At 73.9% G+C, this 56344-nt stretch carries 52 protein-coding genes and 4 tRNA genes (1 of these 56 only partly in view); 22 read left to right on the top strand and 34 right to left on the bottom strand.

Annotated elements, in window-relative coordinates; translation table 11 throughout:
• Positions 1-190, bottom strand: the start of a protein-coding gene (locus QRT05_RS14925; protein WP_289448130.1) for a ribose-5-phosphate isomerase. Its footprint begins 281 nt before the window's first position; only the first 190 of its 471 coding nucleotides appear in the window; its start codon is at positions 188-190; the stop codon falls past the left edge of the window.
• A 59-nt stretch (positions 191-249) separates the two neighbouring features.
• Between QRT05_RS14925 and QRT05_RS14920 the strand changes: the two genes are divergently transcribed.
• The gene (locus QRT05_RS14920; RefSeq protein WP_289448129.1) at positions 250-2229 is read left to right on the top strand and encodes a M13 family metallopeptidase; all 1980 of its coding nucleotides are present in this window, start codon (positions 250-252) and stop codon (positions 2227-2229) included.
• Between the two features lie 61 nt (positions 2230-2290).
• On the opposite strand, the gene QRT05_RS14915 is transcribed toward QRT05_RS14920, so the two are convergent.
• Together QRT05_RS14915 and QRT05_RS14910 are read right to left on the bottom strand one after the other, a co-directional pair.
• Positions 2291-2797, bottom strand: a complete 507-nt coding sequence (locus QRT05_RS14915; RefSeq protein ID WP_289448128.1) for a hypothetical protein — start codon at positions 2795-2797, stop codon at positions 2291-2293.
• Between the two features lie 68 nt (positions 2798-2865).
• The gene (locus QRT05_RS14910) at positions 2866-3483 is read right to left on the bottom strand and encodes a mycothiol-dependent nitroreductase Rv2466c family protein (RefSeq protein WP_289448127.1); all 618 of its coding nucleotides are present in this window, start codon (positions 3481-3483) and stop codon (positions 2866-2868) included.
• 143 nt (positions 3484-3626) lie between these two features.
• Between QRT05_RS14910 and pepN the strand changes: the two genes are divergently transcribed.
• Positions 3627-6221 (top strand): aminopeptidase N, encoded by a 2595-nt coding sequence (gene pepN / locus QRT05_RS14905; protein ID WP_289448126.1) that lies wholly within the window; start codon positions 3627-3629, stop codon positions 6219-6221.
• Positions 6222-6324: 103 nt separating this feature from the next.
• Here pepN and malQ read toward each other — a convergent pair whose 3' ends face one another.
• Complete coding sequence (gene malQ, locus QRT05_RS14900) at positions 6325-8451, bottom strand: 4-alpha-glucanotransferase (RefSeq protein ID WP_289448125.1); 2127 nt, start codon at positions 8449-8451, stop codon at positions 6325-6327.
• Positions 8452-8537: 86 nt separating this feature from the next.
• On the opposite strand from malQ, the gene QRT05_RS14895 reads away from it, so the two are divergent.
• Together QRT05_RS14895 and QRT05_RS14890 are read left to right on the top strand one after the other, a co-directional pair.
• Entirely contained in the window at positions 8538-10655 is a 2118-nt protein-coding gene (locus tag QRT05_RS14895; RefSeq protein ID WP_289448124.1) for a prolyl oligopeptidase family serine peptidase, read from the top strand.
• Complete coding sequence (locus QRT05_RS14890) at positions 10652-11665, top strand: mechanosensitive ion channel family protein (RefSeq protein WP_289448123.1); 1014 nt, start codon at positions 10652-10654, stop codon at positions 11663-11665. The genes QRT05_RS14895 and QRT05_RS14890 overlap by 4 nt, the downstream gene beginning before the upstream one ends.
• A 20-nt stretch (positions 11666-11685) precedes the next feature.
• Here QRT05_RS14890 and QRT05_RS14885 read toward each other — a convergent pair whose 3' ends face one another.
• Both QRT05_RS14885 and QRT05_RS14880 read right to left on the bottom strand, forming a co-directional pair.
• The gene (locus tag QRT05_RS14885) at positions 11686-12147 is read right to left on the bottom strand and encodes a PTS sugar transporter subunit IIA (RefSeq protein ID WP_289448122.1); all 462 of its coding nucleotides are present in this window, start codon (positions 12145-12147) and stop codon (positions 11686-11688) included.
• A gap of 11 nt (positions 12148-12158) precedes the next feature.
• A complete protein-coding gene (locus QRT05_RS14880) occupies positions 12159-12389 on the bottom strand; it encodes a PTS glucose/sucrose transporter subunit IIB (RefSeq protein ID WP_289448120.1) in 231 nt (76 codons plus the stop codon).
• A gap of 187 nt (positions 12390-12576) precedes the next feature.
• Here QRT05_RS14880 and ptsP point away from each other — a divergent pair, with 187 nt between their 5' ends.
• The 5 genes from ptsP to QRT05_RS14855 all read left to right on the top strand — a co-directional run bounded on the left by ptsP (position 12577) and on the right by QRT05_RS14855 (position 18494).
• Positions 12577-14268, top strand: coding sequence for a phosphoenolpyruvate--protein phosphotransferase (ptsP, locus tag QRT05_RS14875; RefSeq protein ID WP_289448119.1), 1692 nt, complete (start codon positions 12577-12579; stop codon positions 14266-14268).
• Positions 14269-14291: 23 nt separating this feature from the next.
• Positions 14292-14675 (top strand): globin, encoded by a 384-nt coding sequence (locus tag QRT05_RS14870; protein ID WP_289448118.1) that lies wholly within the window; start codon positions 14292-14294, stop codon positions 14673-14675.
• A gap of 48 nt (positions 14676-14723) precedes the next feature.
• On the top strand, positions 14724-15605 hold the full coding sequence (locus tag QRT05_RS14865) for an acyl-CoA thioesterase (protein ID WP_407650362.1): 882 nt from the start codon (positions 14724-14726) through the stop codon (positions 15603-15605).
• Between the two features lie 185 nt (positions 15606-15790).
• Positions 15791-16795 (top strand): DNA topoisomerase IB, encoded by a 1005-nt coding sequence (locus QRT05_RS14860; RefSeq protein ID WP_289448117.1) that lies wholly within the window; start codon positions 15791-15793, stop codon positions 16793-16795.
• Positions 16796-16847: 52 nt separating this feature from the next.
• The gene (locus QRT05_RS14855) at positions 16848-18494 is read left to right on the top strand and encodes an SDR family oxidoreductase (protein WP_289448116.1); all 1647 of its coding nucleotides are present in this window, start codon (positions 16848-16850) and stop codon (positions 18492-18494) included.
• On the opposite strand, the gene QRT05_RS14850 is transcribed toward QRT05_RS14855, so the two are convergent.
• The 8 genes from QRT05_RS14850 to QRT05_RS14815 all read right to left on the bottom strand — a co-directional run bounded on the left by QRT05_RS14850 (position 18472) and on the right by QRT05_RS14815 (position 29540).
• A complete protein-coding gene (locus QRT05_RS14850) occupies positions 18472-18972 on the bottom strand; it encodes an acyl-CoA thioesterase (protein WP_289448115.1) in 501 nt (166 codons plus the stop codon). The genes QRT05_RS14855 and QRT05_RS14850 overlap by 23 nt on opposite strands.
• 36 nt (positions 18973-19008) lie before the next feature.
• On the bottom strand, positions 19009-20577 hold the full coding sequence (locus QRT05_RS14845) for a GTPase family protein (RefSeq protein ID WP_289448114.1): 1569 nt from the start codon (positions 20575-20577) through the stop codon (positions 19009-19011).
• Complete coding sequence (locus QRT05_RS14840; protein ID WP_289448113.1) at positions 20574-22493, bottom strand: GTPase family protein; 1920 nt, start codon at positions 22491-22493, stop codon at positions 20574-20576. The genes QRT05_RS14845 and QRT05_RS14840 overlap by 4 nt, the downstream gene beginning before the upstream one ends.
• Before the next feature lie 169 nt (positions 22494-22662).
• The gene (gene ettA, locus QRT05_RS14835) at positions 22663-24345 is read right to left on the bottom strand and encodes an energy-dependent translational throttle protein EttA (protein ID WP_289448112.1); all 1683 of its coding nucleotides are present in this window, start codon (positions 24343-24345) and stop codon (positions 22663-22665) included.
• A 140-nt stretch (positions 24346-24485) separates the two neighbouring features.
• Positions 24486-25055, bottom strand: a complete 570-nt coding sequence (locus QRT05_RS14830) for a single-stranded DNA-binding protein (protein ID WP_289448111.1) — start codon at positions 25053-25055, stop codon at positions 24486-24488.
• 139 nt (positions 25056-25194) lie between these two features.
• Entirely contained in the window at positions 25195-26646 is a 1452-nt protein-coding gene (locus QRT05_RS14825; protein WP_289448110.1) for a GTPase, read from the bottom strand.
• Positions 26643-28376, bottom strand: a complete 1734-nt coding sequence (locus QRT05_RS14820) for a dynamin family protein (RefSeq protein ID WP_289448109.1) — start codon at positions 28374-28376, stop codon at positions 26643-26645. Before QRT05_RS14820 ends, QRT05_RS14825 begins: the two co-directional genes overlap by 4 nt.
• A 78-nt stretch (positions 28377-28454) precedes the next feature.
• Positions 28455-29540, bottom strand: coding sequence for a hypothetical protein (locus QRT05_RS14815; RefSeq protein ID WP_289448108.1), 1086 nt, complete (start codon positions 29538-29540; stop codon positions 28455-28457).
• Between the two features lie 110 nt (positions 29541-29650).
• On the opposite strand from QRT05_RS14815, the gene QRT05_RS14810 reads away from it, so the two are divergent.
• Positions 29651-29723, top strand: a tRNA-Arg gene (locus QRT05_RS14810).
• An 8-nt stretch (positions 29724-29731) separates the two neighbouring features.
• Here the strand turns inward: QRT05_RS14810 and QRT05_RS14805 are convergent.
• The 3 genes from QRT05_RS14805 to QRT05_RS14795 all read right to left on the bottom strand — a co-directional run bounded on the left by QRT05_RS14805 (position 29732) and on the right by QRT05_RS14795 (position 32378).
• Entirely contained in the window at positions 29732-30694 is a 963-nt protein-coding gene (locus QRT05_RS14805; RefSeq protein ID WP_289448107.1) for a hypothetical protein, read from the bottom strand.
• A gap of 97 nt (positions 30695-30791) precedes the next feature.
• Positions 30792-31577, bottom strand: coding sequence for an SDR family NAD(P)-dependent oxidoreductase (locus QRT05_RS14800; protein WP_289448106.1), 786 nt, complete (start codon positions 31575-31577; stop codon positions 30792-30794).
• Between the two features lie 3 nt (positions 31578-31580).
• Positions 31581-32378, bottom strand: coding sequence for an alpha/beta hydrolase (locus QRT05_RS14795; RefSeq protein WP_289448105.1), 798 nt, complete (start codon positions 32376-32378; stop codon positions 31581-31583).
• A 134-nt stretch (positions 32379-32512) separates the two neighbouring features.
• Here QRT05_RS14795 and QRT05_RS14790 point away from each other — a divergent pair, with 134 nt between their 5' ends.
• Positions 32513-33469 carry a LysR family transcriptional regulator gene (locus QRT05_RS14790; RefSeq protein WP_289448104.1) on the top strand — a complete coding sequence of 319 codons (957 nt, stop codon included), beginning with the start codon at positions 32513-32515 and terminating at the stop codon, positions 33467-33469.
• 490 nt (positions 33470-33959) lie between these two features.
• The gene (locus tag QRT05_RS14785; RefSeq protein WP_289448103.1) at positions 33960-34202 is read left to right on the top strand and encodes a hypothetical protein; all 243 of its coding nucleotides are present in this window, start codon (positions 33960-33962) and stop codon (positions 34200-34202) included.
• Here QRT05_RS14785 and QRT05_RS14780 read toward each other — a convergent pair.
• On the bottom strand, positions 34164-34877 hold the full coding sequence (locus QRT05_RS14780; RefSeq protein WP_289448102.1) for a phosphatase PAP2 family protein: 714 nt from the start codon (positions 34875-34877) through the stop codon (positions 34164-34166). The two genes, QRT05_RS14785 and QRT05_RS14780, sit on opposite strands and share 39 nt — an antisense overlap.
• A 74-nt stretch (positions 34878-34951) precedes the next feature.
• On the opposite strand from QRT05_RS14780, the gene orn reads away from it, so the two are divergent.
• Together orn and QRT05_RS14770 are read left to right on the top strand one after the other, a co-directional pair.
• Positions 34952-35617 carry an oligoribonuclease gene (gene orn, locus QRT05_RS14775; RefSeq protein WP_289448101.1) on the top strand — a complete coding sequence of 222 codons (666 nt, stop codon included), beginning with the start codon at positions 34952-34954 and terminating at the stop codon, positions 35615-35617.
• A gap of 61 nt (positions 35618-35678) precedes the next feature.
• Positions 35679-35754: transfer RNA gene (locus QRT05_RS14770), tRNA-His, on the top strand.
• Between the two features lie 73 nt (positions 35755-35827).
• Here the strand turns inward: QRT05_RS14770 and QRT05_RS14765 are convergent.
• The gene (locus QRT05_RS14765; RefSeq protein WP_289448100.1) at positions 35828-36748 is read right to left on the bottom strand and encodes an ATP-grasp domain-containing protein; all 921 of its coding nucleotides are present in this window, start codon (positions 36746-36748) and stop codon (positions 35828-35830) included.
• A 28-nt stretch (positions 36749-36776) separates the two neighbouring features.
• Complete coding sequence (locus QRT05_RS14760; RefSeq protein ID WP_289448099.1) at positions 36777-37871, bottom strand: ABC transporter ATP-binding protein; 1095 nt, start codon at positions 37869-37871, stop codon at positions 36777-36779.
• Positions 37872-37970: 99 nt separating this feature from the next.
• Between QRT05_RS14760 and QRT05_RS14755 the strand changes: the two genes are divergently transcribed.
• The 3 genes from QRT05_RS14755 (at position 37971) to QRT05_RS14745 (ending at position 40507) form a co-directional block, all read left to right on the top strand.
• Positions 37971-38660, top strand: coding sequence for an ABC transporter permease (locus QRT05_RS14755; RefSeq protein ID WP_289448098.1), 690 nt, complete (start codon positions 37971-37973; stop codon positions 38658-38660).
• A gap of 9 nt (positions 38661-38669) precedes the next feature.
• A complete protein-coding gene (locus QRT05_RS14750) occupies positions 38670-39428 on the top strand; it encodes an ABC transporter permease (protein WP_289448097.1) in 759 nt (252 codons plus the stop codon).
• Between the two features lie 62 nt (positions 39429-39490).
• Positions 39491-40507, top strand: coding sequence for a glycine betaine ABC transporter substrate-binding protein (locus QRT05_RS14745; protein ID WP_289448096.1), 1017 nt, complete (start codon positions 39491-39493; stop codon positions 40505-40507).
• Positions 40508-40583: 76 nt separating this feature from the next.
• Here QRT05_RS14745 and QRT05_RS14740 read toward each other — a convergent pair whose 3' ends face one another.
• The 4 genes from QRT05_RS14740 to QRT05_RS14725 all read right to left on the bottom strand — a co-directional run bounded on the left by QRT05_RS14740 (position 40584) and on the right by QRT05_RS14725 (position 44204).
• Positions 40584-42020: a dihydrolipoyl dehydrogenase family protein gene (locus QRT05_RS14740; protein ID WP_289448095.1), complete on the bottom strand. Its 1437-nt coding sequence runs from the start codon at positions 42018-42020 to the stop codon at positions 40584-40586.
• A gap of 127 nt (positions 42021-42147) precedes the next feature.
• Positions 42148-43659, bottom strand: coding sequence for an outer membrane protein assembly factor BamB family protein (locus tag QRT05_RS14735; protein ID WP_289448094.1), 1512 nt, complete (start codon positions 43657-43659; stop codon positions 42148-42150).
• Between the two features lie 92 nt (positions 43660-43751).
• Positions 43752-43827 (bottom strand) — tRNA-Lys (locus QRT05_RS14730).
• Between the two features lie 80 nt (positions 43828-43907).
• Entirely contained in the window at positions 43908-44204 is a 297-nt protein-coding gene (locus QRT05_RS14725; RefSeq protein WP_289448252.1) for a GroES family chaperonin, read from the bottom strand.
• Positions 44205-44297: 93 nt separating this feature from the next.
• On the opposite strand from QRT05_RS14725, the gene bcp reads away from it, so the two are divergent.
• Entirely contained in the window at positions 44298-44765 is a 468-nt protein-coding gene (bcp, locus tag QRT05_RS14720) for a thioredoxin-dependent thiol peroxidase (protein WP_289448093.1), read from the top strand.
• A gap of 34 nt (positions 44766-44799) precedes the next feature.
• A tRNA-Leu gene (locus tag QRT05_RS14715) sits at positions 44800-44882 on the top strand.
• 50 nt (positions 44883-44932) lie between these two features.
• Here QRT05_RS14715 and trxA read toward each other — a convergent pair.
• Positions 44933-45298 (bottom strand): thioredoxin, encoded by a 366-nt coding sequence (gene trxA / locus QRT05_RS14710; protein WP_289448092.1) that lies wholly within the window; start codon positions 45296-45298, stop codon positions 44933-44935.
• A gap of 145 nt (positions 45299-45443) precedes the next feature.
• On the opposite strand from trxA, the gene QRT05_RS14705 reads away from it, so the two are divergent.
• Positions 45444-45992 (top strand): NUDIX hydrolase family protein, encoded by a 549-nt coding sequence (locus QRT05_RS14705; RefSeq protein WP_289448091.1) that lies wholly within the window; start codon positions 45444-45446, stop codon positions 45990-45992.
• On the opposite strand, the gene QRT05_RS14700 is transcribed toward QRT05_RS14705, so the two are convergent.
• The 7 genes from QRT05_RS14700 to clpS form a co-directional block, all read right to left on the bottom strand.
• Positions 45987-47669 (bottom strand): ABC-F family ATP-binding cassette domain-containing protein, encoded by a 1683-nt coding sequence (locus tag QRT05_RS14700; protein ID WP_289448090.1) that lies wholly within the window; start codon positions 47667-47669, stop codon positions 45987-45989. The genes QRT05_RS14705 and QRT05_RS14700 overlap by 6 nt on opposite strands.
• Positions 47662-48276 (bottom strand): RdgB/HAM1 family non-canonical purine NTP pyrophosphatase, encoded by a 615-nt coding sequence (gene rdgB, locus QRT05_RS14695; protein ID WP_289448089.1) that lies wholly within the window; start codon positions 48274-48276, stop codon positions 47662-47664. The genes QRT05_RS14700 and rdgB overlap by 8 nt, the downstream gene beginning before the upstream one ends.
• Positions 48273-49064 (bottom strand): ribonuclease PH, encoded by a 792-nt coding sequence (rph, locus tag QRT05_RS14690; protein ID WP_289448088.1) that lies wholly within the window; start codon positions 49062-49064, stop codon positions 48273-48275. The genes rdgB and rph overlap by 4 nt, the downstream gene beginning before the upstream one ends.
• A 293-nt stretch (positions 49065-49357) precedes the next feature.
• Positions 49358-50146, bottom strand: coding sequence for an MBL fold metallo-hydrolase (locus QRT05_RS14685; protein ID WP_289448087.1), 789 nt, complete (start codon positions 50144-50146; stop codon positions 49358-49360).
• Positions 50143-50958: a glutamate racemase gene (gene murI, locus QRT05_RS14680; RefSeq protein ID WP_289448086.1), complete on the bottom strand. Its 816-nt coding sequence runs from the start codon at positions 50956-50958 to the stop codon at positions 50143-50145. Before murI ends, QRT05_RS14685 begins: the two co-directional genes overlap by 4 nt.
• A gap of 9 nt (positions 50959-50967) precedes the next feature.
• Complete coding sequence (locus tag QRT05_RS14675; protein ID WP_289448085.1) at positions 50968-51588, bottom strand: DUF2017 domain-containing protein; 621 nt, start codon at positions 51586-51588, stop codon at positions 50968-50970.
• Positions 51585-51878 (bottom strand): ATP-dependent Clp protease adapter ClpS, encoded by a 294-nt coding sequence (clpS, locus tag QRT05_RS14670; RefSeq protein WP_407650361.1) that lies wholly within the window; start codon positions 51876-51878, stop codon positions 51585-51587. Before clpS ends, QRT05_RS14675 begins: the two co-directional genes overlap by 4 nt.
• 42 nt (positions 51879-51920) lie before the next feature.
• Here clpS and QRT05_RS14665 point away from each other — a divergent pair, with 42 nt between their 5' ends.
• Positions 51921-53258 carry a nicotinate phosphoribosyltransferase gene (locus QRT05_RS14665; protein WP_289448084.1) on the top strand — a complete coding sequence of 446 codons (1338 nt, stop codon included), beginning with the start codon at positions 51921-51923 and terminating at the stop codon, positions 53256-53258.
• A gap of 34 nt (positions 53259-53292) precedes the next feature.
• Here the strand turns inward: QRT05_RS14665 and QRT05_RS14660 are convergent, their stop codons facing one another.
• Entirely contained in the window at positions 53293-53442 is a 150-nt protein-coding gene (locus tag QRT05_RS14660; RefSeq protein ID WP_289448083.1) for a hypothetical protein, read from the bottom strand.
• Positions 53443-53710: 268 nt separating this feature from the next.
• Here QRT05_RS14660 and QRT05_RS14655 point away from each other — a divergent pair, with 268 nt between their 5' ends.
• Complete coding sequence (locus QRT05_RS14655) at positions 53711-54505, top strand: SDR family NAD(P)-dependent oxidoreductase (protein ID WP_289448250.1); 795 nt, start codon at positions 53711-53713, stop codon at positions 54503-54505.
• 1 nt (position 54506) lies between these two features.
• On the opposite strand, the gene QRT05_RS14650 is transcribed toward QRT05_RS14655, so the two are convergent.
• Positions 54507-56315: a DEAD/DEAH box helicase gene (locus QRT05_RS14650; protein WP_289448082.1), complete on the bottom strand. Its 1809-nt coding sequence runs from the start codon at positions 56313-56315 to the stop codon at positions 54507-54509.
• Positions 56316-56344: the final 29 nt, after the last annotated feature.

The following is a 56344-nucleotide window of genomic DNA, read 5'->3' as shown; positions in this document are numbered from 1 at the left end:
CGACGCCGAGCGAGCCCGGGTCGGCGACGACGGCCGCGCCGGTCTCGAGGCAGAAGGGCGGGTAGTCGTCGAGCGCGTCGTACTCGTGCGCGCCGTGGTCGACGACGTCGTGGCCGGCGGCACGCAGGTGCTCCGCGATCGTCGACTTGAGCTCGAACCCGGCGTGGTCGGAACCGATGTGGATGCGCATGGGACCCATCTTGCCGCAGGTCGGGGGCGGCTGTCGGCCCGCGTCCGTACGCTGTGCCCATGACCCGAAGCGGCATCGACCTCAGCGCCCTCGACCCCGACACCCGCCCCCAGGACGACCTCTACCGCCACGTCAACGGCCGGTGGATCGACTCGCACCAGATCCCGGCCGACCGCGCCATGGACGGCTCCTTCCGCGCCCTGCACGACCAGGCCGAGGAGCAGGTGCGCGACATCATCACCGACGCCGCGGCCACGGCCGTCGGCGACCCCGCGGCGGCGGGCACCGTCGCGGCCAAGATCGGCGCTGTCTACGCGAGCTTCATGGACACCGACGCGGTCGAGGCGGCCGGCACGTCTCCCCTGCGCCTCGACCTCGGGCTCGTGGAGTCGGCCACGACGCAGGCCGAGCTCACGGGTGCTCTGGGCGCCCTGCAGCGCACCGGTGCCGGTGGCGTGGTCGGCTTCTGGGTGGACAACGACGCCAAGGACCCGGAGAAGTATGTCGCCTACCTCAACCAGGCGGGCCTGGGCCTGCCCGACGAGTCGTACTACCGCGACGAGCAGTACGCCGCGGTGCTCGCGGCGTACGAGCCGCACGTCGCCCGGATGCTCGCCCTCGCGGGCGTGCCGGACGCGCAGGAGGCCGCCGCGCGCGTGGTCGCGCTGGAGAAGCAGCTCGCGGCCGCGCACTGGGACGTGGTCAAGGACCGCGACGCCGACCTGACCTACAACCCCTCGACGCTGACCGCTCTGGCCGAGTCCGCCCCGGGCTTCGACTGGCACGCGTGGGCCGTCGCGCTCGGGGCTCCCGCGGGGTCTCTCGACCACGTCGTGGTCCGTGAGCCCTCGTTCGCGCAGGGGTTCGCGGCCCTGTGGCAGTCGGCGCCGCTCGAGGACTGGAAGGCGTGGTTGACGTACCACGTCATCAGCGACCGGGCCCCGTACCTGACGCAGGAGATCGTCGAGGCCAACTTCGACTTCTACGGCCGCACCCTCACGGGCGCGCAGGAGCTGCGCGACCGCTGGAAGCGCGGCGTCGCGCTCGTGCAGGGGGTGCTCGGCGAGGCGATCGGCGAGGTGTACGTCCAGCGGCACTTCCCGCCCACGCACAAGGCGCGCATGGACGAGCTCGTCGCCAACCTCGTCGAGGCATACCGCGAGTCGATCACGGGCTTGGAGTGGATGGGCGCGGAGACGCGGGAGAAGGCGCTCGCCAAGCTGGATGCGTTCACGCCGAAGATCGGCTACCCGGTGCGCTGGCGTGACTACGGCGCGCTCGAGGTCACCGCGGACGACCTCGTGGGCAACGTGCGTCGCGCCTCCGCCTTCGAGCAGGACCGCGAGCTGGGCAAGATCGGCAAGCCGCTGGACCGCGACGAGTGGTTCATGACGCCCCAGACGGTCAACGCGTACTACAACCCGGGCATGAACGAGATCGTGTTCCCGGCGGCGATCCTTCAGCCGCCGTTCTTCGACGCGGAGGCCGACGACGCCGTGAACTACGGCGGCATCGGCGCGGTGATCGGCCACGAGATCGGCCACGGGTTCGACGACCAGGGATCGAAGTACGACGGCGCTGGGCGCCTCGAGGACTGGTGGACGGCCGACGACCGCGAGGAGTTCGAGAAGCGGACCAAGGCGCTCATCGCGCAGTACGACGCGTTCTCGCCCGCCCAGCTGGGCGGCTCCCACCACGTCAACGGCGCTCTCACCATCGGCGAGAACATCGGCGACCTGGGCGGGCTGTCCATCGCCCTCAAGGCCTACCGGATCGCGCTGGGCCGTCCCCTCGACGAGGCGCCCGTGATCGACGGCCTCACGGGTGTCCAGCGCGTCATGCTGGGCTGGAGCCAGGTGTGGCAGTCCAAGGGCCGCGACGAGGAAGTGATCCGCCGCCTCGCGACGGACCCGCACGCGCCCAACGAGTTCCGCTGCAACGGCGTGGTGCGCAACCTGGACGAGTTCTACGCCGCGTACGACGTGCAGCCGGGCGACGCCCTCTACCTGGCTCCCGAGGAGCGCGTGCGCATCTGGTGACCGCCCAGGCGGCGCGCGGCACCCCGCGCGCCGCCTGCTGGCGGGGGTCAGCTGATCTGGGTCAACTGATCTTCGTCCAGCCGGCCCGCGCCACCCGGAAGCCCCGCCCGTCGCCGTCCACGCACGTCGCGCCGTTGGTCGCGCTCGTGCACGTGTAGTCGCCGACGGTCACCGAGCCGCCGTAGCTGAGCGTCTGGACGTCCTTGCCGGCCACGGTGGGAGCGGGCCCCTTCTCGCACGGGAACGACACCCCGTCGGCATCCAGCACGATGACGTGACCCGTGCGCCCCGTGCAGCCGGCGACGGCCGGCGGGTCGTACGTGATGCTCGCGATCGCGCACGTCGCGCCGTCGACCGACACGACGCACGAGATGTTGCCGCTGGGCAGCCGGACCGCCACGGGCGACGTGCTCGGCGCGGTGGCCGTGGTCGACCGGCTCGCGGTCGGCGACGCCACGGGCGTGCTCGGGCTGCCGCCCGACGTCACCACGACGACGAGCACGAGCAGCACGGTCACCAGCAGCACGTCGACCGCAAGCCAGATGCGGACGGCACGCGTCGAGGTCATGGGGCTCCCGGGTGTCGAGGTCGGCAACCAGGATCACACGGACGAACCGGGCGCCCCAACCCGGCGGGTCAGAACTGCGGCCCGGCGGTCCGCGTGCGCTTGAGCTCGTAGAAGCCGGGCACCCGCGTGAGCGCGACGAGCCCGTCGAACAGCTGGGTCGCTGCCTCGCCCGTCGGGGCCGGGGTCACGACGGGACCGAAGTAGCCGACGCCGTCGATCGCGACCACGGGCGTTCCGACGTCCTCGCCCACCAGGCCGATGCCTCGGGCGTGCGACGCGCGCAGGAGGTCGTCGACCTCGTCGGTGTCGCCCACGGCGGCCAGGTCGGCGGGCAGCCCGACCTCCTCGAGCGCCTCCGCGATGACGGCGGGGAGGTCGCTGCGCTTGCCCGGGTGGATGCGTGTGCCCAGCGCGTCGTACAAGGGCTTGACGACCTTGTCGCCGTAGTCCCGCTCCGCCGCGATGATGACGCGGACCGCGGCCCACGCGGTGTCCATGAGCTTGCGGTAGCGCTCGGGCAGGTCCTCGCGCCCCTCGTTGAGCACGGCCAGGCTCATGACGTGCCAGCGCACCTCGACGTCCCGCACCTGCGTCACCTCGTCCATCCACCGTGACGTCATCCATGCCCAGGGGCAGGCGGGGTCGAACCAGAAGTCGACGACGGGCGTGGCGGTGTTCTCGGGCACGGCGAACCTCCTGTGGACGGCGGGTGTCACCCGGCAGTCTCACCCGCCGCCGCCCCCCGGCGCACGCCGGTCCACGAACTGTCCGCGTGGGATGATCGGCGGCGGCCACCAGCCACGACCCGCACCGCTCGAAGGAGAACCCCGTGCCCGCTGAGAACCTCACCCGTGCCGAGGCGCGCGAGCGCGCCTCGCTCGTCGCGACCGACTCCTACGAGGTGCAGCTCGACCTCACGACGGGTCCGACGACGTTCACGTCGAGGACGGTCGTGCGGTTCTCGGCGACCGCGGGCGCGAGCACGTTCATCGACCTCATCGCGCCGACGGTGCACGAGATCACCCTCAACGGCCGGGCGCTGGACGTCGCGACGGTGTTCGCCGACTCGCGCATCGCGCTCGACGGCCTGCAGGAGACCAACGAGCTCGTGGTCGTGGCCGACTGCGCGTACATGAACACGGGCGAGGGCCTGCACCGGTTCGTCGACCCGGTGGACGACGAGGTGTACCTCTACTCGCAGTTCGAGGTCGCCGACTCCCGGCGCATGTTCGCGGTGTTCGAGCAGCCCGACCTCAAGGCCACGTTCGCCTTCACGGTGACGGCGCCCGCGCACTGGGTGGTGGTGTCGAACTACCCCGTGATCGGCGAGCCGGCACCCGTCGCGGGCGGCGTGAACCGCAACGGCGGCGCGGACCACGGCACGGCCACCTGGACGTTCGAGACCACGCCGCGCCTGTCGTCGTACGTGACCGCCGTCGTGGCCGGCCCGTACCACCACGAGCACAGCTCGCTGACCAGCAGCGACGGACGGGAGATCCCTCTGGGCGTGTACTGCCGCGGGTCCCTGGCCGAGCACCTGGACACCGACAACATCCTCGACATCACGCGCGCCGGCTTCACCTTCTACGAGGCGGCCTTCGACGCCCCGTACCCGTTCGCCAAGTACGACCAGCTGTTCGTCCCGGAGTTCAACGCGGGCGCGATGGAGAACGCGGGGGCCGTCACGTTCCTGGAGTCCTACGTGTTCCGCTCCAAGGTGCCCGAGGCCACGGTCGAGCGGCGCGCGGTGACGATCCTGCACGAGCTCGCGCACATGTGGTTCGGCGACCTCGTGACCATGCGCTGGTGGGACGACCTGTGGCTCAACGAGTCGTTCGCCGAGTACGCCTCGACGCTCGCGACCGCCGAGGCGACGCGCTGGACGAGCGCCTGGACCACGTTCTCCTCGCTCGAGAAGAGCTGGGCGTACCGGCAGGACCAGCTGCCCTCGACGCACCCGATCGTCGCCGACATGCGTGACCTGCAGGACGTCGCGGTCAACTTCGACGGGATCACCTACGCCAAGGGCGCGAGCGTGCTCAAGCAGCTCGTGGCCTGGGTGGGCCAGGACCGGTTCTTCGACGGTGTGCGCGCCTACTTCGCCAAGCACGCGTGGGGCAACACGGAGCTCAGCGACCTGCTGACCGAGCTCGAGGCCACCTCGGGCCGGGAGCTGACCTCGTGGTCGGCGCTGTGGCTCGAGCAGGCCGGGGTGACGCTGCTGCGGCCCGAGATCGAGGTCGACGAGTCCGGCACGATCAGCTCGTTCGCCGTGCTGCAGGAGGTGCCGGCCGAGCACCCCGTGCAGCGTCCGCACCGGCTCGCGATCGGTGGCTACGACCTCGTCGACGGCCGCCTGGCGCGGAGCGTGCACGTCGAGCTCGACGTGGACGGCCCCCGCACCGAGGTCCCACAGCTGGTCGGCACCCCTCGTCCGCTCCTGGTGCTGGTGAACGACGACGACCTGGCATACGCCAAGATCCGGCTCGACGCCGACTCGCTCGCCGCCGCGATCGAGCACCTCTCCCGCTTCGACGCGTCGCTGCCGCGCACCCTGGTGTGGGCCGCCGCGTGGGACGCGACGCGCGACGGCGAGACGCCCGCGCGCGACTTCGTCGACCTGGTGCTCGGCAACATCGCGCAGGAGAGCGACTCCTCGGTGGTGCTGGTGCTGCTGCGCCAGCTCGCGACCACGCTCGACCTGTACGTCGCCCCCGAGCACCGCGAGGCCACGGGGGCGGCAGCGGCGGACGCGCTGCTGGCGCTCGCCCGGGCCGCCGACGCCGGTTCGGACACGCAGCTGCAGCTGCTCAAGGCGTTCGCCGGCCGTGCCTCGACCGCCGCGCAGCTGGACGCCGTGGCCGCGCTGCTGGACGGCCGCGAGCGCCTCGACGGGCTCTCCATCGACACCGACCTGCGCTGGGAGCTGCTCACCTCGCTCGTCGCGGGCGGCCGCTCGGGCGAGACGGAGATCGCGGTGCAGCTGGCTGCCGACCCCACGGCGACCGGCCAGCGCGCCGCCGCGACGGCCCGCGCCGCGGTCCCCACCGCCGACGCCAAGGCCGCCGCCTGGAGCGCGGTCCTCGACGGCGACGAGCTCGCCAACGCGATCCAGGGGGCGACCATCGGCGGCTTCGCGCGCGTGCACGACCGCTCGCTCCTGGTCCCCTACGTCGAGCCCTACTTCGCCGCTCTCGAGCGGGTGTGGGCGGACAAGACGAACGAGATGGCGCAGAACATCGTCGTGGGCCTGTACCCCACCGAGCTCGCCGACGACGAGCGCGTGGACGTGGCCGGAGCGACCGACGCGTGGCTGGAGGCGCACCCCGACGCGTCACCGGCCCTGCGCCGACTGGTCGTCGAGGCCCGCGACGGCGTGCGCCGCTCGCTGGCTGCCCAGGAGGCCGACCGCTCGCGCGCCTGATCCGTGGGCAGCGTTGTGCCCGCTGAGCGGGCGCAACGCTGCCCGTGACGGGCCCGGCGCGGGCCCCGCGCGGCTCGGGCCGGCCCGGGCCGCGGCGGTTGCGTCAGGAGTTGAGGACCGCTGCCAGGGACCGCAGGCGCGCGTTGGTGAAAAGGTCGTCGACGAGCACCAGCTCGCCCGACGAGTCGGCCAGCGGGACCTTCCAGTTCGGGTACTCCTGGTCGGTCCCGGGCTGGTTCTGCGCGCGTCGCTCGCCCACCGCGTCGGTCAGCGCCACGCCCAGCAGCACGGCGGGGGTCGCCTTGATGTACCGGTGCATGGCCTCGACGACCTCGCGCTCCGAGGGGTCGTCGCCGATCAGGCCGCGGTCCCGCAGGGCCGCCAGCATGCGGTCGCGCTCCGCCTCGGCGGCCGCGCGCACCACGTGCACGGGCTCCGTCAGCAGGCCCAGCCGCTCGCGGATGGCGACGTGCTCGCCCGCGAGGTAGCCGGCCGTGGGCGGCAGGTCGTGCGTGGTGACGGTCGCGAGCACCAGCTGGCGGTAGTCCTGCGGGGCGAGCGGCGAGCCGTTCATGTCCTGCTCGAACCACAGCACCGACGTGCCGAGGATGCCGCGCGTGGTCAGGTAGTCGCGCACCCACGGCTCGACGACGCCCAGGTCCTCGCCGATCACCACCGCGCCCGCGCGGTGCGCCTCGAGCGCGAGGATGCCGATGAGCGCCTCGTGGTCGTAGCGCACGTAGGCGCCCTCGTCGGCCCGCGCCCCCTCCGGGACCCACCACAGGCGGAACAGGCCCAGGACGTGGTCGATGCGGATGGCGCCCGCGTGCCGGAGCACGGTGCGGAGCATGTCCCGGTAGGGCCGGTAGCCCGCCCGCGCCAGCTCGGTGGGGTGCCACGGCGGCTGCGACCAGTTCTGCCCCTGCTGGTTGTACATGTCCGGCGGTGCGCCGACGGTCGCCCCGCGCACCAGCACGTCGCCTAGCGCCCACACGTCGGCACCGGCCGGGTGCACGCCCACCGCCAGGTCGTGCATGATGCCGAGCGCCATGCCGTTCTCGCGCGCCGTGCGCTGCGCCGCGGCGAGCTGCTCGTCGGCCACCCACTGCAGCCACACGTGGAACCTGACCCGCTCGGCGAGCTCGGCGGCCTTGGCCACGGTGGCCTCGGACGTCGGGTCGGCGAACTCCGCCGGGATGGTCTCAGGGCCGTAGACCTCCGCGAGAGCGCTCCACACGGCGAACGACTGCAGCCCGGCGCCGTGCTCGGCCGCGAACGCGTCGAGCGCGGCCTGGCGCGCGGCGGACAGCGGGACGGCGAAGATCACGTCGAGCGCGGCTCGCTTCGCCTCCCACGCGCTGTCGCGGTCGATGGGTCCGGGATCGACGTCGTGCGCGGCCACGGGCTCGCCGGCCCACTCCACGAGCGAGCGGTCCGCCGAGGACAGGTACGCGGCCTCGGGCACGGCCTCGGGCCGCACGTAGAGGGGGTTCACGAAGCGGCGCGTGGTGGGCAGGTAGGGCGACGGCGTCATGGGCGTCACCGGCTCGGCGGCGTGCAGCGGGTTGATGAGCAGGAAGTCGGCCCCGAGCCCACCGGCGAGGACGCCGAGGTCCGCGAGGTCGACGAGGTCGCCGACCCCCCAGGAGCGCCTCGAGCGGACCGAGTAGAGCTGCGCCATGACGCCCCACTGACGGCCCTCGCTGAGCGCCTGGGGCAGCTCGAGCCGGTCGGGCGTGACCACCAAGCTGGCCCGCGCCTGCGCGCTCGGTCCGTCGGCGCGCAGCTCGTGCCACCCGAACGGGAGGTCGTCGGGGATCGTGAAGGTGGCGCGCCCGACGAGCCGGCCGTCGACCGTCCGCGGCGGCGTGTACGCGTCTGTCTGGGCCACCGCGCGGCGGCCGCCGCCCGCCTCGGCGTCCAGCTCGATCCACACCGTGACCGGGTCGCCGTCGGTGACGTGCACCGGCACGTGGGCGGTGCGCCCGGCGCGGACGACGACGACGGGCGGCAGCACCCGGCGCCAGGGCATGTCGTCGACGTGCGCCAGTGCCAGCTCGACGCGCTCGGGCGAGGAGGCGTCGACGCCCAGTGCGCGCAGGACGCCGCGCAGGGTGCTCGCCGAGGCGGCCTTGAGCTCGCCGTGGAAGCCCCAGTGGTCAGGCGCGACGCCGTGGGCGGCTGCGAGCCGCAGCAGGGCGTCGGTTGGAGCGTCTGTGTCGTCGACCACGGCTCCGATCCTGCCAGAGCCCCCCGGCGGTACGCAGAAGCACACGTCGTCCGACGCGACCGCCGTCCGTCGTAGCCTTGCGGACCATGACGGCAACCCCGCTGCGCAGCTACCCGCCCGCTCCCCGGCTCGACCTGGTCGAGGACCTGCACGGCCACGTGGTGGCCGACCCGTACCGGTGGCTCGAGGACGCGAGCTCGGCGCAGACCGAGCAGTGGTCGGCGGCGCAGGACGAGCTGTACGCCACCCACCGTTCCACCTACGTGACCGACGGCCCGACGAGCGGCGCGGCGCTCACCGCGCGGCTCGGCGAGCTGCTCGGCGCGGGGTTCGTCGGGACGCCCGCCTGGCGTGGGGGACGCCGGTTCTTCTCGCGGCGCGCCGGCGACCAGGAGCACGCGGTCGTGGTGGTGGCCGAGGGCGACGACGAGCGGGTCCTCGTGGACCCGATGGCGCTGGACCCCGCCGGCACGACGACGCTGGACTCCTGGCAGCCCTCGAAGGAGGGACACCTGCTGGCGTACCAGGTGTCGACCGGCGGCACCGAGGAGAGCGTGCTGCACGTGCTCGACGTCGCGACCGGTGAGCTCGTCGACGGGCCGATCGACCGCGCGCGGTACTCCCCCGTGGCCTGGGTCCCCGGCGGCGAGGCGTTCTACTACGTGCGACGGCTCCCGCCGGAGCAGCTGCCGCAGGACGAGCAGCAGTACCACCGGCGCGTCTGGCTGCACCGCGTGGGCACCTCGCCCGAGACGGACGTCGAGGTGTTCGGCGGCGGCCTGGACCACACCAACTACTACGGCGTGTCCGTGTCGCGCGACGGCCGGTGGCTCGTCGTCTCCGCGTCCGCCGGCACCGCACCCCGCACCGACGTGTGGATCGCGGACCGCAGCACGGACGGGCCGTTCGTCGAGGTGGCTGTGGGCATCGACGCCGAGACCGGCGCCTGGGTGGGCCGCGACGGGCAGCTCTGGGTGCACACCAACCTCGACGCCCCGCGCGGCCGGCTCGCCGTCACCGATCCCGCCACGCCCGGGGTCGACCACTGGCGGACGGTCTTGGAGCAGGACCCGACCGCCGTGCTCGAGGACGTCGCGCTGACGGACGGCGGTGCTGACGACCCCACCCCGACCCTGCTGGTCGCCTCCTGGCGCCGGCACACGGTCTCGGAGGTCACGACACACGACCCCGCGACGGGAGCGGTGCTCGGAGCGGTGGACCTGCCGGGCCCGGGCTCCATCTCGGGCCTGGTCACCCGGCCCGAGGGAGGGTCGGAGATCTGGTTCTCCTACACCGACCACACCACCGTCCCGACCGTGCACCGCTTCGACGCGGCCACCGGCGCGGTGACGCTGTGGGCCACGGCCCCGGGCGCCGTCGCGGACCTCCCCGCGGTGGTCGCGCGACAGATCGAGGTGACGAGCGGCGACGGCACGACGGTCCGCGCGTTCGTGGTGGCTCGCGCCGACCTGCTCGACGCCGCGGGGCAGCCCGTCGCGCCCGCGCCGACCATCCTGTACGGCTACGGCGGCTTCCAGATCTCGCTGGACCCCGGGTACTCCGCCACCACGCTCGCGTGGGTCGAGGCGGGCGGCGTGTACGTGGTGGCCAACCTGCGCGGCGGTGGCGAGGAGGGTGAGGACTGGCACCGCGCCGGCATGCGCGCGAACAAGCAGAACGTGTTCGACGACTTCCATGCCGTGGGCGACTGGCTCGTGGCGCACGGATGGACCACGCCCGCACGGCTCGCGTGCTGGGGTGGCTCGAACGGCGGGCTGCTGGTGGGCGCCGCCCTCACCCAGCGCCCCGACCTGTTCGCCGCCGTGGTCTGCTCCGCGCCGCTGCTGGACATGGTGCGCTACCAGCGGTTCGGCCTGGGCGTCACCTGGACCGAGGAGTACGGCGACGCCGACGACCCCACCGACCTGGGCTGGCTCCTCGGCTACTCGCCCTACCACCGCGTGGTCGACGGCACGGCGTACCCGTCGACCCTGTTCACGGTCTTCGAGGGCGACACCCGCGTGGACCCGCTGCACGCCCGCAAGCTGGCGGCGGCGCTGCAGGCGGCCACGTCGTCCCCTGCGCCGGTGCTGATCCGGCGAGAGACCGGCGTCGGGCACGGTGGCCGGTCGCTCTCGCGGTCCCTGGCGCTCACGGTCGAGCAGCTGCAGTTCGTGGCACACGCGACGGGGCTGTCCGCATGAGGCCGCTCGCGACGCCGTCCCCCTCACCGAGCGCGACGCCGGGCAGCGTCGACGACGCCGTGCACGGAGCCCTCGAGTGGTTCCTCGGGGTGCCGCTCAACATCGTGCTCATCGTCGTCATCAGCTCGATCGTGCTGGCCCTGCTGCGGCGCACCATCCGCACCATCACGTCGCACGTCGCGGACGGCAAGCCGATGATCGCCCGCACCGGCCTGCAGGACACGGGGGTCGGCAGCGCGCTGCTGCGTGCCGACCCGCTCGCCTCCGCCCGCCGCACCCAGCGGGCCCGCACGCTGGACTCGGTGCTGCGCTCGACCGCCACCATCCTGGTGGGCGGCATCGCGCTGTTCCTGGTGCTCGACGCCCTCGGGGTCAACATCGCGCCGTTCATCGCCTCGGCCGGGATCGTGGGCGTGGCCCTCGGCTTCGGCGCGCAGAGCCTGGTCAAGGACTTCCTGACCGGCACCTTCATGCTGCTGGAGGACCAGTACGGCGTGGGCGACGTGATCGACGCGGGGCCGGCGAGCGGGACCGTGGAGGCCGTGACGCTGCGGGTCACCAAGATCCGCGACGCCGACGGCACGCTCTGGTACATCCCGAACGGGTCGATGCTGCGCGTCGGCAACAAGACCCAGGGCTGGGCGACGGCCGTGGTCGAGGTGGACGTGGACTACTTCGCCGACATCGACCGCGTGCGGTCCCTGCTGGAGGAGGCCGCCGCCTCGGTCGCGGCCGACCCCGACCTGGGGCCGGAGCTGCAGGGCGACCCGGTCATCACGGGCATCGAGAGGCTCAGCGCCGACGCCGTGACCATGCGGCTCAAGGTGCGGACCTCGCCCGCGAAGCAGTGGGAGGTGGCGCGCGCGCTGCGTGTCGCGACGCGCGGGGTGCTCGAGTCGGCGGGCATCCCCCTGGCCGGCCAGCACGACCGGATGGCCGCGCACCTCGCGGAGCGCGAGCCCGGCTCGTCGAGCGACGACGGCCTGCACGAGAGCATCGAGCCCGCGTAGTCGCGTCGGACGGGTCGGGCTCAGTACCAGTCGAGCAGGGGGTCCCCCGCGGCCACCGCGACGCCGTCGGCGACGAGAGCCACCACCGAGCCCTCGGGCGCCTGCAGCGCGACCACGGGGCAGATGGTGGCGAGGCCGGCGGCGGCCACGTCCACGGGCGACCACGAGACGAGCCGCTGCCCCGCGGTCACGGCCTCCCCGGCGCGAACGTGCAGCGTGAAGCCGAGACCCGCAAGCGTGACGGTGTCGATGCCGAGGTGCACCAGCACCGACCGCTCGTCGGCGAGCTCGAGCGCGAAGGCGTGCGGGTGCAGCGCGCCCACCACGCCGTCGGCCGGTGCGACGACGTGCTGCGTCTGGCTGCGCTCCGGCTCGATCGCCACACCCGGACCGATGATCTGCTCGGCGAACACGACGTCGGGGACGGCCGAGACGGGGCGGACGACGCCGGACAGAGGGCTCAGCAGCCGCAGCGTCGCCACGGTGCCGGGAGTCAGCGCAGGGAGTCGAGCTCGGCCGCGAGGTTGTCGGCCTCGGGGCCGACGATGACCTGGACGATGCGGCCGGAGCGCACGACGCCGAACGCACCCGACGCCTTGAGCGCCGCCTCGTCCACCAGCTGCGCGTCGCCGACCTCGACCCGCAGGCGGGTGATGCACGGCTCGAGGTCCACGACGTTCGTGTCCCCACCCAGCGCTGCGAGGATCTGCTCTGCCTTGCTCAAAAGAACTCCCCAGGGTCACCTGGCGCGATCTGTCGACGCGCGCACCAGCAAGCCTAACCCTGCGCGGGCCCCACCCGGCGACCTGTCCACCGTCCGGCCCAGCGGCCGCCCGGCGACGCGTGTCGGTTGGCGTCGGTGGCGCCGGTAGGACAAGACTGCACGGGACTCGACGAGGAGGTCGTCCCAGGTGAGCCCGCAGCCCCACACTGTCGTCACCGGCATCGGCGTGAGCCCGGGCCGGGTCGCCGCGCCCGCCGTCCTGATGCCGGACCCGGTCACGGAACCGCCCGCGGGCCGCCGCCTGCCTCCCGGCGCCGACCACGACGCGGCCGCGCGCAGCATCGCCGCCGCCTCCGAGCGCGTGCGCGCCGACCTCGACGCCGCGGCCGACCGCGCACAGGGCGACTCGGCCGACCTGCTGCACACCACCGCCGCAATCGCCGCCGACCCGACGCTCGTGGCGGACGCGGTCGAGCGCGTGATGACCGAGCACCTGGTGCCCGAGCGCGCCGTGTGGGAGGCGGCCGACGCGGTCGCCGAGCAGTTTCTCGCCATCGGTGGCGTGTTCGCGGAGCGCACGCGGGACATCGCGGACGTCCGCGACCGGCTCGTCGCCGAGCTCACCGGCCGGGCGGCGCCCGGCGTGCCCGAGCGGGACGAGCCGTTCGTCCTGGTCGGTACCGACCTCGCCCCCGCCCTCGTCGCGACGCTCGACGCCGAGCGCGTGCTCGCGATCGTCACGGCGGAGGGCGGACCCACCGCGCACACGGCGATCCTGGCCCGGGCGCTGGGCATCCCGGGGGTCGTCGCGGCCCGGGGCATCCTCGACGCGCTCGACGAGGACACGCTCGTGCTGGTCGACGGCGCGGCCGGGACCGTGACCGTCGCTCCCGACGCCGAGCAGGTGGCGGCCGCGCGCGCCCTCGCCGCGCAGGTGCGGACGTTCACCGGACCGGGGCAGACGGCCGACGGGCACCGCGTGGAGCTGCTCGCCAACGTCGGCGACCCCGCCGCGTCGAAGGCGGCGGCCGCCGCCGGCGCGGAGGGCGTGGGGCTGTTCCGCACCGAGTTCGCGTTCCTGGACCGCGACGAGGCGCCGTCGATCGACGAGCAGGTCGCCGCCTACCGGCAGGTGTTCGCGGCGTTCGCGGATCGCAAGGTGGTGATCCGCACGCTCGACGCCGGCGCGGACAAGCCCATGCCGTTCCTGGCCGGCGACGGCGAGGTCAACCCCGCGCTGGGAGTGCGCGGGCTGCGCACCGCCGCGCAGCACCCGGACATCCTCGAGGACCAGCTCACGGCCATCGCCAGGGCGCGCGCCGCCGAGTCCGCGGACGTGTGGGTGATGGCCCCCATGGTCTCGACCGTCGACGAGGCCGCGGACTTCGTCGCGGCGTGCGCCCGGCACGGGCTGGACCACGCGGGCGTCATGGTCGAGGTGCCGAGCGCGGCACTCATGGCGGGCCCCATCCTCGCGCACGCGACCTTTGCGTCCGTGGGCACCAACGACCTGGTGCAGTACACGATGGCGGCCGACCGGTTGCTCGGCGCGGTCGCCCACCTGTCCGTCGCGTGGCAGCCGGCCGTCCTGCAGCTGGTGGCCGCGACGTGCGCGGGTGCCGCCGCACAGGGCCGGCCCGTGGGCGTGTGCGGCGAGGCCGCGGCCTCGCCCGCGCTGGCTGCCGTGCTCGTCGGGCTCGGCGTGACCTCGCTGTCGATGACGCCCCGCGCGCTGGCGGACGTCGCCGCGGTGCTGGCGTCCGTCACGTACGACGAGTGCCGCCGGCTCGCCGGCCTCGCGCTGGCGGCGTCGTCGGCCGCGGACGCGCGGGCCACGGTGCGGGGCGAGCTGCCCGTGCTCGTCGAGCTGGGCCTGTAGCCGCGCGTGTGAGGATTGAGGGCGTGAGACCCGACTCCTTCTACGCGGCGATCGGCGGGCACGACACCTTCGTGGCGCTGGTCGACGAGTTCTACCGCGGCGTGGCCGCCGACCCCGTGCTCAAGCCGATGTATCCCGAGGACGACCTCGGACCCGCCGCCGAGCGCCTCACCCTGTTCCTCGAGCAGTACTGGGGCGGCCCCACCACCTACTCCGAGCAGCGCGGCCACCCCCGGCTGCGGATGCGGCACGCGCCGTACAAGGTCAACCCCGACGCGCGCGACCGCTGGCTGCTGCACATGCGTGCCGCGGTCGACTCGCTCGACCTGGCCCCGCTGCACCGCGCGGAGCTGTGGGACTACCTTGAGCGCGCCGCGCACTCGATGCTCAACACCTTCGAGGACTGACCCACCGCGCACGGCCCGAGCGCTCGCGGCCGTGGGATGCTGGCGCGCGTGACCAGTGAGCAGCTGCCCCCGCACGGCGCGACCGAGCAGGTGCTCGGCATCCTCGACCTGCTGCCGGACCCCTCCGCGCCCGACACCTTCACGGGCTCGAGCCTGCCGCAGCCCAACGGGCGGGTGTTCGGCGGCCAGGTGCTCGCGCAGTCGCTGCTCGCCGCGGGGCGCACCATCCCCGACGGGCGCCTGCCGCACTCGATGCACGGCTACTTCCTGCGCGCGGGTGACGTGCGCGAACCGATCGGCTTCGCCGTCGAGCGGCTGCGCGACGGGCGATCGTTCAGCGCGCGCCGCACGCACGCGCTGCAGGGCGGGGTGCCGATCCTGTCGATGATCGCCTCGTTCCAGGAGGACCAGGGGGGCATCGACTACGCCGACGAGATGCCGACCGACGTCCCCGCGCCCGAGGACGTCCGCTCGGCCCTCGACCTGCTGTCCGGCATCGACCACCCCGTCGCGAAGTTCTGGACGCAGGAGGCGGCGTTCGACGTCCGGCACGTCGGCGGCTCGATCTACCTGGGACCCGCGCCGTCGCACCTGGGCCAGCAGGCGGTGTGGTTCCGCTCCCGGGGTCCGGTCCCCGACGACCAGCTGCTGCACCGCGCGCTGCTCGCCTACGCGTGCGACCAGGTGCTCCTCGAACCCATCCTGCGGCGCTCGGGCAACTCATGGGTGACGCCCGGCCTGTCGATCGCGAGCCTGGACCACGCCATGTGGTGGCACCGCGACGTCCGCGTCGACGACTGGCTCCTGTACGTCCAGACCTCGCCGAGCGCGCAGGGCGGGCGCGGCCTGGGCGCGGCGCGCGTGTTCACGCGCGAGGGCGTCCTGGTGGCGTCGATCGCGCAGGAGGGCATGCTCCGCCTCCCCGCCTGACCCGCGGTGCTCGGCGCGCCGGCGCCGCAGGCGCCCGGCAGTCGAGATCGTCACTCCGCCACGAGACCGTCACCCGCACGTGACGGTCTCGTGGCGGAGTGACGGTATCGTCGCGCGGGTGGGCCCGCGCCCGGGCGCGCGGCGGTCGGCGAGCGCGCGTCGCGTGGCCGGGTGAGGATCTGCACATGGTCCGCCTGCGCCGCGTTCGCATCGACTCCCCCGGCTGGACCCGGCGCAAGCAGGGTCGGTCGTTCGTCTACCTCGACCTGGAGCGCGCCCGGATCGTCGACGAGGAGCACCTCGCGCGCATCGTCGCGCTCGCCATCCCGCCCGCGTGGGACGACGTGTGGATCAGCCCGTGGCACAACGGGCACATCCAGGCCGCCGGCATGGACGCGGCGGCGCGCCGGCAGTACCTCTACCACCAGCAGTGGCGCACGCGCCGGGACCGGCTCAAGCACGACCACGTGCTGGACGTCGCGCGGCGGCTGCCGGCCGCTCGGCGGCGCGTCCGGCGCGACCTCCAGCTGACGGGCTGGCCGCGGGACAAGGCGCTCGCGCTCGCGTTCCGGCTGCTCGACCTCGCCTACCTGCGGATCGGTGGCGAGGGGTACGCCGCCAAGCACGGCTCGTACGGCCTGGCGACGTTGCTGCGCGAGCACGTCCGCGTGCTCGCGCCGGCGTCCGAGGGTGACGAGGGGCGCGTGCACCTGCGGTTCCCCGCGAAGTCGGGGCAGATCCGCGACACGGTGGTCGAGGACGACGACGTCGCGCGCCTGGTGCGCAGCCTCGTGCGCAGGCCCGACGACAACCCCGAGCTGCTGGCGTGGCGCGACGAGGACGGCACGTGGCACGACGTGACGAGCGCGGACATCTCGACGTACGTCAAGCAGCGCCTGGGTGCCGACGCGAGCGCCAAGGACTTCCGCACGTGGCACGCCACGGTGCTTGCCGCGCGCGGGCTCGCGGCCGCGGGGCCTGCACCCCGCAGCGAGCGCGCCCGCCGCCGCATCGCCACCCAGGTGGTCAAGGACGTCGCCGAGGAGCTGGGCAACACGCCCGCCGTGTGTCGCGCCTCCTACATCGACCAGCGGCTGTTCGACCTGTGGGAGCACGGCTCGACGATCGGCCCGACGAGAACCCAGCACGCGGCCGAGCGCCAGACCCTCGCGCTCCTGTCAGGAACCTGAGAGCCGCGGTCCTCGACATGCAGCCGACGACGGCCGCGCACAGACTGCGCACATGACCGCAGACGACTCCCTGGTGCCGCTGCCCGCCGCACGGACGCTGCCCGGCCTGGTGCCGGGTGTGGGCGAGGACGGGCGGCCGCGCGCGGACGCCCCGCTCGCCGCGGTCACCGGCGTGACGGGGTACGTGGGCGGCCGCCTGGTGCCCGAGCTGCTGGCGGCCGGCTACCGGGTGCGCGCGATCGCCCGCAATCCCGACCGGCTGCGCGGGCAGAGCTGGTACGGCGAGGTCGAGGTGGTCCAGGCCGACGCGGCCGAGCCGGAGCAGATCGCGAAGGCGCTCGACGGCGTCGACGTGGCCTACTACCTCATCCACTCGCTCGGGTCGGGCCGCACGTTCGAGCAGACCGACCGCCACACCGCTCTCGTGTTCGGGCAGGCGGCCCGCGAGGCCGGAGTCGGCCGGATGGTCTACCTCGGTGGCCTCTACCCGCAGGGCGAGGACCTGTCCCCGCACCTGGCCTCGCGCACCGAGGTGGGCGAGATCCTGCTGGCGAGCGGCGTGCCGACCACGGTGCTGCGCGCGGCGGTGATCCTCGGCTCGGGCTCGGCGTCGTTCGAGATGATGCGCTACCTCACCGAGCGGCTGCCCGCCATGACGGTGCCGCGCTGGGTGGAGAACCGCATCCAGCCGATCGCGATCCGGGACGTGCTGCGCTACCTCGTGGGTTCGGCCGCGATGCCGCGCGAGGTCAGCCGGGGCTTCGACATCGGCGGCCCGGACGTGCTCACCTACCGCGACATGATGCAGCGGTACGCGCGCGCGGCAGGCCTGCCCCGACGGGTCATCGTCGGCGTCGGCGTCCTGACGCCGCGCCTGTCGAGCCTGTGGGTCTCGCTCGTGACTCCCGTGCCGTCGGGCCTCGCCCGGCCGCTCGTGGAGTCCTTGGTGCACGAGGTGGTGTGCGACGAGCACGACATCGCCGCCTTCGTGCCCGACCCGCCCGGCGGCCTGGTGGGCTTCGACCGGGCCGTCCGGCTGGCGCTGCAGCGCATCCAGGAGGCGGCCGTCAGCACGCGGTGGTCGTCGGCGGCCGTGGCCGGGGCCCCCAGCGACCCCCTGCCCACCGACCCCGACTGGGCCGGCGGCTCGCTCTACGTCGACGAGCGCCGGGTCGAGGTCGACGCGTCCCCCGCCGCCCTGTGGCGGGTGATCGAGGCGGTGGGCGGCGAGCGCGGCTGGTACTCCTGGGGGCTGGCCTGGCGCGTGCGCGGCCTGATGGACCGTCTGGCCGGCGGTCCCGGGCTGCGTCGCGGGCGCCGGGACGCCGAGCGCCTGGTGGTCGACGACGCGGTCGACTTCTGGCGCGTCGAGGCGATCGAGCCCGGTCGCCTGCTGCGGCTGCGCGCCGAGATGCGCGTGCCGGGCCTCGCGTGGCTGGAGCTGCGGGTCGAGCCGGTCGACGACGGTCGCGGCTGGACGCACCCGCCGACGGTGTTCTCCCACCGTGCGCTGTTCCACCCGCGCGGCCTGACCGGCCAGCTCTACTGGTGGGCGGTGTACCCGTTCCACGGGGTGGTGTTCGGCGGCATGCAGCGGAACATCGCGCGCGCCGCCGAGCGGGCGGAGCGGGCCCGCACCGACCGGGCGAGCGACGTCCGGCCCAGCGACGTCCGCCTTAGCGACGCCGGCGGAAGCTGAGCGGCTCCTCCACGAAGGGCTCCCAGGCCGCGCGCTCGTCGGCCGTGATGCGGCGCGGCTTCTCGGTCGCGGCGTCGACCACGACGATGGTCGTCGCGGCCTTGGCGTACGGCGCACCGCCCGACGAGGGGCCCGTCCTCGCAAGGCCCGCCGCGCCGTCGTGCACCTCGTAGCAGACCTCCAGGCTCGCGCCGCCGAGGTGCCCGATCCACATCTCGACGCGCACCGGGTTGCGCGTGAAGCCCAGCGGTCGCAGGTACTCGATCTCCTGGCGCGCCACGAGAGTGTGCGAGCTCGCGTGGGGGCCGGTGTCCAGCACGGCGGTCGGCCACGCGTGGTCATCGTGCGCGTCGGCGTGCCGCCAGAACGCCGTGATGCGGGCGTCCTCGAGCAGGCGGAACATCTCGACGTTGTTGACGTGCTGGTAGGCGTCGAGATCCGACCACCGCAGGGCGACCGGGACGTGCAGGCGGGTCATGGGGTTCCTCTCGTCGACCGGTCGATTCTGCCAGCCTCAGGAGGCGGCCCGGCGGGCCTGCTCCCGCGCCCGGGCCAGGTCGGCGACCACCCCGTCGACTGGCGCCACCACACGGTCGCGGGCGACCGCCTCGACCGAGCGCCGCAGCCGTCGGGCGGCGCGGGCCGCGCGTCGTCGGGCACCGATCGCGGCCGCGATGCGGGACAGCAGCGCGAGCAGCAGACCCAGCACGACCCCGCCGACCACCATGAGCGTGGGCACCGGGAAGTCGTGCCACTCGGGGACGGGCGGCGGTGGCAGCCGCAGGTAGTCGAGCACGCCCAGGACCCCGAGCCACAGCAGGCCGACGACGAGCACGCCGAGCACGGCCCACTGCGCCGTGCCCACCACCCGCCACCACCGGGGTCGGCGCGACGCGTCGAGCGCGGTGCCCGCCACGGCCTGGTCGAGCGCGTCTGCGAGCCCTTCGGTCGCGGCCGATGCGCGGCGCCGCGCGTCCAGGGCCCACGCGTCCGGCAGCGTCGCCGTCGCGTCCGCGGCGTAGTCGCGCACGGCGGTCCGTGCGGCCGCCATCACGGTCGGCGTGGCGGTCGGCAGGGACGTGCGCGCCAGGTTCGGCCGCTCGGCCTGCGTGCGCAGCCCCAGGCGTCGCAGCGGGTCACGCCGGAACCTGCCGAGCCAACGGGTCACGGGCCAGCCCGTCGCGGCATGGGCGTCGCGCTTGAAGGAGCCGCGCACGGCTTCCACGACGGTCGGCACGCCCGCCGCGTCCTCGAGCCCGGAGACCAGCCGCGTGGTCGCGCGTGTGGGCTCCCGCCGGCGGTCGGCGGAGCCCAGCTCGTCCACCACGCGCCGCGCCGCGGTCCTGGTGTCCGCCGCCCAGCGCCGGGTGGACGCCTCGCGCTTGGCCGCCGCCTCGTCCAGGATCCCGCGCAGCGCGTCCATGCCGCTGCCGGTGCGCGCCGAGACCGCCAGCACGCGCGCACCGACCAGGCCGTCCTCGGCCACGAGGCGGCGCAGGTCGGCCAGGCACGCTGCGACCTCGCCGGGCGTGAGCCTGTCCACCTGGTTGAGCACCACCACCGTCACCTCGCCGTGGCCTGCGAGGGGCCGCAGGTAGCGCTCGTGCAGCGCGGCGTCGGCGTACTTCTGCGGGTCGACCACCCACACCAACAGGTCGGCGCGCTCGACCAGCCGCTCGGCACGCACGCGGTGCTCCACGACGATCGAGTCGTGGTCCGGCAGGTCGACCAGCACGAGCCCTCCCCCCGCGCCCATCTGGTGGCGACGCGGCACCTCGAGCCAGTCGAGCACGGGGTCCGCGCCCGCGCCCCAGACGGCCGCGAGCGCGTGCGAGGTCGTGGGCCGCTGCACGCCCGGCTGCGCGAGCTCCTGCCCCACGAGCGCGTTGAGCAGCGACGACTTGCCGGACCCCGTGGCGCCGGCGAGCGCGACCACCGTGTGCTCGGCGGACAGCCCGCCGCGTTCGCGCGCTCGGCCGATGACCGCGCGCGCCTCGTCCGCCAGGGCGGCCGGGAGCCGGTCCCCCGACGCGACGAGCGCGTCCTCGAGCGCGCCGGTGCGCGCCGCCAGGTCGAGCGTCATGCCTCGTCCCGCCGGCCGAACAGGCGTCGCCAGAAGCCCGGCGGCGACGACTTCTCCTCGACCGCGGCCGCGGCCGCGGACGCGTCCGTGACCGCGACCTCCGCCGACGGCGCCGAACCGTGCTCGCGCCAGTGCGCGGCGCCACGCAGCTGCACGGCGACGGGCGCCACGGGCGCCACCGGCACGGTCGACGGCGCGCGCTCGTGATGCGCCGCGGCGCGCTCGACCGCGTCGGCGGCCACGCGCAGCCCGGCGCCCTCACCGGTCGCGGTGCCCAGCGCGTCGAGCTGGCTGACGTAGCGCGCGGCCTCGAGGTCGAGCAGGCCGCGCACGCGCTCCTCGAGGCGCTCACGGGCGGATGTGGTGAGTCGGCGCACCGCCTCGTCGCCGAAGACGGCCTCGAGCAGCTTCTGCGCGACGACGGCCGTGCCGCCCGCGATGCCCACCTCGATGCCCGTGAGCCCGCCCGTGGACGCGAAGACGAGCACCATGAGGCTCACGCCCAGCCCGTTGAGCCCGAAGGAGAGCGCCCGCGCGGTGCCCCGCTTGTCGGCTCCCTGCTCGCGCACCAGCTCGAGCACGTCGCCCTGCCACTGCCGGATCTGCTCCGCCACGGCGGTGCGCGTCGCGCCCGATCCCCGCGACAGGTCGAGGCCGTCGAGCAGCCCGGCGCCCGCCGGATCGCCCCGCCACGCCTCGAACGTGCGCTCGGTGGCTTCGTCGATCGCGTCGAGGATGACGGCCTCCAGCCCGTGGGCGATGGCCTTCTCGACGTCGGGCGCCTGCGCGGGCTTGCCGCGGAAGAAGCCGACGACCGCGTCGCGGGCACGGCCCACCCGCTGCTCGATCGCACGGAAGAACTCCCCCGTGCCCACGAAGTCCTGCCAGCGCGCTAGCACCTCACCGCGCAGCAGCGTGCCGTCCGACGTCGCCGCCGCGACTCGGGCGACCCCGTCGTCGGCGTACCGTCGGGTGGCCTCGCGCAGCCGGCGGTCGGCATCCACCTGCGCGTCGCTCGCGGCGGCCAGCTGGTGCGCGCGGCGCACGAGGTCCTCGACGACGCCGTCGAGCGTCGCGCCCACCACAGCGTCGCGGGCGCTGGGGTCGGCGCCGAGGTCGGACAGGTAGGCGGCCACCTCGCCGACCGCGTCCAGGGGAAGGAGGCCCTCGACGAGCGCCGCCTCCCTCACCGCGAACAGGGGTGACGCCTCCAGGCCGTGCTCGTCCATGAGACGGCGCAGGTCGCCGACGACGGCCTCCGCGCCCGGGTCCACCCGGTCGACGACGAGCGCCACCTGGGCGCGGCGCTCGGCGGCCGCGACGAGCAGCTCCCACGGGACCGCGTCGGCGTACCGGGCGGCGGTCGTGACGAACAGCCACAGGTCCGCCGCGGCCAGGAGCTGCCCGGCGAGCTCGCGGTTGGCGACCTCGACCGAGTCGATGTCGGGCGCGTCGAGCAGCGCGAGACCCCGCGGCAGCGCGTCGGACGCGACGAGCCGCAAGGCTCGCGCGCCGCCCTCGTGCGCCTCGTCGGACGTGAGGCGGGCGAGCCCGGGCAGCACGCGGTCGGTGCTGAACCAGCGTCCGTCGAGCGGGTGGTGGGCGAGCACGGGCGACCGCGTGGTGGGCCGCAGCACGCCCGGCGTGCTTGCCTGCTGGCCCAGGAGCGAGTTCACGAGCGTCGACTTGCCCGCGCCCGTGGAGCCGCCGACGACGACCAGCAGCGGCGCGCCTTGAGCCCGCAGCCGGGGCAGCACGTAGTCGTCGAGCTGGTCGACGGCGAGCGCGCGGTCGCGCCGCGCGGCCGCCGCACCGGGTACCTCCAGGGGCAGGCCCGCACTGGTCAGGCGGGTGCGCAGATCCTCCAGCGCCGCGGTCAGCGCCGACGTCGGCCGGTGGGGATCGGGTGCCTCCATGTGCCCAGTGTGCTGGGTGGTGACCCGAGTTCGCCGGTCGAGCGCGAGCGACGGGCCTGCTCAAGGGGCGTGGCACGACGACGGGGAGCGCCCGCCTGCGCGGTGCGCTCCCCGTCCTCGTGATGCCTCTGGTCGCCGGCCCGGCACTCGCTCGGACCGGCCCGCGGGCTCAGTCGCGCCGGAGCTTGCGATACGTCACGCGGTGCGGCCGGGCCGCGTCGGGGCCGAGCCGGTCCACCTTGTTCTCCTCGTAGGAGGCGAAGTTGCCCTCGAACCAGTACCAGTTGGACGGGTTCTCCTCGGTGCCCTCGTAGGCCAGGATGTGCGTGGCCACGCGGTCCAGGAACCACCGGTCGTGCGAGACCACGACCGCGCAGCCCGGGAACTCGAGCAGGGCGTTCTCCAGCGAGCCCAGCGTCTCGACATCGAGGTCGTTGGTGGGCTCGTCGAGCAGCAGCAGGTTGCCGCCCTGCTTGAGGGTGAGCGCGAGGTTGAGGCGGTTGCGCTCACCACCGGACAGCACGCCGGCCGGCTTCTGCTGGTCCGGGCCCTTGAAGCCGAACGCGGCCACGTAGGCCCGCGACGGCATCTCGACGTTGCCCACCTTGAGGAAGTCGAGCCCGTCGGAGACCACCTCGAACAGCGTCTTCTTGGGGTCGATGCCCCCGCGCGACTGGTCGACGTAGGAGATGGAGACCGTCTCGCCGACCTTGAGGTTGCCCCCGTCCAGCGGCTCGAGCCCGACGATCGTCTTGAACAGCGTCGTCTTGCCTACGCCGTTCGGACCGATCACGCCGACGATGCCGTTGCGCGGCAGCGTGAAGCTCAGGCCGTCGATGAGCACGCGCCCGTCGAAGCCCTTCTGCAGGTTCGCGGCCTCGAGGACGATCGAGCCCAGGCGCGGGCCCGGCGGGATCTGGATCTCCTCGAAGTCGAGCTTCCTGGTGCGGTCCGCCTCGGCGGCCATCTCCTCGTAGCGCGCGAGGCGCGACTTCGACTTGGTCTGGCGGCCCTTGGCGTTGGACCGCACCCACTCGAGCTCCTCCTTGAGGCGCTTGGCGAGCTTCGCGTCCTTCTTGCCCTGGATCGCAAGGCGCTCCTGCTTCTTCTCGAGGTACGTCGAGTAGTTGCCCTCGTAGGGGTACAGGCGGCCGCGGTCGACCTCGCAGATCCACTCGGCCACGTGGTCGAGGAAGTACCGGTCGTGGGTCACCGCCAGGATGGCGCCCGGGTAGTCCTTGAGGTGCGCCTCGAGCCACAGCACGCTCTCGGCGTCCAGGTGGTTGGTGGGCTCGTCGAGCAGCAGCAGGTCGGGCTTCTCGAGCAGCAGCTTGCACAGGGCGACGCGGCGGCGCTCTCCACCGGACAGGACGGTGACGTCGGCGTCCGGCGGCGGGCAGCGCAGCGCGTCCATCGCCTGCTCCAGCTGCGCGTCGAGGTCCCACGCGTCGGCGGCGTCGATGGCCTCCTGCAGCTGGCCCATCTCGGCGAGCAGGGCGTCGAAGTCCGCGTCGGGCTCCGCCATGAGCGCGGAGATCTCGTTGTAGCGGTCGAGCTTGCCCTTGATCTCGGCCACGCCCTCCTCGACGTTGCCGAGCACGGTCTTGGACTCGTTGAGCGGCGGCTCCTGCTGCAGGATGCCCACGGTGTACCCGGGGCTCAGGCGCGCCTCGCCGTTGGAGGGCTGGTCGAGCCCGGCCATGATCTTCAGGATCGTCGACTTGCCCGCGCCGTTGGGCCCGACGACGCCGATCTTGGCGCCCGGCAGGAAGTTCAGGGTGACGTCGTCAAGGATCACCTTGTCGCCGTGCGCCTTGCGCGTCTTGTACATGGAGTAGATGAACTCAGCCACTGGCTCTTCGTCCGCCTCGGTGCTCGGGGGCTTGGGGTCGGCCTGCGTGCGGCCTGGGTGCGGCCCGTCGAGACGCCGGCCCGGTCGCGCAAGGCGTCCGGCCGGCCCCTCGCGGGATTCCGGGTCCCCAGCCTAGGCGATCACCTGCTGGCGGCGAGCTCGCTCTCCGGCCAGGATCGCGCCCCCTCGCGCAGCTCGTCGATCTCCTCGGACTCGGTCTCGGGCTCGGCCTCGCCGTCGTCGACCGCGCTCGCCGGCACGAACCGCTCGTTCGGCTCGTCGGGCACCTCCTCGAGGTCGGTGACGTCGGCGGGCACGTCCTCGGCGCGCGCCGCGCCGCTGATGGTGCGGCGGAAGTTGCTGGACCCGAACGCCAGGTCGTGCGCCACGGTGACCGCCTCGAGCACGAGCCCGCTGCGCGGCGTGCCGTCCGCGCTCACCCATTCCTCCGTGGACAGGCGCCCGTGCGCCACGACGGGGTCGCCCTTGCGCAGCGACGCCGCGGCGTTGACCGCGAGCGCGCGCCACACCTTGACGCGGAACCACTCGGTGCGCCCGTCCCGCCACGCACCGGTGCTGCGGTCGAAGTACCGCCGGGTGCTCGCGACCCGGAACGAGGTGTACGCCTGCCGGCCCTCACGGGCCGGGAACAGGGTGACGTCGCTGCCGATCCAGCCCACCACGGTGACGTCGAGGCTCTGCGTGCTCATGTGACTCTCCTTCGCCGGCGCCCCGGCGGGTGCGGGGCTCATGGCCACGAGAGTCGTCGAACGGGGACGTCGCGCCGGCCGGGAGGGAGAGGTTCCGGGGCCAGGACGCCGGCGGGCGGGGGCTGTGGTCGCGTCGACGTCAGCCGCGCGCCACGGCCACACGCTCACGTACCTCGCGGTGCTCGGCCAGCACCTGCTGGGCAGGCTCCAAGAGGAGCTCGTGCGCGACGCCCTCGATGGCGCTGCGCCCCTCCCGCAGGGTTGCCGAGCCGCGTCGTCGGCCGGCCGCACGCCGCGCTGCAGCGGCTCCGAGCACGCACGCCACCGCGCCGGCCGCGAGCGCCACCGCCACCCACTGCGCCCAGTCGTACTGGTCCCCGTCCCCCACCATGGTGCCGACGGCCAGCGCGGCGACCATGATCGTCAGGACGCCGAGCACGGCTGCGGCCGCGGTGAGCGCCACGGCGGACGCGGAGCGCCGCGTGTCGATCGTGATCCTGGCGAGCGCGTCCCCCACCGCGGCGCCGATCTGCGCCGACGACGCGACGCGCGCGTCCAGGTCTGCCGCCCACCGCGCCGGCAGGGCCGCGGCCAGCGGTTCCAGCCACGCCGACCGGGCCAGGCCCACGGCGTGCACCTGGACCGGGCCGGGCGACGGCATGGTCGCGTCGCGGCCGCGGCTCGCCGCTCCCACCGCCGCGGCGACGGCCGGGAGCCCGGCCGCCGAGGCGAGGGTGTCGACGACGCCCGTGACCGACAGGACGGCCGGCTCACGAGCGCCCACCTGGGTCCCGACGGCATCCACCGCGTCCCGGATCTCGGCCGCCGCCCGGGTCGCCGCGAGCGAGCGCCCGGCCACGGAGGCGGCGAGCGACTCGCGCAGCTCGGCGATCCCGTCGCCGGTGGCGGCCGACACCGCGCGCACCGGCACGCCGGTGAGGCCGTCGGCCACCAGCAGGCGAGCGACGTCCTCGAGCAGCCCCGCGCGCTCACCCGGCTGCACGGTGTCGATCTGGTTCATCACCACGAGCATCGACGCCTCGTGCCCGACCAGGCGCTGCAGGTACCCCGTGTGCAGCGCGTCGTCGGCGTACTTCTGAGGGTCCACCACCCACACGAGCAGGTCGGCCTGCGGGAGCAGCCGGTCCACGACCGCCCGGTGCTCGGGCTCGATCGAGTCGTGGTCCGGCAGGTCGAGCAGCACCAGGCCGCGCAGAGCCACCTGCGACTCGCCGTCGAGCGCGCTCTCGCGCTCGATGCGCCGCCCGGGCTCGACGCCGAGCCAGTCGAGCAGGGCGCTGGCATCGCTCCCCCACACGCACGCCGTGACCTGGGAGGTGGTCGGTCGGCGCACGCCCACGTCGGCGAAGCGCAGCCCGGACACGGTGTTGAAGAGGCTGGACTTGCCGGACCCCGTGCCGCCGACCAGCGCCACGACGGTGTGGTCGACACCGAGCGCGAGCCGCTCGCGGGCGCCCTCGACGCCCCTGGTCGCCCGCTCCACGACGGCGGGGTCGAGCCGCGACCCACCTCGCTCGATCGCGTCGACCAACGCGTCGACGCGCGCCTGCAGGGTCTCGGAGTCGCTCATGTCAGCCCCTTGAGGACGGCCAGGCGCAGGCGGAGCCGCGCGGCAGCATCGTCGGCGAGATGGGGGTCGGCGAGCAGCTCGCCGACGAGCGCGCGCTCGAGCCTGGCCTGCGCCTCCGCGCGGTCGGTCAGGTCAGCCGCGAGCTCGTCGACCATCCGCCGGCCGACGGGACCGACGAGCGTGACGAGCAGCGTGGACGCCTCCGTGACCCCGGCCGCGGCCGCGAGCGCCACCGCGGCGAGGCCCTCCTCGCCGAGCGCCTTGACCGCCTTGGCCCGGTTCTTCTGCACGCGTGCCAGGGCGCGACCGCTCGCCTCGTCGTCGGGGGCGGCCAGACCGGCGCGCACCACGCGCGGACCCTGGGCCGTCCACGTGCGCGCGGCCAGCTCGGCGGCGGTGGTGCGCCGCGTGAGGGCGCCCTCGCGGCGCCACGCCTGAGCGATCGAGCTGCCGCCAGCAGGCGCGGACTCGTTGCTCAGCGCGTCGCGCAGAGCAACCTCGGTGCGCGCACCCGCGTCGGAGAGCGTCGCCGCGGCAGAGCGCGTCAGGTCGTCGGTGAGCGGGGCGAGCGCGAGCGCCCGCGCGCGCCCGGCGCGGGCCGAGCCGCGGACCTTGCCCGACGAGCCGACGACGCCGTCCAACGGACCGCCCTCGGCGCTGAGCTCGGCCCACCGCGCGCGGACGGGGCCGTCGGCCACCGCCCCGATCCGGACGGCGTCCGCGGCGGCGCGCGCGGGCGTGACGAGCGCCTCGTCGACCGCTACCGTGATCGCCGCGGCCGCGTCGGCCTGCTCCTGGACCGCCTCGGCCAGCTCCTCGACCCAGTCACGCAGCGCCGTGAGCGAACCGCGCAGGGTGCGGCCGATCACCGTGCGCGCGCGGTCGGGCCCGGCGAGCATGTTCAGCCACCGGTTCACGGGCGCGACGGCGGCCGCGGCGAGCAGTCCCTGGTGCGGTCCCATGTCGGGCACGACGAACAGCGGCGACCCCTCGAGCCCGTGCGACCGCAGGCGACCCAGGAGGTCGCCGCGCACGGTCGGGAGCGAGTCGGACGGCACGCGGTTCAGCACCATGGCGATCGAGGCACCGCGCTCGACCGCGTCCTGGAGCACCTTCCACGGCAGCGCGTCGCCGTACCGGGCCGCCGTGGTGACGAACAGCCACAGGTCGGCGGCCTCGAGCAGCCGGTGCGCGGACTCCCGGTTCGACTCCAGCACGGAGTCCAGGTCGGGCGCGTCCAGCAGCGCGATGCCGCGCGGCACGTGCTCGTCGGCCACGACCTCGACGGACTCGAGGACCGGGTGGTGCGAGAGCAGCTCGGTGTCCAGCGGATGGTGCACCAGCACGGGCCGGCGCGTGGTCGGGCGCAGCACGCCAGCGGTGCTGACCTCCGCTCCCACCAGGGAGTTCACCAGCGTCGACTTGCCCGCCCCGGTGGACCCGGCCACCACCACGACGGCCGGGGCGGACAGCTCCGTGAGCCGCGGGACGAGGTGCTCGTCGAGCTGGTCGACGAGCCTGGCGCGGGAGGCCTCGGCGGCCGGCTTCCCCTCCAGCGCGAGCGGGAACTCGGTCGCGTGGACGTCGCGTCGCAGGTCGCGGACCGCGTCGAGCAGCGAGGCCGATGCCAGGGGGCGCGCGAGGATGGCGCGGGGGTCGTCGGCCGAGTGCCGACCGGTCGCCGGGTCACGGGCCGGCGGCGCCGACGCTGTCCCCGGCTGAACGCTCACCCGCTCATTCTCAGGGTCGGACCTGACCAGGCCAAACGCGCCACGCGGTGCGCGGCCCACCAGTCGGGCAGACCGGGGTCATCGCGGCACTTCGGTCCAGGCGCCCTCGTCGTCCCGGGACCACCTGCGCGCGTCCCCCGGCGACGTGGGGACGTCGACCAGCCACCAGGTCGCGTCGGGGTGCCACCCCGCCAGGACGGTCGAGGCGTCGTCGGTCACCGGCAGCGCGCGCCCCGCCGCCGTGAGGTAGCCACGGACCGTGAGGTGCACGGCGTCGACGTCCCCTGCGACGCGCGCCCAGTCGGGCATCAGCCACCTGCCCTCGACGCCCGTGGCGCGGTACCAGTCGTGCCGCCGCGAGGCCGTGACCTCGAGCGGGTACCGGCGGCACAGGGACACCCACGCGTGGGGCCCGTCGACCTCGTAGATCCGCGCGGCCGGCGGCACCGAGACCGGTCCCGCAGTGGCGCGGTCCCAGTCGTACGCGTCCTCCACCAGCCACAGCCCCATCGGCCCCAGGGCGCCACGGGCGCGGGTGGTGCGGGTCAGCTCCGCCGGCGGCGTCGACCACCACGTGGCGCTGAAGTTCGCTCGCGGGTCCGTCGGCCACTCGCGCATCGCTCGGGCCTCCTCCTGCCCGGCGTGCGCGCGCCACAGCGCGAGGAGATCCACGGCGTTCGTGGCCGACAGCCGCGCCGTCGCGGGGTCGTCGAAGGTCACGGCCCACTGCTCGTCCCGCGCGAGCGGCGTCGACCACCACGCTGCGGCCTCGGTGGTCGCGGCCACGACGGCGAAGCGGGCCAGCGACGCCCGCACCTCGGCGGTGCCGGCCAGCACGTCGTCGCCGTCGGGCTCCTGCCAGTACCGCGCGCTGTCGACCGCCGCCCGGAGCGCCTCGAGCATGCCGCGTTCGTCCACCGGCGCGAGCGCGAGCGCGTCCAGCCTCTCGGCCACCTCGGCCGGTGTGGCCGTGGGGATGGCGTCGCCGCCGATCACCATCACGGCCGACGACCCGGGATCGAGCCCGTGCGCCGCGAACATGACCGCCCTGAGGAGGTCCTCCGACGGCGGCGACCCCGCGTCACGGGCCATGACCTGCGCGAGCTCGAGGCACAGGCGACGACCGCGCGGGCCGACCAGCAGCGCCTCCGAGCCCTCCGTCATGGGCCCACCGTAGGGCGGCGGGAGCCGTCACTGCCGCGTTCGACGGTCCGCACCGGGCGGTAGCCTGTGCGCCGGGTGCACCCGACGCGGTGGGCACCCGCGCACACCCAGCCCTCGTAGCTCAATGGATAGAGCAACGGCCTTCTAATCCGTAGGTTGCAGGTTCGAGTCCTGCCGGGGGCGCCGCGAGATCACGTCCGCCCGACGCCCACCAGGGCCCGCTCGATGCCGTGCAGCGCGCCCGAGTCCTGCGGCACGCAGATCGACACGCGCGCGTCGCCCGAGCCGAACGTCACCTCGGAGACGCCGTGGTACTCGTCGTGCGGCGCCGTCCGGACGTTCTCCAGTGCGCCGAACGGGATGACCAGCCGTGCCGACGAGAGCTCCGGCGCCTTGCCGCGGATGAGCCACCCGCGCCGCCCGAACACGTCGAGCGCGACGTCGTCGGTGGCGAGCACCGCCGCGTGCAGGGTCATCGGTGACATGGCGTGGGTGAGCCGGCGCGCGAGCGCGCGCCAGCCGGACCCGCGCGGAGGCACCACCTGGCGGTCGTGCCACGCCCATGGCTTGAGACCGCCGAACCGGCGGGCCACGGACTCGAAGTCGCCCATCAGGGCACCGTCGTGACGGGCCAGCGGGGCCGCGCCCTCGGCCTCGGGCGCGGCGCCGGCCAGCAGTTCCCCGGTCGGGGCCGGCGGGTACGTCCACAGCCCTGCGCGCAGCACGTCGATCAGGCGGTCGACGCTCGCCCGGGCGGCACCGTTGTACGCGACGGACACGACGTCGCCGTCCCGCGCCAGGATCGACAGGCGGCCGTCGAGCAGGTTCACGACGTCATGGATCGCGGCGATGTCCTGGAAGGCCAGCACCCGCTGGCCGTACGGTGCGCCGTCCGGCGCGCCGCCCGCCGTCGGGTCCGTCCGGCTCAGCACCACGAAGTCGTCGCGGCGCAGCAGGAGCAGGTGGTCGTACAGGTCCATGTCGGGCGTCGCGTCGCGACGCGCGATGTTGCGGGGGATCTTCAGCACCAGCTCGCCCGCGGCGAAGTCGATCGGGTAGTCGCTGTACAGCGCCGGCACGTCCTGCGGGCCACGCACCTCGTCGATCCACGGGCCGAACTGGTCGTACTCCCGTGTGCTGGCCCGAGCTGCCATCGGGGCTCCCCGCGTCGATCGTCGCTCACCCGGCATGCCGGTCGACCGGCATCTCCCGACGATACGTCCGCGGGATCGCCTTGTGAACGGCGGTCGGCTACGTCTGGGTCGTCAGTCCGCCGTCGATGACGAAGTCCGCCCCGGTCACGTTCGCGACCACGTCGCTGGCCAGCAGGGCGACCAGCTCCGCGATCTCCTGCGGCCGCGTGAACCTCCCGGTCACCGACTGCCCGGCGGCGGCGTCGGACACCGCACCGGGCTCGCTGCCGGAGGCACGACCCAGGCGAGCGGCGACGCCGTCGGCCCCCAGCCACAGGTCCGTCGCGACGGGCCCCGGGCTGATGGTGTTGAGCCGGACGCCCCGCGCGCCCACCTCCTTCGACAGGGACTTGGAGAAGTTGGTCAGCGCGGCCTTCGTCGCGCTGTAGTCGATGACCGTCGGGTCGGGCAGGAAGGCGTTGACCGAGCTGATGGTCACGATCGAGCCTCCTCCCGCCTCGAGCATCGGGCCCAGCACGGCCCGGGTGGCGCGGATCGCGGCCATGAGGCCGAGGTTGAGGCTCGCCGCCCACTCGTCGTCGGTCACGGACAGGAAGCCCGCGGTGCGAGGCGTGACCGCACCCACGTTGTTGACCAGGATGTCGATCGCGCCGAGCTCGAGGGCGGCGCCGACGAGAGAGGCCGGTCCGTCGGCGGTCGACAGGTCGACCGGCACGTGGCGGACGCTGCCGGTGGCCACGAGGGCGTCGAGCTCGGGCGTGCTGGTGCGGGCACCGGCCACCACGCGCACGCCCTCGCGCGCCAGCGTGCGGGTCACGGCCAGGCCGATGCCCTTGCTCGCGCCCGTGACCACCGCGATGCGCCCTGCGAGTCCCAGGTCCATGGCTCAGAGCCCCTGGCCGAGGAGCCACGTGAGGGTCGCGTCCGCGACCTCGCGCCACCCGTGGTCGATCGTCAGGGAGTGCCCCCGGCCCTCGAACTGGCGCAGCTCGGTGACCGCGGTCGAGTCGCGGTACTGCTTGAAGGTCGAGCGCGTGACGACGTCGGGCACGGTGTGGTCGGCCGTGCCCGAGATGAGCAGCAGCGGGCCGCGGTCGGCGTTGGCGGTGTCGACGGCGGCCTGCGAGTGCATGACGAAGTTGGCAGCCGCGGCCTGGAACAGCGGCCGCGCGGGTGACGGGATCGCCCACTGCTCGTGCAGCGCGTCGGACTCCTGCTCCGGCAGCGCGTTGCCGAACGCGAACCGGAACTGCTCGCGCGTGAGCGACACCGCTCGGTGCAGGTTGGCGGGGTTGCCCAGGGCCGGCAGCGCGGAGCGCAGCTGCGCGAGGGGCAACGGCAGGACGCCCTTGATCTGCGCGGGGTCGATGGCGACGCCCGCCGCGCCGTGCCCCTGCCCGAGCAGCTTCTCGGTGATGAGGCCGCCGAACGAGTGGCCGATCACCACGGGCGGCGTCTCCAGGCCCGCGATGACGGCGGCGTAGTGGTCGACGGCCTCGTCGATCGAGATGTTGGCGACGTCGTCGGCGCGCTCCCGCGCCTCCACCACGGTCGCGGCCTCGCGCGGCCAGCCGGGCGCCACCGGGTCGTAGCCGTGCTCGCGGAACAGGTCGACCCAGGGCTGCCAGCTGCTGGCGTGGAGCCACAGGCCGTGGATGAAGACGACAGGGCGGGATGCGGTCATCGGGATTCTCCAGCTCGCGGTGGACGGAGGGGGACGTGCCACCACCCCATCGCGCGTCCGGATGTGCCGTCCAAGACCTGTTTGCCCTGGATCGATAACCGCGCTGCCCTACGGTGTGGCCGAGAGGGAGGCCGATGGATCTCGATCTGCGTCTGGTCAGGTACTTCGTCGTGCTCGCCGACGAGCTCCACTTCGGTCGCGCCGCCGCGCGGCTGCACATCAGTCAGCCCGGCCTGTCCCAGCAGATCCGCAAGCTCGAGGACTTTCTGGGCAGCAAGCTGCTGGTACGAGACAGCCGCCACGTGACGCTCACCTCGCGCGGTGAGCAGTTCCGCGACGACGGCCGCCAGCTGCTCGCCCTCGCCGAGCGCATGCGCCACTCCCCCGCGGCGAACACGGTGCGCATCGCCCACATCTTCGAGCTCTCCACCAGCCGGGCGGTCGCGGACGCCTTCGCCGCGGCGCACCCCACGGTCGAGCTGGTCGAGCGCTCGATGGACAGCGCGCGCCAGCTCGACGCGCTGCTGAGCGACCGGCTGGACGTGGCGATCCTGCGCGTCACGGCCCGGATGCTGGCCGAGCACCCGACGGGCTGGCACCACCGCCCCCTGCGGCGCGAGCCGATGCGGCTCGTCGGCCGCCCTGGCGACCCCGCGGCATCCCGCGTCTCCCTGCACGAGCGGGACCTTGAGGTGTTCGCGGACGCGACCGGCTCGGGGTTGTACAACGCGCACGGCGAGTTCCTCACGGCCTTCGAGCGCGAGGCCGGGGTCTCCCTGAGCTGGCTCGGCAACCCCGGCGCGTTCAGCAACTGCCTGAGCGTCCGGTCGCGCGCCCGCGGATCGGCCTTCCTGCTCGAGTTCGACAGCTACGCGCGCAGGTATGCCGAGGTGGGGATGCCGGTGTACGCGCCCGCCGAGCTGCAGCCCCTGTACCCCTGGTCGATCGCCTGGCGGCACGAGCAGCCGTCCCAGGTGACCGCCGACTTCATCCGGACGGCGCACGTCGTCGCCCGTGAGCGTGGGTGGGACCGGGACCCGGACGGCGGCGGCCCGGTCTGGCTACCGCCGGACGACCCGTCCCGGGCCTGAGCAGCGGCCGATCCGGGCAGGCTCGAGGAAAAACCCGTGACCCGGGTATCTCCCGCGTGGTCTGGTGTTCCTGAGTCACCGTTCGCCGCCGAGCACGGCGACCCACCCGCCGGGAGCACCTCCCGACGGGCCATCCCACCCACCCGTTCGGAGAACTTCGTCATGCACCCGACCTTCACCTACGACCTCGTCCGCCTCGAGCAGCAGCAGGCCACCCGGCAGGCTGAGATCGCCCGGGAGCGCGCTCGCGTCACCCATCCGTCCGACGCCTCGAGGCGACCTCCGAGTACGCGCCGCCCCGTGGCGCCTGCTCTGCGGCTCGCCACCGTGCGAGTCGTCTGACCACCGCCTCGGGCCGGTTCCCCACCGTGGGAGCCGGCCCGTTCGCATGTCCGGGCGCGTGCGGAGCGCCCACGACGTCCGCCGCGCACGGCCCGCTGACGTGCCACGATGGGCACATGCTTGCGACCCTCCCCCGCGCGGTGGCCTGATGGGCCGGCACGCGAGCGTCGAGCCGACGCCACAGGAGCAGGGGCACCCCCGGCGCACGGTGTGGCTCGAGCGCGTCGGGATGGGGCTGGCCGCGGGCGTCGTGATCCTGCTGGTGCTGCGCTGGGCCGACCTCTCGTGGGCGACGGCGGCGGCGATCGCCGTGGGCGTCACCGTGCTGGTGCCGCTGGCGGCCTGGGTCGCGTCAACCGTCCCCGGCCACGACAGCGGGCGCACGGGCTGACGTCCGGTTCGGCGGAGGGCCGGTGTGCCACCGGTCGACGATCGACACGATGCCGAGCACCGCGACGGCCAGGCCGATCGAGGCGATCACGTCCGTGAGGAAGTGGTACCCGAGGTACAGCCGGCTGACGGCGACCAGCGCCGTCCCCGCGACGGCCGCCACGACCCAGGCCACGGTCCACGCGGCCGACCTGCGCCGGCTGCACACGAGGTAGCCCGCCACGAGCAGCAGCGTGGCCGTGCCCAGGGTGTGACCCGACGGGAAGGACGCGGTGTGCTCCGCGCCCGGGACCTGCATGGTCTCGGCGGGCGGGCGCGGGCGGTTGACCAGGTCCTTGACCAGCAACCCGAGCGCGGTCGAGCCGACCATCGCCGCGGCGAGCACCGAGGGACGCCACCACTCGCGCCGGACCCACCACCACACCACGCACGCCAGCAGCACCAGGATGGGCAGGACGACCGGGCCGGACACGAAGGTGATCGCCGCGAGCACGCTGGTCAGCCACGGCGACCGGTGCGCGACCAGCCAGTCGAGCACCGCCTGGTCCACCGCCGCGAGGTCGTCGCCCTCGCGGACGTCGTCGAGCATCTTGCCGAACAGAACCAGCCCGGCGGCGGTGAGCACCAGACCGGGCAGCAGCGTCCACACCAGCCGGCGCGCGTGTTCGGGGCTCATGGCGGCCCAGCCCATCACACGCCGGTCACGCGCGCGAGCAGGCCCGACGCCCTCGACCGCCTAGGCTGAGACGTGTGACCAGCCAGACGACGCCCACGCCCGCCCCCCACGGACACGAGAGCGCCGACCGCATCGTGTGGATCGACTGCGAGATGACCGGCCTCGACCTCGGCGCCGACGCCCTGGTCGAGGTGGCCGCCGTCGTCACCGACTCCGAGCTGCGCGTGCTCGGCGAGGGCGTCGACGTGATCGTCGCCCCGCCGCCGCACGCGCTGGAGCAGATGGGCGACTTCGTGCGCACCATGCACACCACGTCGGGCCTCCTCACGGAGCTGGCCACCGGCACCACCCTGGCCGACGCCCAGCAGCAGGTGCTCGACTACGTGCGGACCTGGGTGCCCGAGCCGGGCAAGGCGCCGCTGGCCGGCAACTCCGTCGGCACCGACAAGGCGTTCCTGGACCGGGACATGCCCGAGCTCGTGGGGCACCTGCACTACCGGATCGTCGACGTGTCGTCGATCAAGGAGCTCGCGCGCCGCTGGTACCCGCGCGTCTACTTCTCCGCCCCCGCCAAGAACGGCGGGCACCGCGCCCTCGCGGACATCCTGGAGAGCATCGACGAGCTGCGCTACTACCGTGCGGCGCTGTTCCCGGAGCAGCCCGGTCCCGACTCGACCGCCGCGAAGAAGATCGCGTCCGAGGTCGTCGCGACGTCGGTGCGGGGTGCCCTGGAGGGCTGATTCTCCGTACGGGCTTCCCTCCGGTACAGTTCTTCCTGCCTCGTCCACGGACGGGGACATGGTGGGTATAGCTCAGCTGGTAGAGCACCTGGTTGTGGTCCAGGGGGTCGCGGGTTCAAGTCCCGTTACTCACCCCATGCACGACGAAGGGCGCCGATCCTCGGGTCGGCGCCCTTCGTCGTCCCTCGCCCGGCGGGGCCTCGGGTCCGCTCAGAGCCGCGCCACGACCGCGTCGGCGAAGCGCTCGAGCGACCCGGGCGCGTGCGTGAAGAAGAGCGACGGCTCGGTCAGCTCCAGCTCCAGCACCACCGGGTTGCCGTCGTTGTCCGGGATCAGGTCGACGCGCGCGTACAGCAAAGGCTTGTCCACGCCCGGCGCCAGCTGCGGGAGCGCGGCGACCACCCGGTCGGCGACCTCGAGCTCGGCATCGCTGGGCTCGCGCGGGCTCATCTCCTCCCGCGCGTACAGCTCGGTGTCGTCGGCGCGGAACGGGCCGTCCAGGATCGCCCCCTTGCGCACCGCGTGGCTGAACTGGCCGTCGAAGTACACCAGCCCCGTCTCCCCGACGGTGTCCACCTGGCCGAGGTAGCGCTGGATCATCACGCGGCGGCCCACACCCAGCAGGTTCTTGGCGTGCATGATCGCCAGCGACCGGGAGGTCGTCACGTCGGCCTGGTACCGGCCGGTGTCGCGCGAGCCGGCGCTGACCGTCGGCTTGACGACGAAGTCGCCGAACGCCGGGAAGCGCGTGTGGATCGCGCGGGAGTCGAAGTTCCGCTCCGGGTCCAGCCAGATGGTCGGGACGATCGGCAGCCCGGCCTTCTCCAGGTCACGCAGGTAGGTCTTGTCGATGTTCCAGCCGACGACGGTCGCCGGGTTCAGCAGCGTGCTGGTGCGCTCCACGCGGTGCGTCCAGTCGGCGAACTGCGTGGGCCGGCCCGTGTAGTCCCACGTGGAGCGGATGATGACGTGCTGGTACGTGCCCCAGTCGACCGTCGGGTCGTCCCAGACGACCACGTCGGTGGCGACACCGCGCTCGAGGAGCGCGTCGCGCAGCGGGACGTCGTCCGGGTCGAGGTCGGGCAGCTCGGCGCAGGTGGCCAGGGCGAGGCGCGCGGTGGTCGAGGTCACGAGCGCAGCCTACCGACCGGGCCTGCGGTCACGAGGAGTCTCTGCTCGCGTGCACGCCCGGCGTCTTGCCACCCGATGCGCGCTCGCCGGGGTCGCGCCCATCGGCGGCGTGATCGGTGGACGGGGCGTGCTCGTCGGCGAGCCGGCGCAGGGCGCGCAGCACGCTCTGGCCCGTCACGCGCCCCACGGGCCGACCAGCGTCCCAGACGGGCACGCCCACGCCCCCGGCGTCCTGGTCCACCAGGTGGTCGAGGACGGCGCTGAGCTCATCGCCCAGCTGCACGTGCGGACGTGTCGCGCCGTCGGCGCCCGCGAGGTCCTCCAGGTCGCTCCACTCCAGCCGCCCCAGCGTCAGCAGCCGCGCCGTGCGCCCGCCCCCGACGAGCCCCGCGACCGCCGCCGAAGCGGGGCGCGCCACCACCTCGAGCGGTGAGGCGAGCTGCTCGATGGTGGCGCCCGAGCTGAGCACCGCGACGCGGTCGGCCATGCGCACGGCCTCGTCGATGTCGTGCGTCACGAGCATGACCGTCGTGCCGAGCTCACGCTGGATGCGGGAGAACTCGTTCTGCAGCCGCCGGCGACCGACCGGGTCGACCGCGCCGAACGGCTCGTCCATGAGCAGCACGGGCGGGTCGGTGGCCAGCGCACGCGCGACCCCGACACGCTGGCGTTCGCCGCCGGACAGCTCGTGGGGATACCGCTTGGCGTACCGCTCCGGCGCGAGACCGACGAGCTCGAGGAGCTGCTCGACGCGCTCGCCCGTGCGCTTCCGGTCCCAGCCCAGCAGCTTGGGGATGGTCGCGACGTTCTGCGCGACGGTCCGGTGCGGGAACAGGCCGACGTTCTGGATCACGTAGCCCATGCGGCGGCGCAGCTGCACCGGGTCGACGCGGGTGACGTCGTCGCCCTCCAGCAGGATGCGGCCCGCGCTGGGCTCGACCAGGCGGTTCGCCATGCGCAGGGTCGTGGACTTGCCGCAGCCCGAGGGCCCGACGAGCACCAGCACCTCGTGCGCGCGCACGTCGAGGTCGAGGTCGTGCACGGCCGCCGGACCGGTGCCCGCGCCCCCGGCGGGGTAGGTCTTGCTCACGCCGTCGAAACGGATCGCCCACTCGTCTGCCACCCGAGGGACGCTAGCGCCCGCCTCCGACAGCCGCGACCTCCACCGGTCGGGGCACGGCGAGGTCCTGCGCGTGTCGGAGCCGCCCGCTACGGTCGCTCCATGCGGCTGGCGGACTCACCACCCAACCCCTGGTTCTCCTGGGACTACGTGGAGCGCAACCACGCCGACATCGCGGACGCGCTGAGCCAGCACGTCTCGCTCACGGTGCAGGCCGTCGCGATCGCGCTCCTGATCGCCTTCCCGCTCGCCGCGCTGGCGCACCTGCGGCCGCGGCTGGCGGCGCCCGTCGTCGGGACCGCCGGCGTGCTCTACACGATCCCGTCGCTCGCGCTGTTCGCGCTGCTGGCCCCGTACACGGGCATCGGGCGCACGACGGTGCTCATCGGCCTGGTCGCCTACGCGCTGCTCGTCCTGGTGCGCAACATCCTCACCGGGCTGCAGGGGGTCGATCCCGCGGTCACGGACGCGGCTCGCGGCATGGGGTACGGCCGGATGCGGATGCTCGCGCAGGTCGAGCTGCCGCAGGCGCTGCCGAGCATCGTCGCCGGCGTGCGCATCGCCACCGTCACCACGGTCGCGCTCGTGACCGTCGGCGTCGTGGTCGGGTACGGCGGCCTGGGGCAGCTCATGTTCCGCGGGTTCCGCAGCAACTACCACGCCGAGATCATGACCGCGACGCTGCTCTGCCTGCTGCTCGCGCTCGTCGCGGACGTCGCGATCGTGCTGGTGGCGCGGGTCTCGATGCCCTGGTCACGCTCCGCGCGCCTGCTCGCGGACGTCTCGGTCTGAGGGGGCGGCGTGGATATCGTGCAGGAAGCCGTCGCGTGGCTCAACGACCCGCTGAACTGGACGGGCAGCAACGGTGTGCTGGCCCTGACGGCCGCGCACCTGCGCGTCACACTCCTCGCCGTGCTCCTGGCGGCGGTGGTGGCGCTGCCGGCAGGTGTCTGGCTCGGGCACGCCCGGCGGGGTGGCACGGCGGGCGTCGTCCTCGCGAACACCACGCGCGCCCTGCCCACGCTCGCCCTGCTCACGCTCTTCGCCTCGGCCGGGCTCTTCGGCAACACCGCGACCGTGCTCGCGTGCGCCGTCTTCGCGGTGCCGCCGCTGCTCACCAACACCGTGACGGGTCTCGGGGACGTCGACCGCGACGTCGTGGACGCGGCGCGGGGGCTGGGCATGTCGAGCCGGCGCCGGCTCTGGGAGGTCGAGCTCCCCCTCGCGGTGCCGCTCGTCGCGGCCGGTGTCCGCACCGCGGTCGTGCAGGTCCTCGCCACCGTCCCGCTCGCCGCACTGGTGGGCGGCACGAGCCTCGGGTCGATCATCGTGAACGGCTTCGGCACGCAGCGCTACGGTCAGGTTCTGGCGGGCGGCGTCCTCGTCGCCGGCCTGTGCCTCGTCGCGGAGGGCGTCCTCGCCGTCGCCCAACGCCTCCTCACCCCTCGTGGCCTGCGGGAATCCACACGACCCGCACGCCGTTGGCGCCAAGGACGGCCTTCCGACCCACCGGTTGCCGCCATGGCTTCGAGCAGTTCGAATGGTCCGACGTCGGCCTGAGACGCCGGCACCGACGCGCAGCTGAGCGCACCCCCACCACGACCCGACCCCAGGAGCCCACGATGCGCGTCCGCCACCTGACGGCCAAGACTGTGCTGACCACCGCTTTGCTCGCCTCGACGCTCGCCCTCGCGGGGTGCGGGACCCCCGGCTCCGGCGGCGGTGAGGAGGAACCCACCGCGAACGCCTCGGCGTCGGGCGGCACGGAGTGCAAGCCCGCCGCAGGTGACCAACTCGTCGTCCTCACCGACGACAAGGGGCTGCAGAACGCCGACAACATCATCCCGGCCATCAACAAGGCTGCCGCGGACAAGAACCCCGAGATCGTGGACCTGCTCAGCTCGGTGTCGGCGGCGCTCGACACCGACAAGCTGATCCAGCTCAACAAGGCGGTCGACATCGATCGGCGCACCTCCAAGGAGGTCGCCAAGGAGTTCGTGACGTCCGAGGGCCTGGCCGCGGCCGACAAGAGCGGGAGCGGCAAGCTCGAGGTGGGCGCGGCCAACTTCTCGGAGAACCTCACGCTGGCGGAGATCTACGGCGAAGTCCTGCGCAGCGCCGGGTTCGACGTGACGGTGCGGTCGATCGGCAACCGCGAGACCTACCTGCCGCCGCTGGAGAAGGGCGAGCTCGTCGCGGTCCCCGAGTACGCCGCGACGCTGGCCGACTTCCTCAACGCCAAGATCAACGGCGCGGAGGCCCCCTCGGTCGCGTCGTCCGACGTGGACGCCACGGTCGCCGCGCTCACGCCGCTGGCCGAGCAGAGCAAGCTCGTGGTCGGCAAGGCGTCCGCGGCGCAGGACCAGAACGCGTTCGCCGTGACCAAGGAGTTCGCCGACGCCCACAAGGTCACCTCGCTCAGCGAGCTGGCGACGGCGTGCGGCGGCGGCCTGACGCTCGCCGGCCCGCCCGAGTGCCCGGACCGCCCGTTCTGCCAGCCGGGGCTCGAGGAGAAGTACGGCCTGAGCTTCACGCAGTTCAAGTCGTACGACTTCGGTCTGATCGGTGACGCCGTCCGCAAGGGCGACGCGGCGATCGGCCTGGTGCTGTCGAGCGACGGCTCGCTGGCCGCAGGCTGACCCACCCCCGCAGCGCGAGGGCGGCTCCCCACCGGGGAGCCGCCCTCGTCGTCTGCACGACGAGTGCCGTGAGCGGTCAGAGACCCGCGGCCTCACCGAAGCGGAGCCACACCTCGCTCAGGGTCGGGTACGCGGGCACCGCGTGCCAGAGCCGGGCCAGCGGAACCTGCCCGACGACGGCCACCGTCGCGGCATGCAGCATCTCCGCGACGTCGGGCCCGACGAACGTCGCGCCGACGATCACTCCTCGCGCGTCGTCGAGAGCCAGCTGGGCCTTGCCGGTGTAGTCGGGAGACAGGACGCTGGCGCCCGCCAGGTTGGCGAGGTCGTACGGGACCACACGGACGTCGATGCCCGCCTCGCGGGCACTGGCCTCGGTGTGCCCCACCCACGCGACCTCCGGCCGGGAGAAGACGACCTGCGGGACGCTGTCCTCGTCGGCCGTGGCCCGGTAGCGCGACCACGGGCCCGCATCACGCTCCGCCTCGCGCGCGGCGTCGTCCGGCCCGAACCGTGCGGCGACGACGTCGCCCGCCACACGGGCGTCGTACTTGCCCTGGTGAGTGGTGGCCGTCCGACCGCTCACGTCGCCGACCGCGAAGAGCCATCCCCCGTCGACCGACGCGGCGGCGAGCGTGTCGTCGACCTCGATGGCGCGCCCGGGAGTCAGTCCGAGCGTCTCGACGCCCAGGTCGTCGGTGCGCGGCCGGCGGCCGGTCGCCACCAAGATCTCGTCGGCGTGCAGCGTGCGGTCGCCGAGCGTGACGTGGACACCGTCGTCGTCGCGCGTGACCGCCGAAGCCTGGGCCCCGAACAGCACGGTGACCCCGAGGTCCGCGAGCGCGTCGGCGACGGCTTCGCCCGCGAACGGCTCGGCGGCGGCGAGCAGGCGGTCCCCGCGCACCACGAGGGTCACGTCGCTGCCGAAGTCGGCGAAGACCGTCGCCATCTCGACGCCGACGACACCGCCACCGAGCACGACGAGCCGGGCGGGGACGTGCTGCACCGACGTCGCGTCGCGGCTCGTCCACGGCCTCGCCTCGGCCAGCCCCTCGATGCCGGGCACCACCGGCGCGGAACCCGTCGCGACGATCACCGCGTGCCGGGCGATCAGCCGCTGCTCACCGCCGTCGGTGCTGAGCGCGAGCTCGCGCGGACCGGTGAACCTCGCGTGCCCCCGCAGCAGCGTGATGCCCACGCTGTCGACCCAGCCCACCTGCCCCGAGTCGTCCCAGTGCGCGGCGACCTCGTCCCGCCGCGCGAGCGCCGCCGCGACGTCGACCGCGGCCGCGGCGTCGGCTCCGGGCGCCGCGTGCGCCGCCGCGAGCACGGCGCCCGGCCGCAGCAGCGCCTTGGACGGCATGCACGCCCAGTAGGAGCACTCGCCGCCCACCAGGGCGTGCTCGACGAGTGCCACGCTCAGCCCGGAGCGGCCGGCCCTGTCCGCCGCGTTCTCCCCGACGGCGCCCGCCCCCACGACGATCACGTCGAAGGTGGTCTCCTGCTCGGCCATCGCTGCCTCCTGTCCGCTCCTGTCCACGCGGCGTCGATCGCCGGGTCCACGGTCATCGTCGCCCGTCGGACGGCCGGGCGCAGCATGTGGTCGTCAGCGGATCAGGACCGGCGGCTTCTCGTGCTCGCTACCTGATCAGCACGAACTCGTCGGAGTCCTCCACCACGCCCATGAGCATCCGTCCCAGCTGCGAGACCACGCTGACGCCGCGCGGGTACCGAGCGCGGAACACCTGCTCCCCGCTGTCCCGGTCCAGCGCCACGAGCTCTCCCCCGGGCTCGGCCTGCGACGGGGTGTCGGTGGCGACCAGGATGTGCGACGCGTCCGTGTAGAGGGTCCCGATGAGACCTCCTTCGGCCCACGGGACGGACCACACGGCCTCGCCCGTTCCCGCGTCCAACGCGACCACCCCGTCGGTGCTCGCCACGTACACCCGACCGAGCATGACCAGCACCTGGCCGACCACGTAGAGGTCCTTCGCCGTCCAGAGCGCCTCGCCCGTGAGCGCGTCCCACGCCTGGAGCTTGCCGCTCTCGGTGAGGAGCAGGTGCGGGACGCTGCCGTCGTCGACGGTCACGGGCATGTTCGCGCCCGCTACCGTGACATCGGCGGCAGGGCCGCCGTCCGGGGACACGACCGTCGTCGTCGCGCGACCGCCGCGGTCCGCCGACGTCAGGACGAGCTGCCCCGAGCGCAGCTCCGTCCACTGCGCGGCCGGCATGCCGCTGGCCTGGCGGGGGAAGCGATGAGAGACCTCACCGTCGGGTGTGAACACGGTGAGCTGCCCGTCGAGGGAGTCGACCAGGAGCATCCCGCCGGCCGCGGACAGCACCACCGACCGCAGATCCGCCTCCTCGTCGGTCCGCGGCGGCGTTCCCTGCAGGCGGTGGGTCCAGAGCGTCTCGCCCGTGCGCAGGTCGCGGGCGGAGACCACGGCGTCGTCACCGTCCGCCCAGCCGAGCACGACCATCTTCCCGAGCACCGTCACGGTCTGAGCCGGATCCGCGGGCCACTCGGCGCGCACGGCGCCGTCCTCGGCGTCGAGGACGACCACCCGGGCGAACGTGGCGGGCACCCGGTCCTGGGGCACGTCGGTGTATGGCTGCCCTCCGTCGGTCACCAGGCACACCACGCGACGGGCGGAGCTCATGCTGTACCCGTACATGTACGGGTCGCCGTACGTGCTCGGCCGGTCGCCGTCCGTCTGGCACTGGGTGCCGTCGAAGACGCCCTCCGCGCTCGCGAACGCCGGCGTCGGCCCGAGCAGGGTGACGGTCCACCCGCCGTTCCCGCCGGTGCCCGTCCAGACGTAACGCTGCGAGCCGTCGGCCGCGTACTCCACGGTGCCGCTGGGCCCGAACCGCGTGCGCATGTCGTCACCGCGCAGCCGCTCGACCACCTGGAGCGGCGGTTCGACCGGCGCGAGCACACCGGGCACCTCGGCCAGCGCGGCGAGCTCCGCCTCCCGACGTGCGTCCATCCACCGTTGCCCACCCAGCAGCGCGAGAGCGACGACGACACCGGCGGCGACCCACGCCAGAGTGCGTCGACGCGATCGCGGAGGCGCCGGCGCGGCGCGCTGCTCGACCTCATGACCCTCGACGAGGTCGACGCGCTGCATCTCGCCGCCGCGTGCCATTCCCGGAGGGTAACGCTCGCCGTTGCCGGTCGGACCGGGAACGGGACGACGAAGGCCCCCCACCCGCGTTTCCGCTGGTGAAGGGCCTTCGGTGGTGCGCCATCAGGGACTCGAACCCCGAACCCGCTGATTAAGAGTCAGCTGCTCTGCCAATTGAGCTAATGGCGCGCGGTGCAGAACGTTACAGGCTTCCGGCCCAGGTTGCTAATCCGATCCCGGGCTCGTGACGAGCGTCACGTGCGGCCGCCTCAGAGGTACAGCCCGGTGCCCGCGCCGGCGCCGCGCGGAGCCGCCACGGCATGCACGTCCTTCTCCCGCAGGAGCAGGTAGGTGGCGCCCTCGAGCTCGACCTCGGCACGCTCGTCGGGGTCGAACAGCACCCTGTCCCCCACCTCGACCTGCCGGACGTGCTGTCCCGTGGCGACCACGTCGGCCCACGCGAGCCGCTTGCCGACGGCCGCCGTCGCGGGGATCACGATGCCGGCGGACGAGCGTCGCTCGCCGGCCGCGGCGTCCAGCGACACCAGCAGGCGGTCGTTGAGCATGCGGATCGGCAGGGGGCTCTCGTCTGGTGCACTCACGCTTCGACCGTACCCGCCGCGACCGTAGGGTGGGGCCACACGAACTCTGGAGGACCCGTGCCCCGTCTTGCCCCCGGCGACCTCGCCCCCGACTTCACGCTGGCCACCGCCGACGGCGGCCAGGTGCACCTCGCCGACCTGCGCGGCCAGCGGGTCATCGTCTATTTCTACCCCGCCGCGATGACGCCGGGCTGCACCAAGGAGGCGTGCGACTTCCGCGACTCCCTGGCGTCGCTGCAGGCCGCCGGGTTCTCGGTGGTGGGCGTCTCCCCCGACGCGGTGGACAAGCTCGCGGCGTTCGTCGAGGCGGAGCGGCTGACCTTCCCCCTCGCCTCCGACCCGACCCGCGAGGTGCTCGAGGCGTGGGGCGCCTGGGGCGAGAAGAAGCTGTACGGCAAGACGGTGACGGGGGTCATCCGCTCGACCGTCGTGGTCGCGGCCGACGGCACCGTCGAGCTGGCCCAGTACAACGTCAGGGCCACGGGCCACGTCGCCAAGCTGCGGCGCGACCTGGGCATCGGCTGACGCACCCGCTGGGTCTCTGCGAGACTCGGCGCGCGCGGGAGTGGTGAAACGGCAGCCACGCCAGGTTTAGGTCCTGGTGCCCGAGAGGGCGTGCGGGTTCAAATCCCGTCTCCCGCACACGACGAAGGCGGCGTCCCCCAGGGGACGCCGCCTTCGGTGCGTGTGGGCTACTCCTTGGCGGACGCCGCGATCTGCGCGCGGACGTCGTCCATGTCGAGCCCCTTGACGGCCTCGACCACCTGCGCGAGCGCCGGGGCGGGCAGCGCACCGGCCTGGTTGAACACGAGGATGCCCTCGCGGAAGGCCATCAGCGTGGGGATCGAGAAGATCTGCAGCTCCTGGGCGAGCGCCTGCTCGGCCTCGGTGTCGACCTTGGCGTGCACGATGTCGGTGTTCTCGTCCGAGGAGGCCTCGAAGACGGGGCCGAAACGCTTGCACGGACCGCACCAGTCGGCCCAGAAGTCGATCAGGACGATGTCGTTGTCCTGCAGCGTCTGGCCGATGGTCTCGGCGGTCAGCGTGGTGGTGGGCATGTTTCCTCCCGGTGTCGGTTGTCCGGCCATCTCAGCGCCTCGGCGCGCTCTGCTATTCCCGATCTCACCACGCGCGCGGCGAACGTGGGCGCCCAAGCTGCGCGCCCTCGGAGCCTGGCCGCGCGGCATGCGGTAGAAACAAGCAGTGACCGCTTCCGCCGAGTTCCCCGTGCCCGAGCGACCCGAAGGGTGGCTGAGCAGCGACGAGATCGCCAAGGTCCGCCGTTCGCTGCCCATCGTCTACGTCGACGCCGTCCCGGTCCGCGTCGACGACTCCGGGGACGTCATCGCGGTCGGGCTGCTCCTGCGCGTCACGCGCGAGGGTGTCATGTCGCGCGCGCTCATCTCCGGCCGGGTGATGTACCACGAGCGCGTGCGCGACGCGCTGGTGCGGCACATCGAGAAGGACCTGGGCCCCGTCGCCCTGCCGCAGATCCCCGCCTCGCCGCAGCCGTTCACGGTGGCGGAGTACTTCCCCACGCCGGGCGTCACGTCCTACCACGACCCGCGCCAGCACGCGGTCTCGCTCGCATACGTGGTGCCCGTCCTCGGCGACTGCCTGCCCCAGCACGACGCCATCGACCTCGCGTGGCTCACGCCCGAGGAGGCGTGCGCCGAGCAGGTGCAGGTGGAGATGAACGGCGGCCAGGGCGTGCTGCTGCGCCAGGCGATGGCGCACGTCGGGCGGCTATAGCTCGAGCACGGGCCACTCGGCCAGGTCGGCGCGCATGCGGCGGTCGTGAGTCGCGACGACCACGGCGGCCGACGTCAGCCGCAGCGCGGCCGTGAGCTCGTCCACGAGCCCGACGGACAGGTGGTTGGTGGGCTCGTCGAGGATGAGCAGGTGCGGCGCGGCCAGCAGCGCGCACGCGAGGTCGAACCGTCGACGCTGGCCCACCGAGAGCTCGCGCAGCGGCCGGTCCAGGTCCTCCTCGGTCAGCAGTCCCAGCGCGGCGACGGGGACCAGCTGGTCGGGGTCGAGCGCGCCGGAGTCGAGCAGCCGCAACGCGTGCCGACCGTACGCGTCGAACGCCGTGGTGTGCTGCTCGGACGCGTGCTCCGCCGGACCTTCCTGCGCCAGGACGCCGACGCGCACCCCCTGCGCGAGGGTCCGGCTGCCGCGGTCGAGCGCCACGGATCCCGCCATGGCGGCCAGCAGCGTCGACTTGCCCGAGCCGTTCGGCCCGACGACGAGCAGCCGGCCGCACGCGCCGATGTCGATGCGGCGCCCGGGCAGGTCGAGCCGTTCACCGACGCGCGGTGCGCGAACCTCGAGCAGCGGGCCGGCGTGCGCAGCGGCGCGGTCGGCGGCCGGGTCCAGCGGTCGGTCGGGGTCGGCGCCCGTGGAGGCGCGCCGCGGCAGCGACGGCAGGTCGGGGAACACCAGGGACAGCGGCGGCACCGGCACCTCGACGGCCTGCGCCTTGAGCTGCTCGACCAGCCGGTCGGCCGCCTTGACGTGGCCGCGCGCGCGCGTGGCCCGGCGGTGCGTCTGCGAGCCCTTGGGCGGACGCCACTCGTCGGAGAGCCCCTCGTACGAGCGGTCCAGCCGCTGCGCGAGCACCTCGGCCCGCTTGCGCTCGGCGCGATACCGGGCCCGCCAGCGCAGCAGCATACGGTCCTTCGCGAACCGGTAGTCCGCGTAGCGCGTGGCGCCGTACAGCGCGGGGCGACCGTCCATCGCCGGGTCGAGGTCGAGGATCGCGGTCATCACGTCGTCGAGCAGCCGCCGGTCGTGCGTCACGATGACGACCGCTCCGGCCCACTGCTGCAGCCGGCCGGTGAGGTAGTCGATGCCCGCCGCGTCCAGGTGGTTGGTCGGCTCGTCGAGCAGCAGCACGTCGGAGCGCTCCGCGATCCGGCAGGCGAGCCGCGCGCGGTACCGCTCGCCGACGCTGAGGGTCGACAGCTGTCTCGTCACGTCGCGGGGCGCGCCGAACCGCGTCAGGGCCTCGTCGATGCGGCGGTCGACGTCCCACGCCGCGAGCTGCTCGTAGCGCGTCATGGCGTCGCCGTAGTCGGCGAGGTCGCCGTGCTCGTGGTCGAAGCCGGCGATGAGCGCCTCGAGCTGCGCCGCCACGGCCCGGGTCGCCGCGGAGGTCTGCTCGACCAGGGTGCCGATCGTGGTGCCCGCCGGGACGTCGAGCTCCTGGTCGACGACGGCGAGCGAGCCCACCCGGTGCACCGAGCCGGCCATCGGGTCGAGGGACCCGCCCAGCACGCGCAGCAGCGTCGTCTTTCCCGCGCCGTTCTCCCCCACCAGGCCCAGCCGCTCGCCGGCCGAGACCACCAGGTCGAGCGCGTCGAGCACCGGGCGCCCCGGGTAGCCGAAGGAGACGCCGCGCGCGACGACGCAGACGGGCTCAGCCACGCAGCACGCGGGCGATCACGGGCGCGAGCGCCCGGAAGGCCTGCCCGCGGTGACTGATCGCGTTCTTCTCGTCGGGGCTCAGCTCGGCGCACGTGCGGTCGTGACCCAGCGGCACCAGCGCGGGGTCGTACCCGAACCCACCGGCACCGCGGGGCGTCGAGGCCAGCGTGCCGACGAGCGCGCCGGTCTCCACGTGCTCGAAGCCGTCCGGCGTCACGAGCGCCGCGGCGCAGACGAAGCGGGCACCGCGGTGCTCCGGGGCGATGTCCGCGAGCTGCGCGAGCAGCAGGGCCAGGTTGGCCGCGTCGTCGCCGTGCCGCCCCGCCCAGCGCGCCGAGAAGATGCCCGGCGCCCCGCCCAGCACGTCGACCGCGAGGCCCGAGTCGTCCGCCACGGCGGGCAACCCCGTGAACGCCGCGAGCGCCCGTGCCTTGATGAGGGCGTTGGCCTCGAAGGTCACGCCGTCCTCGACGGGCTCGGGAGCACCCACGTCCCGGGCGCCCACCACGTCGCCGTCCGCCAGGTCGGGCAGCACCGACGCGAGGATGGCGCGCAGCTCGCCGACCTTGTGCGCATTGTGGGTGGCCAGCACCAGGCGAGGGCTCATGCGCCCACCGCGCGGGTGGCCGACCCGTCGCCGGGTGCAGCGGCCAGCGCGGCCGTCTGCAGCGCGGTGAGGCGCGTCGTGCCGGCGACGGCCAGGTCCAGCAGCGCGTCGAGCTCCGTGCGGGCGAACGGCGCGTGCTCGGCCGTGCCCTGCACCTCGACGAACGTGCCCGAGCCGGTGACGACGACGTTCATGTCCGTCTCCGCACGCACGTCCTCGACGTAGGGAAGATCGAGCATGGGCGTGCCGTCGATGATGCCGACGCTCACGGCCGCCACCGAGTCGGTGAGCACCGTGCGCCCCGGCTTGATGAGCCGCTTGGCCTGCGCCCACTCGACGGCGTCGGCGAGCGCGACGTAGGCGCCGGTGATTGCGGCCGTGCGCGTGCCGCCGTCGGCCTGCAGGACGTCGCAGTCGAGCACGATCGTGTTCTCCCCGAGCGCCGAGACGTCGATGATCGCGCGCAGCGAGCGACCGATCAGGCGGGAGATCTCGTGCGTGCGACCGCCGACCTTGCCGCGCACCGACTCGCGGTCGGAGCGGCTGTCGGTGGCGCGCGGCAGCATCGCGTACTCCGCGGTGACCCACCCCTCGCCCGAGCCCTTGCGCCACCGCGGCACGCCCTCGGTGAACGACGCGACGCACAGCACCTTGGTGTTGCCGAACTCGACGAGGACGCTGCCCTCGCCCGCGCTGAGGAAGCGGCGGGTGATCGTGACCGGGCGCAGCTCGTCGGGCGCGCGACCGTCGGCACGCACGGCGGTGGGGGCATCGAGGGGGGAAGTCATGCGCCGAGCCTAACGACCTCCGCCGACGTGCCCGACCCGCCTGGCATCGCGGTTCGCGACCGGCGCGAGCAGCGTTGTTCCCGACCGGCGGGGCGCGTCGTTCGCCCGATGGGCAGCGTTGTTCCCATCAGGCGGGCACAAGGCTGCCCACCGACCCACGGCGGCGCGAGCCAGCCCGACGAGCGGGGATGGCGCGGGCAGCGTTGTTCCCGCCAGGCGGGCACAGGGCTGCCCACCGACCCGCGACGCGAGCGAGCCCGACGAGCGGGCACCGCGCGAGCCGGCCGGGCTGGTCAGAGCACGTACGTCGCCCCCGGGGTCGCCACGTCGATGCGCCCGTCGTACACGTCGCGCGCCTCGGCGGTCACCACCTCGCCCGGCGTCCAGGCCGGCAGGTGCGTGAGCACGAGCCGGCCGCTCCCGCCCGTCGCCGCCGCCTGGCCCGCTCGCCGCCCCGTGAGGTGCACGCCACGGACCGCGTCGTCGCGGCCCTCCACGAACGCGGCCTCGGACAGGAGCAGGTCGGCGCCCGTGGCCAGCTCGTCGAGCCCCGGGCAGGCGTCGGTGTCGCCGGTGTACGCGAGCGTGACGGTCCGCGCGGGGTCCTCGTCGGAGGGCCCCTGCACCCGCACGCCGAAGGCGGGGATCGGGTGCAGCATCGGGACGGGCGTCAGCGTGAACGGCCCCACGACGACCGGCTCACCGGCCCGCCACTGGTGGAACGCGAACTGGCCGTCGACGTCCGTGGCGGGGTCCTTGCCGGCGATCTGCGAGAGGCGCTCGCCCGTCCCCGCCGGTCCCCACACGTCCACGGGCGGGCACGGTCCGTCGGGGCGGTAGCGGCGCAGCACGTTGAGCACCACCATGTCGGCCACGTGGTCCGCGTGCAGGTGGCTGAGCGCCACCGCGTCCAGGGCGGTCGGGTCCCCGTACCTCTGCAGCGGCCCGAGCGCACCGTTGCCGAGGTCGAGCAGGACGGTCCACGTGCGGCCCGACGCGTCGTCGGCCTGCACCAGGTACCCGGAGGCGGCCGAGTCCGCGCTGGGGTACGAGCCCGCGCAGCCGAGCACGACGAGCCTCATCGCAGCGCCTCCCGCGGCTCGACCAGCCCCACCTCGGGTCCCAGGAACCGGCGGGCGAGCGACTGGAACGCGCCGGCCTCCCCCGTGGCCAGGAAGCGGTGCTCGGCGGGGCCGGCGGCGGGGTCACGCTCGAGGCCGTGCGCCACCAGGGTGCGGTAGACGTCCTTGGCGGTCTCCTCCGCGCTCGAGACGAGCGTGACCTCCTCCCCCATGACGTAGGAGATCGCACCGGTGAGCAGGGGGTAGTGCGTGCAGCCCAGCACGAGCGTGTCCACGCCCGCCGCGCGCACCGGCTCGAGGTACTCGCCGGCGATGGCCAGCACCTCCGGGCCGGAGGTGATGCCGGCCTCCACGAGGTCGACGAACCGCGGGCACGCCTGGGTCACGAGCGAGACGCCCGGGGCGACGGCGAACGCGTCGTCGTACGAGCGCGACTCGACGGTCGACTTGGTGGCGATCACGCCGATCCGCCCCGTCCGGGTCGCAGCGACCGCGCGTCGCGCCGCAGGCAGGATGACCTCGACCACCGGGATGCCGCGGCGCAGGGTGTACCGCTCGCGCGCGTCGCGCAGCATCGCCGACGACGCGGTGTTGCACGCGATGACGAGCAGCTTGACGCCCGCGTCCACGAGGTCGTCCATGACCTCGAGCGCGTGCGCGCGCACCGCGGCCAGGGGCTTGCTGCCGTACGGGGTGTTGAGCGTGTCCCCGATGTAGACGGTCGACTCGTGCGGGAGCTGGTCGAGGATGGATCTGGCGACGGTCAGACCCCCGACGCCGGAGTCGAAGATGCCGATGGGGGCGTCATTCACCTGGCGAGCCTAGCCCGACGGCTCGCCCGGCGGCGGGGACTGCGGTGTGACGTCGACCCCGGCCCGGGCGTCGTCGAGCATGAGCCCTACCAGGGACTCCTGCATCCACGACAGCGCCCCGTAGATCGCCACGAGCTGGCGCGCCGCGGCGGGCACGGCGTCCAGGTCGTAGATCGCCTCGGCCTGCTCGTCGGTGCGGATCCCCAGCCGTTCGGCGATCACCAGCCGGATGTCGGTGACGGCCGACGCGACCGCGCGCGCGTCGGCGCGCTCGACCACCACCTCCGAGGGGCGCTTGCCGGGTCGCTCGGTCAGCACGCGTGCGAGCAGCAGCAGGCCGGCCGACTTGCTGGCGCGCAGGTCGGCCTGGGTCAGGCGCCGGAACTCGGCGGCGAGCTCCTCGTCGTCGCGGCTGGCGTCCGGGAGCAGGCGCCGCACGGCCGGGTCGTCCGGCCGCGCCGTCGAGCGCCCCAGGTCGTGCGCCAGCCCCGCGAGCAGGTCGCCCGCCTGCGGCGCCTCGTCGGCGGCGAGCATCGACGCGACGTCGGTCGCTGCCGCGGCCAGGACGGCACGCTCGTCGTCGGTGAGGCGCGCGACGTAGGCGCCGCGCGCGCGGCGGAACGGCTTCACTGTCCGCTGCGCTGGAGCGTGGCCCACAGCCCGAAGCCGTGCATGGCCTGCACGTCCAGCTCCATGGTCTCCAGCGAGCCCGACGAGACCACCGCGCGCCCCTGCTCGTGCACCTGCCGCATGAGCTTCTCCGCCTTGGCGGGCGGGTGGCCGAAGTACGTCTCGAACACGTACGTGACGTAGGTCATGAGGTTGACCGGATCGTTCCAGACGATGGTCACCCACGGGTCGGCGACGGCCGCCTCCGTCGACTCCTCGACCCGCTGCTCGGGCTCGGCGATCACAGGCACGTCCCCACTCTAGGCAGGCGCGGCCCGGCTAGGTTGATCGACATGAGGCCGTCGCCCGCGCTGCTCACCGACCGCTACGAGCTGACGATGCTGCAGGCTGCGCTCGCCGACGGCACCGCGCACCGACGCTGCGTGTTCGAGGTGTTCACGCGTCGGCTCCCGCCCGGCCGGCGGTACGGCGTGGTCGCGGGGACGGGCCGGCTGCTCGAGGCGCTCGCCGACTTTCGATTCGGGTCCGCCGAGCTGGACTGGCTGGCCGACGAGGGCGTCGTGGACGACCGCACGCTCGCGTACCTGGCCGACTACCGGTTCACCGGGTCGATGGTGGGCTACGCCGAGGGCGAGGTCTTCTTCCCGTCCTCCCCCGTGCTGGTCGCCGAGGGCACGTTCGCGGAGACGGTCCTGCTGGAGACGCTCGTGCTGTCGGTCCTCAACTACGACTCCGCGGTGGCGTCCGCCGCGTCACGCATGTCGAGCGCGGCGGTGGACCGGCCGTGCCTGGAGATGGGCTCGCGCCGCGCGCACGAGGAGGCCGCGGTGGCCGCCGCGCGCGCCGCCGTCGTGGCGGGCTTCAGCGCGACCTCGAACCTCGAGGCGGGCCGCCGGTACGGCCTGACGACGATCGGGACCGCCGCGCACGCGTTCACCCTGCTGCACGACGACGAGCAGGAGGCGTTCGCCGCGCAGGTCTCCTCGCTCGGCGCCGACACGACGCTGCTGGTGGACACCTACGACGTCCGTCGCGGCGTGGAGCGCGCGCTCGCCGCGGCCGGAACCGGGCTCGGTGCCGTGCGGCTCGACTCGGGCGACCTGGGCGGGCTCGCGGCGGACGTACGCCACCAGCTCGATGCCGCCGGGGCGACCGGGACGAAGATCGTGGTGACGTCCGACCTCGACGAGTTCGCGATCGCGGCGCTGGCCGTGGCGCCGGTCGACGCGTACGGAGTGGGGACCTCGCTCGTCACAGGGTCCGGGGCGCCGACGTGCGGCATGGTCTACAAGCTGGTGGCGCGTGAGGGCGCCGACGGCGAGATGCGCGGGGTGGCGAAGGCGTCGCGGGACAAGACGAGCGTAGGGGGCCGCAAGTCCGCGGCGAGGCGGCTCGACGCCGACGCCCGCGCGGTGGCCGAGGTACTCGTCGGGGGGCCCGACGAGCGGGTACGTTCCTGGCGGCCCGGGCCGGACGACGGCACGCTGCGTGCGCTGCACGTCCCGCTCGTGACCGAGGGAACCATCGACCCGCAGTGGGTCGGGGCTGACGGCGTGAGGGCCGCAGCACGTCGGCACCGCGCCTCGCGGGACGAGCTGCCGCGCGGGGCGCGGCGGCTGTCTGCCGACGAGGCAGCGGTGCCGACGGTGACACTGGCGCTGCAGGGCTGAGGCGGGGGTTCCTCCGCCGGAGCGCCCGTGGGCGTTATACCTTCCGGCCGCGACCGACCAGCGCGAGGATCAGGCTGACGACGAGGACGGCGACACCGATCCAGATGAGGAACGAGCCGACCCCACCGAGGCCGAGAACCAGGAGGATGACGCCGATGATGATGAGAATGAGCCAGGCGGGCATGGGTTGACCCTTTCGTTCGCGGTCACCGATCGGGCGTCCCGGGGGTACCCGGGGCCCTTGACACACCCCAAGCGTTGACCCGATCCGCGACCGCCGCACGCCGAACGACAACTTGCACCGTGCGCGCCAAATGCTATGTGAGCACGCTTCCAGCGCTCTGACCTGCGCGAACGCGGCAGCAATGGCTGTTCCACATCGTGAGACGGCCCTTGTGAACTTCACCCGACAGGCGTACGGCGCCATGAAACAAGGAGGACGGATGTCCGGACTGCAGATCGACCTCACCGGGCGCACGGCACTGGTGACCGGGTCGACCCGAGGCATCGGCCTGGCGATCGCCGTCGAGATCGCCCGGGCGGGCGGTCGCGTCGCGGTGAACGGCCGCTCCCGGGACTCGGTCGCCCGGGCCGTCGCCGCCGTCCGGTCCGAGGTCCCCGATGCGGACCTGCTCGATGCCACGGCGGACGTCACGACGAGCACGGGCGTGGAGGCGCTGCTGAGGGTCCTCCCCCAGGTCGACGTGCTGGTGAACAACCTCGGCATCTACGAGGCCGTCGGCGCGCTCGAGATCGATGACGACGAGTGGCGCAGGTACTTCGACGTCAACGTGCTCAGCGCCGTGCGGCTGATTCGGACCTACCTGCCCGGGATGACGGCACGCGGGTGGGGCCGGGTGATCGACATCGCGTCCGACTCCGCGCTCGTGATCCCGCGGGAGATGGTCCACTACGGCACCACCAAGACCGCGCTGCTGGCCGTGTCGCGCGGCTTCGCCAAGGAGGCCGCCGGCACGGGCGTGACGATCAACTCGGTCATCGCGGGGCCCACCCACACCGACGGCGTCGAGGACTTCGTCTACCAGCTCGTCGACCGCGCCCTGCCCTGGGAGGAGGCGCAGCGCGAGTTCATGCGCGCGCACCGGCCGCAGTCGTTGCTGGGTCGCCTGATCGAGCCCGCCGAGATCGCCCACCTCGTCACGTACCTGGCCTCGCCGCTCGCGTCGGCGACCACGGGCGCCGCCGTCCGGGTGGACGGCGGCTACGTGGACTCGATCGTGCCCTGACCTACTTCTTCCCGACGAACCAGCCGCGCAGCATCGCCACACGCGCGGCGAGCTGCTCCGGGTCGGCGAGCGCCACCTCGGGACCGCCGCACCGGCGACGCAGCTCGTTGTGCACCGACCCGTGCGGCTGGCTGCTGCGCCGCGCCCACGCCCCCACCAGCTGGGCCAGCTCCTTGCGCAGCTCGGCCTGCTTGCGGTGGTCCATCTCCTCGACGCTGACGGCCGCCGCGGCCGCCTTGCGGCGCCCGCTGACCTGCTCCGCCTGACGCTGGCGCAGCAGCTCCGAGACCTGGTCGGCGTCCAGCAGACCGGGCAGGCCCAGGAAGTCGAGCTCCTCCGCCGACCCCACCTCGGCACCGGTGCCGAACTCGCCGCCGTCGAACAGCACGCGGTCGAACGACGCCTGCGCCTCGAGGGCCTCGAACGCGCCCTGCTTCCCGTCCGGTCCCAGCGCGTCGGACCCGTTGCGTTCCGAGTTGGCCGCGGCCAGCAGCGCGTCCTCGGGGTTGTAGTCCGCGCCCTGCTCCTCGGCCGTCTGGGGGCGATCCAGCGCGTGGTCCCGCTCGAGCTCGAGGCTGTTGGCGAGCGCGAGGAGCTGAGGCACCGAGGGCAGGAACAGCGAGGCCGTCTCGCCGCGGCGGCGCGCGCGCACGAACCGGCCGACCGCCTGGGCGAAGAACAGCGGCGTCGCGGTGCTCGTGGCGTACACGCCGACCGCGAGGCGGGGCACGTCCACGCCTTCCGAGACCATGCGGACCGCCACCATCCACCGGGAGTCGCCTGCGGAGAACGCGTCGATGCGGTCGCTCGCCCCGTCGTCGTCGGACAGCACCACGGTCGGCGACTGGCCCGTGAGCCGGGCCAGGTGACCCGCGTAGGCACGCGCGTCGGTCTGGTCGGTGGCGATGATCATCGCGCCCGCGTCGGGCACCACGCGCCGCACCTCGGTGAGCCGCCGGTCCGCCGCCGCCAGGACGCTCGGGATCCACTCCCCGTTCGGGTCGAGGGCCGTGCGCCAGGCCTGCGCTGTCATGTCCTTGGTCAGCGGCTCGCCCAGGCGAGCGCTGATCTCGTCGCCCGCCTTGGTGCGCCAACGCATGGACCCGCTGTACGACAGGAAGATCACGGGCCGGACGACGTGGTCGCGCAGCGCGTCGCCGTACCCGTAGGTGTAGTCGGCGACGCTGCGCCGGATGCCGTCGCGGTCGCGGTCGTAGCGCACGAACGGGATCGCGGCGGTGTCCGAGCGGAACGGGGTACCGGTCAGCGCCAGACGTCTCGTCGCGCCCTCGAACGACTCCCGCACGGCGTCGCCCCACGACAGCGCGTCACCGCCGTGGTGGACCTCGTCGAGGATCACCAGCGTGGGCGCGGCCGAGGTGCGCGCCGCGTGCAGAGCGGGCTTGCTGGCCACCTGGGCGTACGTCACCGCGACGCCGTCGAACCCGTGGCCGTGCCGGCCCTGCGCGTTGCTGAAGTTGGGGTCGAGCTTGATCCCCACCCGCGCGGCGGCGTCCGCCCACTGCCGCTTGAGGTGCTCGGTGGGCGCGACCACCGTCACGCGGCGCACGATCCGCGCCTCGAGCAGCTCGGTGGCGATGCGCAGGGCGAACGTCGTCTTGCCGGCGCCCGGCGTCGCGACCGCGAGGAAGTCGCGCGGCGACGCGCTGCGGTAGCGCTCGAGCGCCTCCGCCTGCCAGGCCCTGAGCTTGCCCGCGGTCCCCCACGGCGCACGCCCGGGGAACGCCGGCGGCAGGTGGGACGCGGCCGACGACGACGCGTGCGTGCTCGAGGCCGTCGTGCTGGGCACGGGTGCGGCGTGCGACGCGAACAAGTCCG

The sequence above is a fragment of the Cellulomonas edaphi genome, from assembly GCF_030362815.1.
Taxonomy (GTDB): Bacteria; Actinomycetota; Actinomycetes; order Actinomycetales; family Cellulomonadaceae; genus Cellulomonas; species Cellulomonas edaphi.
The sequence above is the reverse complement of the archived record's forward strand: the minus strand, read 5'-3'. Positions and strand labels throughout refer to the sequence as shown.

Coding starts and splice junctions, on each gene's coding strand:
- QRT05_RS14920 (WP_289448129.1), top strand. CDS start 250: ATGACCCGAAGCGGCATCGACCTCAGCGCCCTCGACCCCGACACCCGC.
- QRT05_RS14915 (WP_289448128.1), bottom strand. CDS start 2,797: ATGACCTCGACGCGTGCCGTCCGCATCTGGCTTGCGGTCGACGTGCTG.
- QRT05_RS14895 (WP_289448124.1), top strand. CDS start 8,538: ATGACGGCAACCCCGCTGCGCAGCTACCCGCCCGCTCCCCGGCTCGAC.
- QRT05_RS14890 (WP_289448123.1), top strand. CDS start 10,652: ATGAGGCCGCTCGCGACGCCGTCCCCCTCACCGAGCGCGACGCCGGGC.
- QRT05_RS14860 (WP_289448117.1), top strand. CDS start 15,791: ATGGTCCGCCTGCGCCGCGTTCGCATCGACTCCCCCGGCTGGACCCGG.
- QRT05_RS14855 (WP_289448116.1), top strand. CDS start 16,848: ATGACCGCAGACGACTCCCTGGTGCCGCTGCCCGCCGCACGGACGCTG.
- QRT05_RS14850 (WP_289448115.1), bottom strand. CDS start 18,972: ATGACCCGCCTGCACGTCCCGGTCGCCCTGCGGTGGTCGGATCTCGAC.
- QRT05_RS14845 (WP_289448114.1), bottom strand. CDS start 20,577: ATGACGCTCGACCTGGCGGCGCGCACCGGCGCGCTCGAGGACGCGCTC.
- QRT05_RS14840 (WP_289448113.1), bottom strand. CDS start 22,493: ATGGAGGCACCCGATCCCCACCGGCCGACGTCGGCGCTGACCGCGGCG.
- QRT05_RS14830 (WP_289448111.1), bottom strand. CDS start 25,055: ATGAGCACGCAGAGCCTCGACGTCACCGTGGTGGGCTGGATCGGCAGC.
- QRT05_RS14825 (WP_289448110.1), bottom strand. CDS start 26,646: ATGAGCGACTCCGAGACCCTGCAGGCGCGCGTCGACGCGTTGGTCGAC.
- QRT05_RS14815 (WP_289448108.1), bottom strand. CDS start 29,540: ATGACGGAGGGCTCGGAGGCGCTGCTGGTCGGCCCGCGCGGTCGTCGC.
- QRT05_RS14805 (WP_289448107.1), bottom strand. CDS start 30,694: ATGGCAGCTCGGGCCAGCACACGGGAGTACGACCAGTTCGGCCCGTGG.
- QRT05_RS14800 (WP_289448106.1), bottom strand. CDS start 31,577: ATGGACCTGGGACTCGCAGGGCGCATCGCGGTGGTCACGGGCGCGAGC.
- QRT05_RS14795 (WP_289448105.1), bottom strand. CDS start 32,378: ATGACCGCATCCCGCCCTGTCGTCTTCATCCACGGCCTGTGGCTCCAC.
- QRT05_RS14790 (WP_289448104.1), top strand. CDS start 32,513: ATGGATCTCGATCTGCGTCTGGTCAGGTACTTCGTCGTGCTCGCCGAC.
- QRT05_RS14785 (WP_289448103.1), top strand. CDS start 33,960: ATGGGCCGGCACGCGAGCGTCGAGCCGACGCCACAGGAGCAGGGGCAC.
- QRT05_RS14780 (WP_289448102.1), bottom strand. CDS start 34,877: ATGAGCCCCGAACACGCGCGCCGGCTGGTGTGGACGCTGCTGCCCGGT.
- QRT05_RS14755 (WP_289448098.1), top strand. CDS start 37,971: ATGCGGCTGGCGGACTCACCACCCAACCCCTGGTTCTCCTGGGACTAC.
- QRT05_RS14745 (WP_289448096.1), top strand. CDS start 39,491: ATGCGCGTCCGCCACCTGACGGCCAAGACTGTGCTGACCACCGCTTTG.
- QRT05_RS14740 (WP_289448095.1), bottom strand. CDS start 42,020: ATGGCCGAGCAGGAGACCACCTTCGACGTGATCGTCGTGGGGGCGGGC.
- QRT05_RS14735 (WP_289448094.1), bottom strand. CDS start 43,659: ATGGCACGCGGCGGCGAGATGCAGCGCGTCGACCTCGTCGAGGGTCAT.
- QRT05_RS14725 (WP_289448252.1), bottom strand. CDS start 44,204: ATGCTCAACGACCGCCTGCTGGTGTCGCTGGACGCCGCGGCCGGCGAG.
- trxA (WP_289448092.1), bottom strand. CDS start 45,298: ATGCCCACCACCACGCTGACCGCCGAGACCATCGGCCAGACGCTGCAG.
- rdgB (WP_289448089.1), bottom strand. CDS start 48,276: ATGAGCCCTCGCCTGGTGCTGGCCACCCACAATGCGCACAAGGTCGGC.
- rph (WP_289448088.1), bottom strand. CDS start 49,064: ATGACTTCCCCCCTCGATGCCCCCACCGCCGTGCGTGCCGACGGTCGC.
- QRT05_RS14685 (WP_289448087.1), bottom strand. CDS start 50,146: ATGAGGCTCGTCGTGCTCGGCTGCGCGGGCTCGTACCCCAGCGCGGAC.
- QRT05_RS14665 (WP_289448084.1), top strand. CDS start 51,921: ATGAGGCCGTCGCCCGCGCTGCTCACCGACCGCTACGAGCTGACGATG.
- QRT05_RS14660 (WP_289448083.1), bottom strand. CDS start 53,442: ATGCCCGCCTGGCTCATTCTCATCATCATCGGCGTCATCCTCCTGGTT.